Source organism: Pseudomonas paraglycinae, assembly GCF_021601625.1.
Lineage (GTDB): Bacteria > Pseudomonadota > Gammaproteobacteria > Pseudomonadales > Pseudomonadaceae > Aquipseudomonas > Aquipseudomonas paraglycinae.
Map to the genome: position 1 here is coordinate 228,637 of NZ_BQHR01000008.1, position 56,282 is coordinate 284,918.

Consider the following 56,282-nt stretch of genomic DNA (forward strand, 5'->3'; position numbering starts at 1 on the left):
CATGCCACAAGCGATCACCGGCAAGCCGGGTTGCGCGTCGAGCCAGTCGCCGCACGCCTCGTCGAACGCCAGTTCAAAACCCTCGGCGCATTCACGACCGTTGATGACCCGCGGCGTCTTCGGCAACTGCATGATCCCGAACGACAGCGACCGCTGCGCCAGCACCTGCCCGCCCGCCGCGAGTTTGTAAGCACGTAGTGAGGTCGTCCCCCAATCGAGCGCGATCAATTGCGCCAGCATCGCTTCACCTGTTTTGTTATTGGCAGTGAGTGAGCTGGACTATAGACCTCCCAGATGGAAAATCTCAATATGTAATTTTGCATCCCATATTTTGGGATTCGAATTCCTAAAAAATCGGACAGCTAGCTGAGCAGCAATCGCAGCCCGTTTAAAACTTATCGATCTCTCTTAACAGATCTGCCGTTGGAACCTTCATGTCCTCCGACAAATATATTTTATAGGAGTAGGAATTAATTCTGACCTTACAGACAATAGACTCTCGGCCCACTAATAAAGACCTCAACGCCTCACCTTCAATGATTTTTTCACTGGTATCGTTTTTTCTTTCGAAAAATAAAACATCCGCCCTGAAAACCGGCCCGGCACTTGAAATTTCAGGCTCGATAAAACCCTCTCCATATCTACCCGCAGAGTGAGTTGCCGAAAAATCAAAATCGCCCTCAAAAGAACACATCAGCGTCTGGCTTATTTTTGATTTGAAAAGATTGACAACATCAACATCGGACGAGAAACGCACCTGATAAATGGCCCTATCCAAATAACGTTCAACACCAACGTATTGTAAATGAGCAATGGGCTTGCCATGATTTATCGCACAGGAAGTGCAAAGCAAGAAAGCCATGCATAAAATTATATTACGCACATTTCCGTCCTTTAAAATGAGTAACAACAACCTGCATCAAAGCGTCTCTGGCCGAGATGCCACTTTGCAGGACTGATGTGTAGATAACCCAGGCATCGGCGTGATTCACATTCACTCGCCCGTTCATATTGGGCCCACTTTTCATATCCCATTGCTCTCCAAAATCGGCTACGAGATCGGAAAAATTCCAGTCTTTGGCATCGGCTCTGACGTTAACCCAATATTCCGCCTTCGGCTTCGGTTCCTGACGGTAGATGCTAGAACCCCCCCACACGATTTTTCCTTCGCCAACCGGATCGAGTGTAACCAGACACGGAATTCGATACCCCTTATCAGTCAATACAGCTGACATGTGCGCACCATTCCAACCGCCCAAGCTATGCCCAATGATATATACAGGCGTGGTCACATCAGCAATCTTCTCCAGCACATTCTTTTTCAGATCATCATCACTAATAAAATAGTTATAACCAATATGGTGGGCATCATAATTATCAGAACAAATACCCTCAGCCTCCATATCCCTGACAAACACCTTCATGACGTCAGCAACGTTATTATTGGGGCCTGTGCCGTAATAACTTTCTTTATCACCCGCACCACCCACAAAAAACAGAACAATCTTTTTGGGAGTGATCGTGGCCTGCTTGACTGTTCCGTCCGTTTTGCAGGTCAGGTCGTGGGTCACGACCAGTCTTTTACACCCTTTCAGAGCAGGATTTTCAGCTGTCATACGTTTCCTACTCCACGAACAGCTTGATCGACTCAGGCAAATGCGAACTCACCGTATGGGTGAAGCCCGCGTCATTGGTTACGCCGTGCTCCACGCTCCCATCAGCGCGTTGAATCGCGTAAGGGTGATTTGGCATGGGCTCACCAGTAATTTCGTTAATCACCTGCATCCGATCATTGAAATGCACCGGCATCGGCAACAACCCACTAAACGCCGCCCCTCCCCCGCTCTGTCCAATAATCACCGTCCCCGACCCACCGACTACGACATTGCCATGCCCGCCGGTGCTGTCGAGCATCGCGGCATTCAGGCCGTTGATGAAGACCGTGGCGGAAACACCGCCGGTGATCGGGCTGCCGCACGCCGATTTATCGGTCATTCGCGCAGCGGGGAGTCCGTCGAAGAACACGTCCGGCGAACCGGAGACGATCGGGTTGTTGCCGTGGCCCGGCAGTGGGCAGGCGGTTGGGTCGGTGACGCGTGCAGCGGGTTTGCCACTCAATTCAAAGCTCCTTGCTTCAGAGGTTCCGGGTGAGGCTGATAGAGATCGACGTCGGTCGCGGCGAAACGCCAGCGGTTGTCGACGGAATCAAACAGCGCGTGACAATGCTCGCGGCTGTTCGGAGGTGTAAGGGTTTGCAGTTGTTGCCAGGCTTCATCGGCAAACCAGTTCAACTCGGCGGATGTAGCGTCGTCGAGTTGGTGAGCCAGGTGTTGTAGCCGGTCAGTCGATGCTGGTCGTAGGTGGTTTGCAGCAGCTCGGCCATCTGCGGGCCGAGTTCCAGATAACGCTCGGCTGTCCAGCGGCCGGTTTGCGAGTAGACATACCAGCCCATCGGCGACAGCACGCTTTGGTGGAAAATCGATTGTCCCGCAGGCGCGACAAAACCGCAGCACACGTGCAGGGTCAGCCAGCCTTGATGTGCATCGATGAATCCGTTCGGATCGAACGTGCGCAGCGGTATCACGCGGTAGTCGTCGAAGCCCGCACTGCGTGACATCAGCTCGGCATCGAGGCGCGAGACAAACGCACGGATGGCCTTGCCCCCCAGGCGGTTGAGGGTGCAGAGGATGTCCACCGGTTGGCGGTTCGGGTTGTCGCTTGAGCCGAGGTTTTTGACCAGGCCGTACAGACGGATCGACGCCCGTAGTCCGCTCATCGCCGGTCACTCGTTGACGCAGCGAAGGCTCCACGGGCGTGGAGAAAGAGTGCCAGAGGCATTGCAGGTGTCGTCCGTGAGCGCGCAAAAATGGCGCGTAGAATGCCGGACCAGAGCGGTTTGGACAATCGAATCAGCAATCAGATTGCCACTATTTGTTCAGCCCTCGGCAAATTCGCGCAATACCTTGCCATCCATGCGATAACGCACCCACTCTTCCTGCGGCTGGGCGCCGAGGGATTTGTAGAATTCGATGGCCGGGGTGTTCCAGTCCAGCACGCTCCATTCGAAGCGGCCGCAGTCGTTGGCGCAGGCGATTTTCGCGAGGTGGCGCAGCAGGGTTTTGCCGGCGCCGCCGCCCCGTTGTTCCGGAGTGATGTAGAGGTCTTCGAGGTACAGGCAGTTGCTGCCCAGCCAGGTCGAATAGCTGAAGAAGAACACCGCAAAACCGATCGGCAAGCCGTCGCGCAGGCAGATCAGGCCATGTGCCGTGGCGCCTTCGCTGAACAGGCTGCGTTCAATGTCCGCGACGCTGGCGATGACTTCGTGACGGGCCTTTTCGAAGTCTGCCAATTCGGTGATGAACGCGAGGATTTGCGGTGCATCGCTGGGGGTCGCCGGGCGGATCTCGATCGTCATGGACGGGCCTTGTCGGAAAAAGGAAAACGCCATACTAAGGCGGCGCGCGGCGCTCGTCACATGGCAATCCACGGATTAGGCTAGCGCGGCCGATGACTCGCAAGGACTCCCATGAACAATCTCGTTTTTTCACCTCTCACGGAGCTCGCCGCCGAACTGCTGCCCCACGCGCTGGAACCGTCGGAAGACGGCGCTCATGACCTGTCGCATCTGCAACGGGTCTGGCACAGCGCGCGCACCTTGCAGGCCGACGAAGGCGGCGACCTTGAAGTCCTTCTGGCAGCGGTGTTGCTGCACGATTGCGTCGCGGTGGAAAAGAACTCGCCGCTGCGCTCACAGGCATCGCGCCTGGCAGCGGAAAAAGCTTCGAAGGTGCTGGCGAACATGCATTGGCCCGACGCCAAAATTGACGCCGTCACCCACGCCATCGAAGCCCACAGCTTTTCCGCCAACATCACACCGACCACCCTCGAAGCCCGACTGATGCAGGACGCCGACCGTCTCGACTCCCTCGGCATACTCGGCGTCGCCCGCACCTTCTACACCGCCGGGCGCATGGGCAGCGCGCTGTACGACCCGCACGATCCCGAGGCCCGGGAAAGGGACTACGACGACAAGCGATTCTGCCTCGATCATTTCCAGACCAAACTGCTGCACCTCGCCGACGGTTTCCAGACCGTTGCCGGTCAACGTCTGGCACAGCTACGCCATCGACGCTTGAAAGATTTTATGGAGCAATTCAAGGAAGAGATCGGCCTCGAAAGCACTCAGCCCTTCTGAACCGTTCGTCGATCATCAGGCACCAATCTTTCACGACGGCAGACCAAAAGGAGGTAAGGATTTCAATCACTGGAGACACTCTATGATCTCGTCAAGGTTGACTGCGCTCGTATTCACTACCCTCCTCAGCCCGGCGGTATTCGCCGCCTCGACTACCGCTGCCGGGACCGGGCCGACCGATCCGGTTACCCAGCCAAGAGCCCCCGCCATCAACAGCGCCCCCGGTATGAATACCGACGGCTCGGGTGTTCCGCTGATCAATCAGCCACCCGCGACGGGAACCGATCCTCGCACCCAGGGCAGCGATCCCGGTCGTCAGGGCGGGATGAACACCCCCGACGCTCCGGCCGCCCCCGACAACGCAGGTCCCGGCGTCGGCCCGAAAACCACCACGGGTGGTTCGGGCTCTGAAGGCGCAGGTCAGTGATCCGTGCTTCATCCACGCAACGTGTCTTATCCACTTCCCTGAAGAGGTAACCATGAACGTCGATAAAAACCTGGAAAAAGAAGTCCTCACCCGCCTGTTGCATGCTCACCCGAGCGGCCTCGGCAAAGAGGTGCTGGACAATTATCGCGGCGAGAAAGTCGTGGCCAGTGCCCTCGCTGCCCTGCAGGAGCGTGGACTGATTCACCACGGACACATCACTTGCAACGAAGCGGGAGAACATTCGCTGAATCTGCCGATCAAGCTCAGCGCTGCAGGTGTGGAAGCGGCCCGTAAACTCGATACCTGACGCATGCGGTCACTGGCGCATGCAGTGTTCGAATGCATTGCCTGCGCCGGTTCATACCGAGATTCATCCAGCCACCAGGAGACTCGCCATGCCTCGTGGAAGCAAAGCCAAATACACTGAAGAACAGAAGCGCAAAGCCGAACACATTGAAGACAGCTATCAGAACAAAGGGATGTCCAAGGACGAAGCTGAAGCCCGCGCCTGGGCGACTGTGAACAAACAGTCCGGCGGCGGCGAGAAGGCCGGAGGTTCCGGGCGCCGGAAACCTGCCAGCGCCAAAGCTTCAGATCGCAAGGAGTCGGCGCGGCGCGCGACAGTAAGCCGTGAGGGACATTCGCGCGACAGCAAGGCTTCACGCGAAGTGCAGACGGTCGACAGCCTGCGCAAGGAGGCCCGGGAGCGGAAAATCCCCGGGCGTTCGTCGATGCGAAAGGATGAGTTGATTGCGGCGTTGCGCAGAGCCGGCTAGGTCCAGACTGGATGTAACGGCTGAAGGCCTTATCGCTGGCAAGCCAGCGATTGCGATCGTTCAGTCAGTGCATTTTTTGCTGATCAGCACATCAACCTCGGCCGTGCCAGGAGCGGTCGCCGGGCCCCAGCGAGTGACCGCTAACGCAGCCGCAGCGTTGGCGCGCCTTGCGGCTTCGTGAGCTGCAAGCCCTTGCGCCAGCCCGGCAACAAATACCCCGGCGTGCGCATCGCCCGCACCATTGCTGTCCACCGCCTGCACCTTGAAACCTGGCACATGCTGACGTTCACCGCGCTGATGAATCCAGCAACCCTGCGGGCCGTCGCGCACTACCATCAGCACATTTCGTGGCAGGTGCACGGTCAATCGGTCCAGCGCGGTTTCGATGTCCGTCGCGTCAGTAAAGCGCAACGCCTCGACGCTGTTGCTGGTCCACACATCGATGCGCGGCAGCAGCGCCTGCATCATCGGTGAGTCCGGCGATTCCACTAGCGGGCCAGGATCGAACACCACGTTGATCGTCTTCGGCAGCGCCAGCGTCCAGTCCAGCAACGCCTGGGCCTTGCCGCTGTGTAGCAGGCTGTAGCCGCTGACGTAGACGTAGTCCCCCGTCTCGGCGGCGACGCTGTTCAGCTCCGCCGTCGTGACCTCGCCTTCCGCACCGATGTAGGAAATGAAACTGCGCTCGGCCGACGCATCGGTCAGCGCCACGCAGATCCCGGTGTCACGTTCTGCAGGTTGTTCGATGCCGATGCGGATGCCTTCGGCGTTCATCGCCTGCCGTGCCAGATCACCGAAACGCCCATTGCCATGACGACCTAGATAGACCACCGGCAAGCCGTTGCGCGCAGCGGCAGCCATCACATTGAAGCCGCCGCCGGCTTCGAAACTGGCGGACTGCGCCAGCACGTCACCGCCGATTTGCGGCAGCGCCTCCACGGCCATGACCAGGTCGATGATGACCTGGCCGGTGTGCAACATCTTAGGCATGGGCATTCTCGGGTTGCGCAGCGCGGCGATCTCTCGCCCCGCCGAGTACGAAGTAAATGCCGCCGGCGACCACGAACGTCACGATCCAGCCGAGGCCGTTGTGGCCCAGCCACGAGTCGGACAGGAAGCCCTTGAACCAGACATTTTCAGCCGTGGTGCCGATGGTGGTGAAACTGAAGCCCAGCACGATCGCGATCGCCCATGCGCCGAACGCGCGCCACTCGATGCCGCCGCTGTACCAGTAGGCGCTGCTCGGGCTGACGTCGAGCAGGTCTTTGGGGCTGTAGTAGTGACGGTGAATCAGGTCGACCACGAAGATCCCGACCCACGCGGTGATCGGCACCGCCAACAGCGAAATGAAGGTAATGAACGGGCCGTAGAAGCTGTCGGCGATCAGCATGAAGTAGATCGAACCGGCGAAGATCGCAACGATGTCGACCACCACCGCGTACACGCGTTTGACCTTCAGGCCGAGGGTCAGCGTGGTCAGGCCGGCGGAGTACACCGACAGGTTGTTCGACAGCAGCAGGCCTCCGAATGCGGTGATCAGGTACGGCACGGCCATCCACGTTGGCAGCATGTCGCGGATCGCCACGATCGGGTCAGTGGCCGAAGCGAGGTCGTTGTTGCCCACGGACAGCAGACCGCCGAGGGTGATCAGCAGCACAAGCGGAATCCCCGCGCCGAACGCCGCCGAAGCCACCAGGCGCACGGCTTTGACGCTGCGATGCTGATAGCGCGACATGTCGGCGCCGGCATTCGCCCAGCCGATTCCGGTGCCGGCGGCCATGGTGCCAATGCCGATGATCATCGCGCTCATCGGCGCCGGCGTGGCGTTGAACACCGCGCTCCAGTCGATGGTCGCGCAGAGGAAGCCGCCGACCAGAATGTTCAGCGCGCCGAACACGTAGGTCGCCCACTTCTGGATCACCAGCAAGGTGGCGTGGCCGAGGCCGGACACCGACAGGGTCAGCAGCACGAAAATCGCGATAAAGATCAGGGTCAGCACCGGCGCGCTTTTGGCTTCCACCGGCGAGCCGAACAGGATCGAGCACAACGACAGCAGCACGAACGCGGCGGTGGTGGTGTTGACGGTTTCCCAACCCAGACGCGACATCAGCGACACCAGCGTCGGGCCGATATTGCCGCGCACACCGAAGATCGCCCGCGACAGGGTCAGGCTCGGCGCACGACCGCGACGACCGGCAATCGAGATGATCCCCACCACCGCGAACGAACCGGCAGCGCCTAGAATCGCGACGATGATCGCCTGCCAGATCGCCAGGCCGCGAAACGCAACCAGCGTGGCGCCCAGCGGCAGGCCGAGGATGGAAATATTGGCAGCGAACCAGACCCAGAACAGTTGCAGCGGATGGCCGTTGCACTCGCCTTCCGGCACCGGTTCGATGCCCCGGGTTTCCAGTTGCCCGGCGCTTTGCCCGGCGGTCGATGAACTCATGAAAAATGCTCCTGTTTGCCTTTATTGTGGTTGTGGCAATGACGCAGAACGACAAGACATCCCGCCCGTCCTGGGCCTGTCTGCGCGATCCATTGCGGGTGAATATTCAGGATTTGCGGCGCGGCCATCGCTGGCAAGCCAGCGATGGCGTCAGTTCAATCAGCGCAAGGCCAAAAGCCCCTGCACCAACGGTTCCAGCTCCAGACCATTGACGGCCTTCACCGTCTCGATCATCGGCGCCGGCCAGCTCTGCAGGCCCAGGCAGGCCCCGAGCATGGCGCCGAGAATCGCGGCGATGGTGTCGGTGTCGCCACCCAGGCTCGCGGCCATGCACAGCGCATCGAACGGCGTCATTTCACCGACCGCGACTTGCTGAGCGAGGGCGAACGACACCACCACCGATTCCTGCGACGCCACCGAGGTGCCGATCACGTCGTACAGCAGATCCGCGAGCAACACCGGGTCGCTCTCGACACTGATGCTGCGCGCCCAACTGATCCGCGACGCGATACGCCCGCCGGCCAACCAGTGCCCGTGAGACTCCGCTTGCTGGGCGATCTGTTGGCCGAGGTTCAGCGCCTCACCCAGATCCAGACCGTTGATGCCGGCCGAGACCACCGCCGCCACCGCCGCCGCGCTGGATATCCCCAGGGTAGTGTTGTGAGTGACCTGACAGGCCTGCACCACCGCCGCAATGAAGCGCTCGGGGTCGGCGACATCCGCCGCGATTCCCACCGGGGTGATGCGCATCGCTGCGCCGTTGGTGGTGCCGTAGCGCCCCGCCTCTTCCGGCGAGTGGCCGGCGAGGATCATTTCGATTGCGCGTTTGGTCGAGGGGCCGAGCAAGTCCTGCGAGCCCTTGGCCTGCATCTCGGCTTCCCATTCGATCAGCCGTTGCGCGAGCACCGCCGGTTCGATCCGGCCCTTGCCTTCAACCAGCAACTCGCCGACCAGAATCGCCTGTTCGGTGTCATCGGTAATCGAGCCCTTGGGCATGTTCGCGGCAATCGGCTGCAAGGGGCCGGCGTCTTGCAGATCAGTGATCTGGCCGAAGCGCTGCTTGATGGTTTCGCGGTTCAGGGATTGGGTCGGCATGCCCAGCGCGTCGCCCAGGGCCAGGCCGTAAAACGCGCCCAAGGCACGGTCGAGGGCGGTCATTTCGATTCTCCAAATTGCAGGTGCAGACGGAAATGCACCGGGTCGAGCAGGCTTTCGACCTGCTCCATGAAGCGGTTTTGCCGATCGTAGGTGGTGCGCAGCGCCTTGAGGAACACCGTGCCTTCGGGACGACCGAGCAGTTCGGCATCCACGGCGTTGAGCGGTTCGGCACCGATCCACTGATCGCCGCGCTCGCCGATGTAACCGTAGGCGGCCAGGGTGATGGTCAGGGAGTTATCGATCAGGCCCACTCGCGGCAGGCTTTCCAGGCCTCCGCTGGCGGGCATCAGAGAGCGTTCAAGGGACACCGCCGTACCATCGTTGGAACGGCGGCGACGTTCGAGAAGAATGAATTGATCGGAGCCGAAACGCGCAAGCAGATCCGCACGAGTCACGGCCTCCAGACGCAGCACGTCGGTATTGATTATCGCCCCGCTGTCGGCCAGGGCCTGGGCCCAGCCGCTGCGCTGGTCGAGCACCACACCGTCAAACGTGACGATGGAGCCGACCCCGCTCTGCGTGGCGATGTAATTGCGCCGCTTCAGTTCGGCCAGCGCTTCGCGCAACGTGCCACGGCTGACGTTGAATTCCTGAGCCAACTGATGCTCGCCGGGCAACAGAAAGCCGTCCTCCATGAGGCCGCTTTCGATGCGTCGGACGAGCTCGTCGACCACCCGTTGTTTCTTGTCAAATCGTACCTGTCTAATCATGTACAAATTGATAACCGAAACGGGTTGAGACGGGCAAGGGAAATTTTGGGTGGGGTGACGGAAGGCGGGAAGATCAAGAGCGCCCTCATCGGAACGCCGCCCGCCTAGCCCTCTCCCGGAGGGAGAGGGAACTGAATGGGGGATATTCGGGAGGTACGTCGACCTGAAAAGGCTTTGCCGAATCCATAATCGATTGGATTCTTCAGGTCAATGTAGAGCGCAAGACACCCGGTCGGCTCCCTCTCCCTCCGGGAGAGGGCTGGGGTGAGGGAGCTTTTGATTTCAGCGCTGTTTCAGACGGTCAATGACAACAGCCAACAACAAAATCGACCCACGAATCACATACTGATAAAACGTGTCGATATTCTTCAGGTTCATCGCATTCTCGATAATCGCCAGAATCAGCACCCCGGCAATCACATGCCGAATCATCCCGATCCCGCCACTCAGCGACACCCCGCCCAGCACGCAGGCCGAAATCACCGTCAGCTCAAAACCCTGCCCGATCATCGGCTGCCCTGAAGTCATCCGCGAAGCCAGAATCACCCCCGCCAACGCACCAATAACCCCGTGCACCGCAAAGATGATGATCTTCGTACGGTCAACATTCACCCCCGCCAGCAACGCTGCTTCCTGATTGCCGCCGATGGCCATGGTGTTGCGCCCGTAGGTCGTGTAGTTCAGCAGCCAGCCGAAAAACAGGAAGCAGACGATAGTGATCAGGATCGGCACCGGCACGCCGAACAACTGGCCGTTACCGAACACGAAAAACGATTCCTGCGAGACGCCCACCGCTTTGCCGTTGGCAAAAATGTAGGCCAGGCCACGGACGATCTGCATGGTCGCCAGCGTCGTGATCAACGCGTTGACCCGCAACTTGGCGATCACGATGCCGTTGATCAACCCGACGATCAGCCCCATCACCAGCGCAGCGCTGACACCTAGAAGCACGCTGTTGGTGTCGCGCATCACCACCGCCGCAACCACCCCGGCGCAGGCAATCACCGAACCCACCGACAAGTCGAAATGCCCCGACGCCAAGCAATACAACATGGTGCACGCGGCGATCCCGGTAGTGGAAATCGCCAGACCCAGGCCACGCATGTTCAGCGGCGAGAGAAAGTTGTCGATCAGCAAGGTGCAGGCGATAAAAATGCCCACTGCCGCCAGCAGCATCACCCAGTCATCGAGGAAGCGCCGCATGTCCAGAGGTTTGCGCTCGGTCGGCAGGGTTTCGTTTTGGGTTGTCATCATAGTCACCTCTCAGTTCGCCACGCCGTCAGCGCGGTGGCGCGGCAAAGCCAGTTGCAGCAGGTTGGATTCGTTGGCCTGGTCGCGGCTGACTTCGCCACGCAGGGCGCCCTCGCACAGCACCAGAATGCGGTCGGAAATGCCCATCACTTCCATCAGATCGCTGGACACCACGATCACCGAAATGCCGTCGGCGGCCAGGTTATGGATGATCTGGTAGATCTCAGCCTTGGCGCCGATGTCGATGCCCCGGGTCGGCTCGTCGAGCAGCAGGACTTTCATCGGCATCGACAGCCAGCGGCCGAGAATGGCTTTTTGCTGATTGCCCCCGGACAGGAACTTGATCTGTTGCCCGGCGTGGGGCGTTTTCACTTTCAGGGCCTTGATCTGTTTGTCGGCGTTGCCCTTCTCCCAGATCCCGCGCAGCAGGCAACCGAGCCCGGAGTTCGCGCCCCGTGCACTGATGTTGATGTTCTCGGCGACGCTGGCGAGCGGGATGATGCCTTCCTTCTTGCGGTCTTCCGGGCACAACAGAATCCCGGCGGCAATCGCATCGCGGGGCGAACGCAGTTTCAGTTCATGACCGCGCAATTCCAGGCGTCCGGCGGTGTTGCGTTCGAGACCGCTGAGCAGCCGGAACAGCTCGGTGCGCCCGGCCCCGACCAGTCCGAACAAACCCAGAATCTCGCCTTTGTGCGCATCGAAACTGATCGGCTCGCGCAGGCCCGGGCCGAGCAATCCATCGACTCTCAGCGCCACGGCACCGCGCGGGCGACCGCGATAATCGTAGATGTCCTGAATGTCGCGCCCGACCATGCAGGTCACCAGTTGATCATGGGTCAACTGGCTCATGTCGTCGAAGGTGCGCACGTAGCGGCCGTCCTTGAACACCGTCACCGCGTCGCAGATGCGGAACACTTCTTCCATGCGATGGGAGACGTAGAGCACGACTTTGCCTTCGTCGCGCAGTCGGCCGATGATCGCCATCAACCGGTCGATTTCCCGCGCCGAAAGGCTGCTGGTCGGTTCGTCAAAGGCAATCACATGCGCGCCACGGGACAGCGCCTTGGCGATTTCAACCAGTTGCCGCTGACCGAGGGACAGGCGTCCGACCTTGGTCTGCGGGTCGATTTCATCGGCCAGGCCTTTGAGGCAAGCCAAGGCTTGCTGGCGCAGCGCGCCGCGATTGATCAGGCCGAAACTGGCCGGCAGGTGACCGAGAAACAGGTTCTCGGCCACGGTCATTTCCGGCACCAGATGCAACTCCTGGTGAATCACCGCCACGCCGCTGCCGATGCTGTCGGCGGTGGACTTGAACGCCATCGTCCGCTCGCCGATCTGCAGCTCGCCGCTGCTCGGAACGTAGGCACCGCCGAGGATCTTCAGCAGGGTCGATTTGCCGGCGCCGTTCTCGCCCATCAAGGCGTGAACCTGCCCGGGGTGAGCGACGAAACTGATGCCGTCCAGCGCCTTCACGCCCGGGAAGGTCTTGCCGATCCCGTTGAAACGCAGGCTGCCGCTGGCGCTGTGTTCTTGTGTCTGTACTTGCGCGTGCATTTAAGCCACCTCATCACACCGTTCAAGCGGCCCGGCTGCCCGGGCCGCCGCTGCCGTCAGTTCCACAGGCCGATCTTCTCCAGCTCCTGCTTGAAGTTGTCGCGGGTGATCAGGGTGACGTCGTCCATCGCGGTGTACTTCGGTGGTTCTTTGCCGGTGGTGACCCACTCGTGCATCATCTCGGCGGTCTTGTAGCCTTCGATGTGCGGGCTCGGCAGCATTGAACCGTAGAAGCCGCTGTTGGGCTTTTTCAGTTCGCCGATGGCGTCGGTGCCGTTGATGCCGATGCCGATCACATTGGCCGCGGCAAACCCGGCGGCTTCAGTGGCGCGCACGCCGCCGAGCACGGTGTTGTCGTTCATGCCGCCGATGATCAGGTTCTTCGCCGCACTCGGCAGCTTGACCAGCGCCGAGTTGGTGGCATCCATGCTGCCCGGTACGTCGAGGGTTTTCAGGGCGGCGGTCAGAATGTGATCTTTCGGCATGCCCGCGTCTTCGAGGGCCTTCATCGAGCCGTCGGTGCGCTTCTTGCCGGTGTCGAGTTCGTTGTAGGTGTTGACCACCGCGTAGGTGTCTTTCCAGTCCCAGTTACGCTTTTTCGCCTCGGCGGCCATGGCGGCGCCCTGCTTCTGGCCGACTTCGAAGGCGGCCATGCCGAGGTACGGCACGTCCTCCATGAACTTGCCATTGGCGTCGACGAAACGGTCGTCGACGGCGATCACTTTCAGGTCATTGAGTTTGGCCTTGGCCATGATCGCCGGGCCGAGGGACACATCCGGCGGGCAGATGACGAAGCCCTTGGCGCCGTTGGCCGCGAGGCTGTCGATGGCCGAGAGGGTTTTCTCGCCGTCCGGCACGGCGATCTTGATCAGCTCGAAGCCTTTGTCCTTGGCAGCTTTCTCGGCGAAGGCCCATTCAGTCTGGAACCACGGCTCTTCGGCCTGTTTGACCAGGAAGCCGATCTTCACCGGATCGGCGGCCAGCAGCGAACTGCTCAGGCTGAACGCAGTGACCGCCAGCGCGGTACTGCACAGGGTACGAATCCCGAAACGACGTTTCATAAGCAGACTCCTTGTTATTTTTCTTGAGCGTTATTTGAAAAACGTTAAAGCGGTCGAAGCGTTTCCTGCTAATCATGACGACAATAGTCATATCGTATGATGATTGGATTTCAGGCGGACCTTTCCACCTGGAAACCGCTTTCGTCAGTCGTGGTACATCACCGAGCGACCACCATCGATGGTGATGCACGAGGCATTGATGAACGGCGCTTCATCGCTGGCCAGAAACACGGCGGTCATCGCCACTTCAATCGGCTGACCGATGCGTTTGGGTGGATGCAGATCGAAAGCGCGCTGACGTTCGGCGTGCGGGTCGGCGAAGCCGTTCCAGTAATCGACGTTGAGCTGGGTTTCGATGTAACCAGGGGCGATGGCGTTAACGCGAATGCCCTTCGGCGCGTACTCGATGCCCAGCGCGCGGGTCAGCCCGAGCAGGCCATGCTTGGCCACCGGGTACGGGAAGCAGCCGGGAATGATGTTTGTGGAATGGGTCGAGGCAATGTTGATGATGCTGCCGATGCCCTGCTCGATCATCTGCGGCAATACGGCTTTGCAGCCATACCAGGCGCCGTCGAGGTCGATGGCGAAGCAGCGTTTCCAGTCTTCTTCGGTCATTTCCAGCGGATCACGGAACACGTTGACCCCGGCGCAATTCACCAGCACGTCGATGCGACCGTGCAGCTCGATGGCCAGTTTGGCCATGGCGTGCAGATCCTGCTGACGCGAGACGTCGGCCTTGATCGCCTGCACATCGGCGCCCTGCTCGCGCCAATGCGCAGCGACTTTCTCGACCTTTTCAGCCTGGATATCGCTGATCACCAGTTTGGCCTGCTGCGAGGCGAAGGTCGCGACGATTGCTTCGCCGATGCCTTGAGCGGCACCGGTCAGCAGCACGACCTTGTTTTTCAGGCGCTCACCTTTCGGTGGCTTGGGCACCGGTGGCAGGGACAGAGGTTCAGCCATGAATCAGGACTCCTGTTCGAAAGCATAAAAAAACCGGGCATCTGACGATGTCCGGTCTGGAAGGCTTCTGGAACAAAACAGGCGAGCGCACGCCACGGTGCCGAAACGGCCCGAAGCGCTGACTCCGCTGTGGAGTGCGATGGAAATTCGCTGCATCACTTCACCTGTTTTGTTCTTTTTAAGTGTGAGTGCGTGTTACTGCTGGAGCCGACTATAAACCCGACCGCCAAATAATCTCAATATATAATTTTGCATCCCATATTTTGGGATTTATCCTGCGAAACGCGTACAGAGCTTTCCGGCGACATCAACCCGCAGCGACAGCACGGCGCCATCCAGCGGATGGTTCAGCGGACTTTTGGCGCTGGTGATGTACAGGGTTTTCAGGTCGGCACCGCCGAACACGCAACTGGTCGGGCGGCTGATCGGCAGTTCGATCCTTCGGTCGATCTGGCCATCCGGTGTAAGGCGCAGCAGGCAGCTGCCGTCCCAGCGGGCGTTCCACACGTAGCCTTCGGCGTCCATCGCCGAACCGTCCGGGCCACCGTGCTGATCGGCGCTGTACCAAGGCTGGGCAGTGTCGAGGTTGCCGTCGGTGTGAATGAAATAGCGGTACAAGGTGCTGTCGAGGCTGTCGCCGAACAGCAGCGTGGTGCCGTCGTCGCTCCAGAGCAGCGTGTTGGGAATGCCCAGCCCCCGTAACAAGGGTGTGACCCTTTTATCCGGATCAATCCGGAACAGCCCGCCGGAACGACGGATGATCGGCAGATCCTGACCCTGCTCGCCAATGTTGTTTTGCATGGTGCCGAGCCACAAACGGCCCTGGCCATCACAACGTGCTTCGTTGGCGCGATTGCCCGGCTGCGGATCGGCGACGCAGAACAGCGTCAGTCGCGGCTCAAGTCCGGGGGAATCGAGATCGAGCCGGTAGACGCCGCTGCTCAGGGTCACCAACGCGTCGCCGCTGGCGCAGGGAATGAACGCCGAGACGTGCTCCGGCATCTGCCAGATCTGCACGTTCTGCCCGATCAGGCGCAGCGCCTGCTTTCCGGCGATGTCCACCCAGTACAGCGCCTGGGTCGGCGCATCCCAGAACGGGCCTTCGCCCAGTTGCGCCCGATGTTCTGTCACCGCAGTCCACGTCATGCAACCTCCTGTCTTGTTGTTTTTGTCAGCTGGCTTTTTTGTCGGCCATCACCTGCGGGTAGAACCGCTTGATGGCCAGGTCGGCATTGTCGATCAGGGTCATGCAGGCCCACACCCCGCGCGCGGCATCCCGGGCGGCGATGGCGTCGGCCATGTCTTTGTGGATGGGCAGAGTGCGGCGCAATTCATCGGGATCGGCCGCAGAAACTTCGAAGGACACGGCGAGCAGCGCGCCGAGGGCCGGCACCATTTGCTCGATGAATTGATTGTGGCTGGCGGCGAGAATGCATTCGTGGAAGAACTGATCGGCGCGGTTGTAATCGATGCCGCTGTCGACCGCACGCTCGAGCGCGTTGTAGGCCTGCTGCACGGCTTGCACCTGTTCGACGGTCGCCCGCTCGCAGGCCCAGCGCACCGCCATCGGTTCGATGGTGCGGCGCAGGTCGAGCAGGTCATCGACGAAGTTTTCCGGCAGACCGCTGCGCGACAGCCAGCCCACGACTTGCGGATCGAACAGGTTCCAGCGCTTGATCGGCAGCACCCGTGTGCCGACTTTCGGCCCGACTTCGAGCATGCCTTTGGCGACCAGGGTCTTGATGGCTTCGCGGATCACGGTGCGGCTGACACCGAGTTGCTCGCCCAGATCGGCCTCGACCTTGATCGCCTGCCCCGGCTTGACCTGGCCGGCGGCAATCCAGGTACCCAGCCAGTCAACCGTTGATGCGTGGAAACTGCTCGACATGGACACTCCGAAGCCGTTCGCTGTGGATGCCCAAGCTAATCATCATATGATTAAACGTCAATCGGGATTTTTAGGCTGGCGGACACAAGGCCTCAGGGGTACAACTCATCCCCCCCGAAGCGACCGACCTCAGGGGGCCGGAGGTGAGATCAATGGCACTGCCTGGTCAGCAAAACTTTCGGTATAAACGACGTCCTTGGTTGCCCCCGCCACTTCCGCGAAGCGACAGGCAAAGAACTGGCTTCCATGATTGGAAACACCCCCAGCGCTGGTCAAGAAGTTGAACCGCAGATCCCTGACGTGCGAATCCCTTTTTTGCGGCGGGACAATCATATTGATGACCAACCGCACGTAAGCGAGCGCTTCGCCATGTTCGAAAACGCGGTCGATTTCCAATCCATGAGTATTTTCATCGCGGGGGGGATTCTGGGTACCGAGCCAACCAGTGACAGGGGAGGAGTTGAATGCCACGACTTTTGAAACTTTGATCAGGTGCTCGCTGGATCTGGGCATTGCATAGGCCAACTGCTGCGCCAGACCGCCTCCAAGGGAATGCCCCAAAGCAACGACCTTCACATCAGGCGGCAGTCGATGCTGGCGAATGCGGGTCTGTATTTCATCCTCGAAGACCCGAGCCACAATATCTCGCGTTATATCGTATTGGTCTTCGCCACGCAGTTTTGTCGGGATGAACCAGCGAGCATTGGATTCCCAGTCCTGATGCTGATCACCCTCGGTACCACGAAAAACGATAGCGACCTCGGAAACGTCACTGCTTCCCTTGCCCGTTCGATGCTCCCATACACTGAAAAACAACTTCGCTTTCTCAGCCTTTTTGGCCAGATTGGGTCCAGGGAACTGAGTCCATGCGTACCAGCCGGGCGTGGGGATCGTCACATCACTGTGAGGTTTACACGATCGCTCGAACTGCTTGGATAAGGGCTCGGTCACTTGTTTGATATTGGCCTGCACCAGTTGTTGCTTGTAATCAGGCCATTTCAAGTGATAGGCATTCGCCGCGAGGGCTGTATAAACCCAATAATTCTTCGCGACTGTTTCAACGTCATGATGAATCGTGTAACTGCTCTGATCATGCTCTCGAATCAGTACGGTGTCCGGTTTCTGTACCCATGAGCTGCATCCCGTCTGCAAAACGATCAACGTCAGCGCACCGACTTGATGTCTGTTCATTTCCATGCCCCTTCTGGCGAGTGGCATCTTGCCACACTACAGCTATAGCAGCTGCCGGAAAGGATTCAAGCGGGCTCGATCTGCGCAGTGGCGCCAGGCGGACAACATCTCAAGGTTCAAGACCTATCGGGAAAAACTCACCGCCACTCCAAATACCCAACCATCGCTGATCGTCGATCTCACGGCTGACAGCCAGCTCCACTAACTGATAGAACACGTTGCGGTGGATCAGCGCTTCGAGGTTGGTGCGCACATGCACGTAAGGGGCAGGTTCTTGCGTCGTCGGATCGATTTCGACCCGGATCGGATGTTCGGGACCGGCCTCGGTGGTTTCATCGACGTTGGTGGTAAAGCGCAGCAGTTGCGCCTCCCCCTCGCCTTCCACCTCGACGGCAATCGCCACGAATGGCGCGTCGTCGACCTTGATTCCGACTTTCTCCACTGGAGTAATCAGAAAGTAATCATCGCCGTCGCGGCGGATGATGGTGGAGAACAGCTTGACCATCGGCTTGCGCCCGATCGGCGTGCCCAGGTAATACCAGGTGCCGTCACGGGCGATGCGCATGTCGATGTCGCCGCAGAAATCCGGATTCCACAAGTGCACCGGCGGCAAGCCTTTGGTTTTGGGGATTTGCCCCAGCAGATCATTGGCTTTTTGCGGGCCACTCATGGCGTACTCCTTGATTACTGGTCCCCGACGCCAAGCAGACTGCGCGCGTACTGCGCAAGCGGTGGGCCGATCAGGTCTTCGGGCTTGTTGTCGTGGAACGTCAGTAAACCGCCACGACTCTTGATCCGTGCAGTATCAATCAAATACTGGGTGCTGGTCTCGATCAACATGATCTGAATCACGCCGCCGTCGATACCGAGGCGATCCACGGCTTCCTGATCGAGCCACTCATCGGAGTTGCCGATGCGGTCGTCGGCCTTGGCGAAACGGGTGTACAGCAGGTAGTGGGCACCGGCGTCGCGGGCTTCGCCCATCGCCTGATCGAGGCCTTCCGGCGCACGGGCGCGGCGGACCATCGGGAAGTACTCGACGAAGCCTTTGAAGGCCTCTTCAGCCACTACGTTGGGCCGCGGGTAAGAACCACCCGGCGGCGCGAACGAGCCTTGCGCAATGTAGATGAACGAATCCGGCTGAATGCGGAAGTTGTTTACGCGACGGCTGTCGCTGTGGTCCAGCAGCCCCGCGTCGCTCATCTGGTAGCGAGTTCCTTCGGCCATATCACTGACAGTCATACAGCCGCCCAGCGCCAAAACGGCCAGCAGCAAAACCAGGCTACGCATCCTAATCCTCCAGAAGCCGGTGACGGAAAACCGGCGAATGGCCGTAGGATGCAGCTTTTGCGCCAGTCCTTGGAAATGTGCAGGTGTCCGCTTTGAAATAAGACTTCGCGGCTAAACCGGGTTCAGCCGCCGATGATCTTCATGACGGTGGCGCCCCCGGAGAACGCGACTTCCTGCTTGTCGCCCAACGCCTTGACCAGCAGTCGCTGCAACGCCGGCAGCGCCTCGTGACGTGGTTTGTCGAGCAGGTCACCGACGTAGTGGCGGTTGCTCGACGACAGGCAGCCATGCAGCCATCCGGTGGACGACAGACGCAGGCGCGAGCAGGTTCGGCAGAACGGCACACTTTCGTTGGCGATAACGCCGAAGTTGCCCCTACCGGGAATCGCATAGCGAACCGCCGTGGCGTCCACCGGCGCGTCGGTTTGCGCGTACTCGTAATGTTCGCCGATCAGGCTAAGCAGCTGTTGCAGGCTGACGAACTGTTGCAGGAAGGCGTTGGAATCAGTGGCCAGGTGGCCCATGCGCATCAGCTCGATGAAACGCAGCTCGAAGCCGCGCTCGAGGCAGTAATCGAGCAGCGGCATCACCTGGTCGAGGTTTTGCCCGCGCAACGGCACCATGTTGACCTTGATCTTCATCCCCGCCGCGGCCGCCTGATCCATGCCATCCAGCACGGTGGCCAGATCGCCGCCACGGGCAATGCTGCGGAACGCGCCGGCGTCCAGGGTATCGAGGGAAACGTTGAGGCGTCGCAGGCCGGCATCGACCAGCAGCGGGAGCTTTTTCGCAAGGAGCTGACCGTTGGTGGTCAGGCTGATGTCTTCCAGACCCATCTTGCCGACGGCGCTCATGAAAGATTCGAGTTTGGGGCTGACCAGCGGCTCGCCGCCGGTAATGCGCAGGCGCTCGATGCCGGCGGCTTCGATCAGATAAGCCACGCCACGTGCCATGGCCTCGGCCGACAGTTCATCCTGCGCAGCCACCAGCCGCTTGCCGTTGGGCACGCAGTAGGTACAGGCGTAATTGCAGGCTGAAGTCAGACTGATCCGCAAATTGCGAAAACGCCTGCCTTGACGGTCAACGATCATGAAGCACTCCGGCGATGGAAAATCGAGCGGCTAAAACTTGACTCACAATTCAAGTTTTAGCAAGCCCTATGCCTGAGTATATTCCTGCGGTACTGCGCCATGTAGCGAAAAACACGGCGCATAAGGCAACTGAATGATTCAGCTGCTTGGCGTTTCAGGGTCGCGCTTGCGCTTGTTGCCCATGCGCACACCGATGTCCATCAGGAACTGGAAGAAACCTTCCTGATCTTCCAGCACATTGCTCCAGAACGGCGAGTGATACAGCGCCACCGCGCCGTGCACCAGCGCCCAGGATGCGCAGTAGTGGAAGTACGGCGGGACGTCTTCGAGCTTGCCTTCGCTGATGCGGCCCTTGATGAGCAGCGTCAGGCGTTCGAAGTTCGAGGCACGGATCTTGTGCAGCTCCTCGACCATCTCGGGCACCTGATTGCCCTTGACCACCTTCTCTTCCAGGCGATCGAACAGGCGATAGCGCTGCGGGTCGCGCATGCGGAATTCAAAGTAGGCACGGGACAGCGCTTCCTTGTCCTTGTCGACATCGGCCGAGTGCAACAGCTCGTTCAAGTCGCGCTCGTAACCGAGCATCAGGCGCAGATAGATTTCGGCCTTGGACTTGAAGTGCTTGTAGATCGTGCCTTTGCCGATACCCACGGCATCAGCAATCATCTCGACGGTGACACTGTCTTCACCTTGTTCGAGGAACAGCTTGAGCGCGGTATCGAGAATTTCTTGCTCGCGGCGACGAAACTCACGGACCTTACGAGGTTCTTTGTGCATAAGAAAAGGTCTGTAGGGGTCAAAATTCGAAGCCGCGTATTATGCCTAACTTGCGCAAAAATGCACGGATCATCCGACCATATCTGTGTTTCTTGTTCATTTCACGAACGTTTCGGGGGGAATGAGAACATAACCGAAGCGAACGTATTCCAAATTTGTTTAAAAACCCCGGCCGGCCAACTGGACTCGGCGCCAGACTGATCAATACTTGAACTGTCGGGCGACATCTCCCCCAAGTGTCGCGCCGGTAAAGGTACCAAGGGACCGCGTGCCTTTGTTTTACTCCTAATGGTCTTAACCCGGATTCACCCCCCAGAACCCGGGTTTTTTTTGCCTGCGATTCAGGCTTTTACATGCGCCAGCGGAAACAGTCGCTTGAAGTTCTCGGTGGTCTGCTCGGCAAAGCGCTCGTAGTTCTCGCCGCGCAGCATCGCCAGAAACTCTGCCACTTCCCGCACGTATTGCGGCAGGTTCGGTTTGCCGCGATACGGGATCGGCGCCAGATACGGCGAATCGGTTTCCACCAGCAGGCGATCGGCCGGAACCTTGCTCGCCACATCGCGCAGCGCATCGGCATTGCGGAAGGTGACGATGCCCGACAGGGAAATGTAATAACCCATGTCCAGCGCCGCCTTGGCCATGTCCCAGTCTTCGGTGAAGCAATGCAACACACCGGCCTGGGGCAGCGCGGCTTCGCGCAGCAGCTCGAGCGTATCGGCACGGGCGCCACGGGTGTGGATGATCACCGGTTTGCCAGTCTGCTGTGCTGCTTGCAGGTGCAGTCGGAACGACTCCTGCTGCAGTTCCGCCGCTTCCGGCTCGTAGTGATAGTCCAGACCGGTTTCGCCGATCGCCACCACTTTCGGGTGATTGAGCTCGTGCAGCAGCCAGTCCAGCGCCGGCGCCGCGCCCGGCTGCACATCCAGCGGATGTACGCCGACTGAGCAATCGACATCATCGTAGCGCTCGGCGAGGGCTTTGACGTCGGCCGCGTTGTCGGCGCTGACGCCGATGCACAGGAAGTGTCCGACCCCGCGCTGACGGGCCGCGTCCAGCGCGGCATCCAGGGAACCGTCGTGAACGGCGAGGTCGAGGCGATCAAGGTGACAATGGGAATCTACGAGCATAAAAAGGACTGCAACTTACATCGTATGAGTGGGACGGTCGGACTTCAGGGCTCCGGCCAGATGAGTTTCGATGCGACTGCGCGCGGTGTTGTCGCCATCGTTGAATTGCACGCCGACGCCCGCTGCGCGGTTGCCTTGGGCGCCTTTGGGGGTGATCCAGGCCACTTTGCCGGCCACGGGAATCTTCTCCGCCTCGTCCATCAGGTTCAGCAGCATGAACACCTCGTCGCCCAACTTGTAGCTCTTGTTGGTCGGGATGAACAGGCCACCGTTCTTGATGAACGGCATGTAGGCGGCGTAAAGGACCGACTTGTCCTTGATGGTCAGGGACAAGATGCCGTTGCGCGGCCCCGGGCTGATAGGTTCATTCATGTTGACCTCCACTGCTGATGTTCAGAGTCTAGGTACACATTCTTATCTTTGGCCAGGCAAGCTCGCCCATTGCACCAGCAACGCTTCCAGCAGCAACGCCGCATTGAGGTTGGCCTTGCTCAGGACTTTCTGACGCTGGGCGAGGATCCAGTCCTGAATATCCAGCACTTTAGGCTGAGCACTTTTCTGCGCCAGGTACTGCACGACCTTGCGCATGTCGGTCAGGCCGAGGCCTGCTTCATCCTGGGTCAATTGATAGCGCAGGATCAGGCTCGACCAGTCGCAGAACCAGTCGAACAGCCGCAGCATCGGAATGTTTTTCCACTCCTCGGCCAGTTGCGTCGGCGATTGCTGCTGCTTGAGCAGCTTCTTCACGCCTTCGACAACCTGCGAACGCTGTTCACGCACGCCCTGCCCCTGCAACGTGACGGCGGCCAACGGCGAGCCGGCGGCCAGGGTCAACAGTTCGACCCGTTCGTCTTCGGAACATTCCGGCAATGCCTGAGCCAGCCATTGCAGGCTCATGGATTCGCTTGGCAGCGGACAGGCCTGCTGCACGCAGCGGCTCTTGATGGTCGGCAACAGACGGCTCGGCTGGTGACTGACCAGCAACAGCACGGTATCGCCGGACGGCTCTTCAAGGCTCTTGAGCAAAGCGTTGGCAGCGTTGATGTTCATCGACTCCACCGGTTCGATCAGCACCACCTTGCGTCCGCCCAGTTGCGCGGTCTGCACCACGAAACTGACCAGATCGCGTACCTGGTCGACCTTGATCGCCTTGTCCGCTTCTTCCGGTTCGAGGATGTAATTGTCCGGGTGGCTGCCGGCCTTGAGCAGCAGACAGGATTTGCACTCGCCGCAGGCTTCAGGCGTCGGACGCTGGCACAGCAGGCTGGCCATCAGTCGCTCGGCCAGCGCGCGCTTGCCGATCCCGGCCGGCCCGTGCAGCAGATACGCGTGGGCATGCTGAGTGCGACCGGCCAGTTGCTGCCAGAGGCTGTCCTGCCACGGATAGGCCTCAGCCACGGCTCAGCTCCAGCAAATTCGGAATCAGGGTATCCAGCGATTGTTGAACCTTGGCCAACGGCTGACCGGCGTCGATCCGCACGTAACGCGCCGGATCGGCTTCCGCGCGCTTGAGGAAAGCACTGCGTACGGCCTCGAAAAACTCACGGCCTTCCAGCTCGAAACGATCCAGACGTCCACGAGCACTGGCGCGGGCCAAACCGACTTCCACCGGCAGATCGAAAATCAGCGTCAGGTCGGGACGCAGATCGCCCTGCACGAAAGTCTCCAGCGCCGCGATGCGCTCCAGCGACAAGCCGCGACCGCCACCCTGGTAGGCGTAAGTCGAATCGGTGAAACGGTCACAGAGCACCACCGCACCACGGGCCAGTGCCGGTCGAATGACTTCAGCCAGATGCTGGGCACGGGCGGCGAACACCAGCAACAGCTCGGTGTCCGGGTTCATCACTTCGTCGACCGGGGCCAGCAACACCTCACGAATGCGCTCGGCCAGCGGCGTACCGCCGGGCTCGCGGGTCAGCACCACTTCGATACCGGCGGCGCGCAGGCGCTCGGCGAGGTATTCGCGGTTGGTGCTTTTGCCGGCGCCTTCCGGGCCTTCCAGGGTAATAAACAAGCCAGTCACAGGCAGTCCTTAATCAAAGTCATTGCGTGTTTTGGGGAGCGGAGGCTTCCGGTTCCGGCGTCGGTGCAGGCGCTTGAGCGGGCGGCTGCGGCAACGATTCCGGTGCAGTATCGGGTGAGGCGGCAGGTATCGCCTCCTCGGCTGCCGGCGCGGCCTCGGGCGCTGTTGCAGGCGCCGGGCTCGAGCGGTAATCCGCGCGCCGCTTGAGCTGGTATTCGCGCACCGCGTTGTTATGCGCGTCCAGATCATCGGAGAACACGTGGCTGCCATCGCCACGGGCAACAAAGTAGAGGCTGGTGCCATCCACCGGGTTGAGTGCGGCGTGAATGGCTTCACGTCCGACCATGGCGATCGGCGTCGGCGGCAGGCCGGGAATCATGTACGTGTTGTACGGCGTGGCTTCCTTGAGATGCGCACGAGTCAGCTTGCCGTTGTAGCGGTCACCCAGGCCGTAGATCACCGTCGGATCGGTCTGCAGCTGCATGCCCAGCGCCATGCGACGTACAAAGACGCCGGCAATCTGGCCACGTTCCTGAGGCACGCCGGTTTCCTTCTCCACCAGCGACGCCATGATCAGCGCCTGATAGGGCTCGGTGTAAGGCACGTCGGCGGAGCGTTTTTCCCACTCCTTGGCCAGCACTTCGTCGAGGCGGTCGAAGGCCTTTTTCAACAGTTCGGTATCGGTCACACCGCGCACGAAGCGGTAGGTGTCGGGGAAGAAGCGGCCTTCAGGGAACAGGCCCTTGTGACCGATTTTGGCCATCACATCACTGTCGCTCAGACCGTTGAGGGTCTGCTCGATCTTTTCATCTTTGGCCAGCGCGGCGCGCACTTGATGGAAATTCCAGCCTTCGACCAGGGTCAGGCTGTACTGAACCACATCGCCGCGCTTCCACAGGTCGATCAGGCCGTTGACGGTCATGCCCGGCTGCATGCGGTATTCACCGCTGTGAATCGGCGTGCCGGCAAGGTTGAAACGCCAATAGACCCGCAGCCAGAACGCGTCCTTGATGACGCCATCGGCTTCGAGTCCAAGAAAAGTACGGGTCGGGGTGGATCCCTTTGGCACATCCAGCAGTTCTTCCTGCGTGATGTTCAGGGGCTGTTCCAGTGCCGAATGAATCTTCCAGGCGCTGGCGCCCAACAGCAGCCCTGCCAGAACCAGTCCGGTTTCCAGCAGCAGCAAAAGTTTACGTCTCACGAATCAGGCATCCAGTAGCGCGCGGGCAATGGTTTGCAGTTTACGGGTGAGCGGGCCAACCGGCCAGCTCAGAGCAGCACAGGCGCGTACCGGCCAGACGCCATACACGCTGTTGCAGACAAAGACTTCATCGGCCCATTGCAGCTGTTCGAGGGGGATGTCGGTGATTTGCACGGGGATGCCCAGGGACTCTGCCTGAAACAATATTTCTGCGCGCATCACCCCGGCCACGCCGCAGCGTTTCAGGTCCGCCGTGATCAGCACACCGTCACGCACCAGGAACAGATTGCTGAACACGCCTTCGATCACCCGACCGGCCTGATCGAGCATCAAACCTTCGGCGTGTTCACTGTCCTGCCATTCGGCACGGGCAATAACCTGTTCCAGTCGATTGAGGTGTTTGAGCCCGGCAAGCAACGGCTGTCTGGACAAACGCGTGCTACACGGAAAAAGGCGAACGCCCTGCTCGGCGTGGGCCGCTGGATAAGCGGCGGGAGGATTGCCTTGCAGAATGCGTCGGCCCTGCGCCGAAGGATCCGGCGCATAACCGCGCAATCCGTCGCCTCGGGTGAGGATGAGTTTGAGCACGCCCTCGCCCATCGCGGCGGCATAGGATTGCAGCTCATGGCGAACCCGCTCGATGTCGGCTGCGATGGCCAGACGCGCACAGCCGTCGGCCAGACGCGTCAGATGCCGATCCAGCAGCAACGGCTGCCCGCCTCGCACGGCGATGGTCTCGAACAGACCGTCGCCGTAAGCCAGGCCTCGATCTTTCAGCGACAGAGCGTCAGCCGGCAGACCGTCGACCCAGCAGTCCATCAGCCGGCGAACCGACGGAACGCCAACGTGCCGTTGGTGCCGCCAAACCCGAACGAGTTGGACAGTACGACATCGATATCCATGTTGCGCGCGGTGTGCGGCACGAAATCGAGGTCGCAGCCTTCGTCCGGCTCATCGAGGTTGATGGTTGGTGGCGCCACCTGGCTGTTGATCGCCAGCACGCTGAAGATCGCCTCGACCGCGCCCGCCGCACCCAGCAGGTGACCGGTCATGGACTTGGTGGAGCTGACTGCCAGCTTGTAGGCGTGATCACCGAACACCGACTTGATCGCGTTGGCTTCAGCGAGGTCACCGGCCGGGGTCGAAGTGCCGTGGGCGTTGATGTATTGCACTTGATCGACGTTGATCTTCGCATCGCGAAGCGCGTTGGTGATGCAGCGCGCGGCACCAGCGCCGTCGGCGGGTGGCGAAGTCATGTGGAAGGCGTCGCCACTGGTGCCGAAACCGATCAGCTCGGCGTAGATGGTCGCGCCACGGGCCTTGGCGTGCTCGAGCTCTTCGAGCACCAGGGCACCGGCGCCGTCGGACAGTACGAAGCCGTCACGGCCCTTGTCCCACGGACGGCTGGCGCGGGTCGGCTCGTCGTTGCGGGTCGACAGCGCACGGGAAGCACCAAAGCCGCCCATGCCCAGACCGCACGCGGCCATTTCGGCACCGCCGGCAATCATCACGTCGGCTTCGTCGTACATGATGTTGCGCGCCGCCATGCCGATGCAGTGCGTACCGGTGGTACACGCTGTGGCGATGGCGTAGTTAGGCCCCTGTGCACCCAGGTGGATGGACAGGAAACCGGAAATCATATTGATGATCGAGCCAGGCACAAAGAACGGAGAAATCCGGCGCGGGCCAGTCTCGTGCAGCGTGCGGCTGGTTTCTTCGATGTTGGTCAGACCGCCGATACCCGAACCCATGGCCACGCCAATGCGTTCACGGTTGGCATCGGTGACTTCCAGACCGGCATTGCGTACGGCTTGAAAGCCGGCCGCCAGACCGTACTGAATGAACAGGTCGAGCTTGCGCGCTTCCTTGACCGACAGGTATTCCTCGACATTGAAGCCCTTTACCGAGCCGCCAAAGCGGGTGGAATAGGCAGAAAGGTCGGTGTGTTCGATCAGACCAATGCCACTGCGGCCAGCCAGAATGCCCTGCCAACTGCTCGGCACATCCGTGCCCAGTGGCGACAACATACCCATACCGGTGACTACGACGCGTCTACGCGACACAGCACTCTCCTTTTTCAAATGACGACTTTGCATCAGGCCTAAAGAAAAAACCGCACGCCATGATGGCAGTGCGGTTTTTCCATGACAGCAAGCAACGATTACAAACTATTACGCCTGGTGGCTAGTAACGTAGTCGATTGCAGCTTGTACAGTAGTGATCTTCTCAGCTTCTTCGTCAGGGATTTCGGTCTCGAATTCCTCTTCCAGAGCCATCACCAGCTCAACGGTGTCAAGGGAGTCGGCACCCAGGTCTTCTACGAAGGAAGCGGTGTTGACCACTTCTTCTTCTTTAACACCCAGTTGCTCGGCAACGATTTTCTTGACGCGCTCTTCGATGGTGCTCATACCTTGTTTTCACTCCTAATGGACAAATTCAGGCAGCTGGCCAGTGGGTAAGTGTATAGAAAGACTTTTCAGCTTTTCAACTGAAAGCTTCACTCCTCAAACCCTGCGGCCCTCTGCCTATAAATAGATTGCAGCTTTATAACGGATTTTAGACAGCTCGTATGACATTTTTTTGAAGCAATCCGTCACATTTGAATTACATGTACATCCCGCCGTTAACCGGGATTGTAGCCCCGGTCACGTATGCCGCACCGTCGGATGCAAGAAAAGCGACCACGGACGCGATCTCTTGAGCTTGTCCCAGACGGCCCAGCGGAATCTGCGTCTGCAAGGCTTCACGCTGTGCTTCAGGCAGCTCGCGAGTCATATCGGTGTCGATGAACCCTGGGGTTACCGAGTTGACCGTAATCGAACGCGAACCGACTTCACGCGCCATGGCACGGCTGAAACCTTCCAGACCGGCCTTGGCGGCTGCATAGTTTACTTGGCCAGCGTTGCCCATGGCACCCACCACCGAGCCAATACTGATAATTCGGCCCCAACGCGCCTTGGTCATGCCGCGCAGAACGCCCTTGGACAGGCGATACAGACTGTTCAGGTTGGTATCGATCACGTCGTACCACTCGTCGTCTTTCATGCGCATCATCAGGTTATCGCGGGTGATGCCGGCATTGTTGACCAGAATCGCTACCGGAGCACCGAACTGCTCCTGGATGCTCGCCAGCACCTTGGTGACCGATTCGTCGCTGGTGACGTTCAGTTCGAAACCTGCGCCCTGGATGCCGTTTTCCTTCAGGGTCGCAGCAATACGCTCGGCGCCCGAAGCGGAAGTCGCGGTGCCAACAACGATGGCGCCCTGACGACCCAGTTCCAGTGCGATAGCCTGGCCGATGCCACGGCTTGCGCCGGTGACCAGTGCAACTTTACCTTGCAGACTCATGCAAGCTTCTCCTGATTCAGACAGCCGCTGCGCGAGCAGCAGCAAAAGCGTCTGGGGTATTGAGGTTGGAAGTCGAAACGCCTTCGGCGCAACGTTTGTTCAGACCGGCCAGCACCTTGCCAGGGCCGCACTCGACCAGATTGGTCGCACCTTTGGCGGCCAGGGTTTGTACGGACTCGACCCAGCGGACCGGCTTGTAGAGTTGCTCCAGCAGATCACGCTTGAGGGTTTCCAGATCCGCCGGCACCTGAGCGCTGACGTTCTGTACCACAGGGATCTGCGGTGCCTGCCAGTCGATGGCAGCGATGGACTCGGCGAAGCGCTCGGCAGCCGGACGCATCAGCTCGCAGTGCGAAGGCACGCTGACCGGCAGCGGCATGGCGCGCTTGGCACCACGGGCCTTGCAGCCTTCAATGGCGCGCTCAACGGCCGCCTTGGCACCGGCGATCACTACCTGACCCGGGGAGTTGAAGTTCACCGCGCTGACCACTTCGCCTTGCGCCGCTTCGGCACAGGCAGCGAGAACGTCGGCATCTTCCAGGCCTAGGATGGCAGCCATGCCGCCCTGCCCGGCCGGAACAGCTTCCTGCATCAGCTGGCCACGGCGCTCAACGAGTTTTACCGCATCGGCAAGGCTCAGGCTGCCGGCAGCGACCAGCGCGCTGTATTCACCCAGGCTGTGACCGGCAACGAAGGCCGGACGCGCACCACCTTCCGCCAGCCACAGACGCCACAGGGCGATCGAAGCGGTCAGAATGGCCGGTTGGGTTTTATCGGTTTGATTGAGCAGCTCTTCCGGGCCCTGCTGGGTCAGCGCCCACAGGTCGTAGCCCAGAGCATCGGATGCTTCTTTGAAAGTTTCGAGGATCAACGGATGTTGCGCGCCCAGCTCGGCCAGCATGCCGAGGGACTGCGAACCCTGTCCTGGAAAGACGAATGCGAGGGAAGCAGACATGTAACAAGCCCCTAATGATCTTGTCGTCGGAAAAATGGCATCCCGCTAGAGGGACGCAAGAAACTGACAGTTGGATGGCCCTTTGAACCGGGCGGTCACATTTAAGCATTGTCCGACGAAAACGCCTAAGACAACAAATCCTCCAGACGGCCGTGCAGGCGTTCGGGAAGATTCTCCTGAATCTCGATCAGCGCTCGCTGAATGGCACTCTGAAATCCCTGAACCCCGGCCGAACCGTGACTTTTCACGACAATGCCCTGCAAACCGAGGAAGCTTGCGCCGTTATGTCGCGCCGGTGCCAGATCAGCCTGCAGACGCTTCATCAATGGCAACGCCAGAGCGCCGACAGCGCGGGAGGCGAGGTTTTTCTTGAACAAAGCCTCGATGCGCGCAGCGATCATGGTCGCCAGGCCTTCGCTGGACTTGAGCAGAATATTGCCGACAAAACCATCGCAAACCACCACGTCCGCCTCGCCGCGATACAAACCGTCACCTTCGATGAAGCCGATGTAATTGATGCCCCGGGCAGCCTGCAGCAACGTCGCAGCAAGCTTGACCTGCTGATTGCCCTTGATGTCTTCGGTGCCGATATTCAGCAGCGCGACACGCGGGCGAGCGATACCCAGCGTTTGCGCCGCCACGGAACCCATCACGGCGAACTGCAACAGATGCTCGGCACTGCAATCGACGTTGGCGCCCAGATCAAGCAACTGGCAATAGCCCTTCTGAGTAGGGATCGCGGCGACCATGGCCGGACGATCAATCCCCGGCAGGGTCTTGAGCACAAATCGCGACAGCGCCATCAAGGCACCGGTATTGCCGGCACTGACACAGGCCTGAACCTTGCCGTCACGCAGCAATTCGAGAGCGACACGCATCGACGAATCCGGCTTGCCACGCAGGGCCTGAGCAGGTTTTTCGTCCATGGTGATGACTTCGGACGCCGGAACAATCGTCAGGCGCGCGCGATCGGCAGCCGATTGGCCGGTGATCAGTTCTTCAAGAAGGGAGGGTTGACCGACGAGGGTCAGGTGCAGCGAGGGCGTAGCAGAAAGGCAAGCAAGGCTGGCCTGAACAATGCTGCGGGGACCGAAGTCCCCGCCCATTGCGTCAATCGCGATGACTTGAGCGGACAAGTGATTACTCGTCAGCGCCCTTGTCGATCACTTTACGGCCACGGTATACGCCTTCTGGCGATACGTGGTGACGCAGGTGAACTTCACCAGTGGTTTTTTCTACAGACAGGGTGCTAGCCTCGAGAGCGTCGTGCGAACGGCGCATGTCACGGGCAGAGCGGGATTTTTTGTTCTGCTGAACAGCCATAATTGATTAACTCCTAAACGTTTGGGTCACGCTTTAACTGCGCCAATACACTGAACGGGTTGGACCGCGTTACCTCGTCCTCGCTCGGTTCGGGCTCATCTGCTCCCGCCGGCTGCTGGCATTCTTCCGGATGATGAGCAGGCACAATGGGCAAGGCGAGCAGAAGCTCCTCCTCGATCAGTGACTGCAGATCCAATGGATCTTCGCCCAGTTCCAGCACGTCATAACCTTTCGGTAACGACTGGGTATTCGCACCCTCCTTCACAACAGCGTAACTGCATTCGCTGTGGATCGGCAGGGTGACCAGCTCAAGACAACGCTGGCAAACCATTTTGACTTCGGTGTCGATAAAGCTGTGGATTACCACAGATTTACGTTCATCTCGTTCAAAAACGAATTTTGCCTGCACCGTACCGACATCGTCGGAAAGCGGGTCGCAGAGTCTCTTCAAATCGGCCAGCAGCAGTTCACCTTGAAGGGTGGTGCCACGGTCAGCCAATTTGCGCGGGTCAACGTGAGGTGGAATCGGGTCATTCAACATAGGCGCAGCATTATAGGGATGCACCCACCCATGTCAAAGGAAATTGTGCCCTGTCCGTCACTTGCGCGCCTCCGCTAGAATCTGTCGCCTGCCTCTGGAGATGCGAATGCTGCCTTTATTACTCGCTTCAAGCTCGACCTATCGTCGGGAATTGCTCAGCCGTCTGCGCCTGCCGTTCGTCTGCAGCTCGCCGGATATCGATGAAAGCCATCGCCCGGACGAGTCGGCAATCGAGCTGGTCAAGCGCCTCGCCGAACAGAAAGCCCGAGCCTTGGCCGACAGCCACCCTGCTCACCTGATCATCGGCTCCGACCAGGTTGCGGTACTCGGCGAGCGCATCATCGGCAAGCCGCACACCTTCGAAAATGCCCGCGAACAACTGATGGCCGCCAGCGGCGCCAGCGTGACCTTCCTCACCGGCCTGGCCCTGCTCAACAGCCAGACCGGCCACTGCCAGGTCGACTGCGTGCCCTTCACCGTAAACATGCGCGTACTGGACCAGGCCCGCGTCGAGCGCTATCTGCACGCCGAGCAACCCTACGACTGCGCCGGCAGCTTCAAGGCCGAAGGATTGGGCGTGAGCCTGTTCCAATCCACCGAAGGCCCGGACGCTACCAGCCTGATCGGCCTGCCGCTGATTCGCCTGATCGATATGCTGCTGGCCGAAGGCGTACAGATTCCCTGACCCACAAAAAACCGGCCCTCAGGCCGGTTTTTCTTGCAGCATTCGATCAGCGCAACGACGGGCCGTTGAAACCCATCCACATTGCCAGTTTCTCGGCAACGCTGGCGCCGAGCTTCTTCGAGAAGCGATCGAACGGCGATTCCTGAACGGTGAAGTCCACCAGTTCTTTTTCGCCAATCACGTCACGCGCCACCGAGCTGGCATTGCCCAGACCATCGATCAACCCCAGCGGCAGGGCCTGCTCGCCAGACCAGACCAGCCCGGAGAACAGCTCCGGATGCTCCTTGTCCTTCAGGCGATCACCACGCCCCTGCTTGACGCTGTTGATGAACTGCTTGTGCGTGGTATCCAGCACACTTTGCCAAAACGCGGTCTCTTCCGGCTTTTGCGGCTGGAACGGATCGAGGAACGCCTTGTGCTCGCCAGAAGTGTAAGTGCGACGCTCGACGCCAAGTTTCTCCATGGTGCCGACAAACCCGTAACCGGCCGCCGTCACACCAATGGAACCCACCAGACTGGCCTTGTCGGCGTAGATCTGATCCGCCGCACTGGCGATGTAATAGGCACCGGAAGCGCCCAGGTCCGAAATCACCGCGTACAGCTTGGTGTCGGGGTGCAGGCCACGCAGGCGCTTGATTTCGTCATACACATAACCCGACTGCACCGGACTGCCGCCCGGGCTGTTGATGCGCAGGATTACGCCTTTGACCTTCTTATCTTCGAACGCTGCACGCAGGCTGCCGACGATGTTGTCGGCGCTGGCAGGCTCTTTGTCGGCGATCATGCCGGTGACGTCGATCAACGCGGTGTAGTTGGAGCTGCGCGTAGCGCTTTTCTCCATATCCATCAACGGCGTGAACAGAATCAGCGCAACAAACAGATAAACAAAGGTCAGCAACTTGAAGAAGATGCCCCAGCGCCGCGAACGACGCTGCTCCTGCACGCCGGCCAGCAGAGTCTTTTCCAGCAGCTTCCAGCTTTTCGCATCACCGTCGTCGGCAGTTGCCTTGGCCGGTGCTTTCCATTCGTCGGTCATGCCATCCACCCCAGCAAAAACGTATTAAGCCTGCTGCCCCAGCCAGGCGTGCAATTCGGAAAAATGGTCGATCGACAGTCGCGGCTCGAACTGCTGCAGTGATTCGATCGATTGCGCGCCATAACTGACCGCCACCGAATCCATCCCCGCATTGCGCGCCATCAGCAGGTCGAAGGACGAATCGCCGACCATCAACGCCTGTTCGGCACGCACACCGCAGTGAGCGAGTATCTGCTCCAGCATCAGAGGGTGCGGCTTGCTCGCAGTTTCATCGGCAGCGCGGGTGATATCGAAATAATCTTCCCAGCCATTGGCCTTGAGCACCCGATCCAGACCGCGACGATTCTTGCCGGTCGCGACAGCCAGGTGATAGCCCTGCTCGCGAAAGGACGCCATCGACTCGACTACGCCTTCGAACAACGGCGAAGGCACGGCTTCTGCAGCGATGTAGTGATCGGCGTAATACTCGCGAAACAAGGTCATTTCGGCATCGCTGATTTCGGGATACAGCGTACGGATCGCCTCGGGCAAGCCCAGACCGATAATGCCTTTGACGGCAAAGTCATCACGCAGCTCGAAACCGGAGCGCCCGGACGCCGAGTGCATCGCCTCGACAATCCGATGTATGGAGTCGGCCAGCGTGCCGTCCCAATCGAAAATCAGCAGCTTGTAATCAGATGGGCGCACTCAATCGCTCCACAGTCTTGGCCCACATTTCATCGACCGGTGCCTGCAACTTGAGCTCACCGCCATCGGGCAGCGGCACGGTCAGCATGTACGCGTGCAGGAACAGGCGCTTGCCGCCCAGATCACGGATTTCCTTACTGAAACCATCATCGCCGTACTTGGTGTCACCGGCAATGCAGTGCCCTGCGTGCAACGTATGGACGCGGATCTGGTGCGTGCGACCGGTGATCGGCTTGGCTTCGATCAAAGTGGCAAAATCGCCAAAGCGACGCAGGACCTTGAACACGGTCACAGACTCCTTGCCCTCCTCCTCGTCGACCTCGACCATGCGCTCCCCGGAGCGCAGATTGCTCTTGCCGAGCGCCGCACGGACTTGCTTGATCGAGGTCGCCCAATTGCCGCGAACCAGTGCCATGTAACGCTTGTCGACACCGTCACCGCGCAACGCGGCATGCAAGTGGCGCAACATGCTGCGCTTCTTGGCGATCATCAGCAGGCCGGAGGTGTCGCGATCGAGACGGTGAACCAGTTCCAGCTCCTTGGCATCGGGGCGCAACTGACGAAAGGCTTCGATAACGCCGTAATTCAGGCCGCTGCCACCGTGAACCGCAATGCCGGCGGGCTTGTTGATCACGATCAGGGCCTTGTCTTCGTAGACAATCGAGGCTTCCAGGCGCTGCAACAGGCCTTGGGCCAAAGGCACCGGCTCGTCACGCTCAGGCACACGAACAGGCGGCACGCGCACGATGTCGCCGGCCTGCAGCTTGTATTCGGGCTTGATCCGACCTTTGTTCACACGCACTTCGCCTTTGCGCAAAATGCGGTAAATCAAGGTCTTGGGCACGCCTTTGAGCCGGGCGAGGAGGAAATTGTCGATTCGTTGGCCGGCATATTCCGGCGAGACCTCAAGCAATTGAACGCCTGGAGTCGAAGGGGCAGTAGTCGTCATGGCGCCGATGATAACAATTTTTATGGAATTGAAGCACTTAATCATTGCTGCTATAGTCGCGAACGCCGCCAAAAGCGGCCTGGACAGCGGAACCACGGTCAAAAACCGGCCCTGACCAACGCAATTCACCAGGACGCGAGGCCGTCCTACGGGGCTTTTGCTACGTAACGGTGGAGTTTGCAGCTGTAACAAGCGCAGGTGACATGAGGCCTGAATCACGCCGCAAAGCAGAGTTTTGACTCGCCACGCGAGCCATATTCACGGCCAGTTCACAAAGTGCAGTCAGCCGCGGATGACCCCGAGCGAAGACTCCGGAAACACCGCCTGAATTAGCCATGATGCGTGACCTCCCCTTTCGGAGCTCACGGTAAATGCCAACCCGCTGCGGATTCTGCGCGCGGCAGCACCCGAATTATCAGGGATACGTGTAGGGTGGAGATGCACAACCGCTGGACTGTGTAGCAACAGGTTTTATCAAGACGCTTCATCTCGTCCACAGCCACCGGTTGATTCCTCCTCCTGACTGAGTGCTTAAGTAGCCACAGCAAGCAGGACGCGTACGTCGCGATAACGGCCCAATTGGCCGGACATCGCTGGACACGGGAATGGCCAACCACTCCCGACGCACCTGACACCGACCGTGAGAAGTCGTGTGTGCCGAACGCCGTTTCCGGCAGCCCGGAAACCGACGGTACTACATGAAAAGAATGCTGATTAACGCAACTCAACCCGAAGAGTTGCGTGTTGCACTGGTAGATGGCCAGCGCCTCTACGACCTGGACATCGAATCCGGTGCACGCGAGCAGAAAAAGGCCAACATCTATAAAGGCCGCATCACTCGCATCGAACCAAGCCTTGAGGCTGCCTTTGTCGATTTCGGCTCCGAGCGCCACGGCTTCCTGCCCCTCAAAGAAATCTCCCGCGAATACTTCAAGAAAGCCCCTGAAGGCCGCGTCAACATCAAGGACGTCCTGAGCGAAGGCCAGGAAGTCATCGTTCAGGTCGAAAAAGAAGAACGTGGCAACAAGGGCGCAGCCCTGACCACCTTCATCAGCCTGGCCGGTCGTTACCTCGTTCTGATGCCGAACAACCCGCGTGCCGGCGGCATCTCCCGTCGCATCGAAGGCGAAGAGCGCAACGAACTGCGTGAAGCGCTGAACGGTCTGGTCGCTCCGGCCGACATGGGTCTGATCGTGCGCACTGCAGGCCTGGGCCGCAGCAGCGAAGAAATGCAGTGGGACCTCGATTACCTGCTGCAACTCTGGACCGCCATCAAAGAAGCCTCGCTGGATCGTTCCGCGCCGTTCCTGATCTACCAGGAAAGCAACGTCATCATCCGCGCCATCCGCGATTACCTGCGCCAGGACATCGGCGAAGTGCTGATCGACAGCGTTGAAGCCCAGGACGAAGCCCTGACCTTCATTCGCCAGGTGATGCCGCAGTACGCCAGCAAGATCAAGCTTTACGAAGACAGCGTTCCGCTGTTCAACCGTTTCCAGATCGAAAGCCAGATCGAGACCGCTTTCCAGCGCGTCGTTGAACTGCCGTCCGGCGGCTCCATCGTCATCGATCCGACCGAAGCCCTGGTGTCCATCGACATCAACTCGGCGCGCGCCACCAAAGGCAGCGACATCGAAGAAACCGCCCTGCAGACCAACCTTGAAGCGGCTGAAGAAATCGCCCGTCAGTTGCGCCTGCGCGACATCGGCGGCCTGATCGTCATCGACTTCATCGACATGACCCCTGCCAAGAACCAGCGCGCCGTGGAAGAGAAAGTCCGCGAATGCCTGGAAGCCGACCGCGCCCGCGTGCAGATCGGTCGCATCTCGCGCTTCGGCCTGCTGGAAATGTCCCGTCAGCGCCTGCGTCCTTCGCTCGGCGAAAGCAGCGGCATCGTCTGCCCGCGCTGCAGCGGCACCGGCATCATCCGTGACGTCGAATCGCTGTCCCTGGCGATCCTGCGCCTGATCGAAGAAGAAGCCCTGAAAGACCGCACCGCCGAAGTTCGCGCTCAAGTGCCGATCCCGGTGGCCGCGTTCCTGCTCAACGAAAAACGCAACTCGATCACCAAGATCGAACTGCGCACCCGCGCCCGCATCGTCATCCTGCCGAACGATCACCTCGAAACCCCGCATTTCGAAGTTCAGCGTCTGCGTGACGACAGCCCGGAAGCCGCGACCAACCAGTCCAGCTACGAAATCGCTGCCGCTGCCGCCGACGTCGAAGACGTCCAGCCAGCCGCCGCGACCCGCACCCTGGTGCGCCAGGAAGCCGCCGTCAAGACCGCTCCGGCCCGCGCCAACGCTCCGGTTCCGACCGAAGTCGCCGCTCCGGCCCCGGCACCTGCTCCGGTTGCCGCGCCAGAGCCAAGCCTGTTCAAAGGCCTGGTGAAGTCGCTGGTCAGCCTGTTCGCCACCAAGGAAGAACCTGTAGCTCCGGTTGTGGTTGAAAAACCAGCCACCGAGCGTCCGGCCCGCAACGAAGAGCGTCGCAACGGTCGTCAGCAGAGCCGCAACCGTAACGGTCGCCGCGATGAAGAACGCAAGCCGCGCGAAGAACGTGCACCGCGTGAAGAGCGCGCCCCACGTGAGCCGCGTGAAGAGCGTCAGCCGCGCGAACCACGTGAAGTCCGCGAGCCGCGCGAATCCCGTGACGAAGCACCGGTAGCCCGCGAAGAACGCGCACCACGCGCCCCTCGTGAAGAACGTGCACCACGTGCTCCACGTGAAGATCGCAAGCCGCGTGGCGAGCGTGAAGAACGCGTACGTGAACTGCGCGAACCTCTGGATGCCGCTCCGGCCGTTGCTGCCGCCGCCACCGCTGAAGAGCGTCCGGCCCGTCAGCCGCGTGAAGAACGTGCGCCACGTCCTCCGCGTGAAGAGCGTCAACCGCGTGCCGAACAGGCCGCTGCTGCCGTCGCTGAAGAAGAAATCACCACCAACGAAGAGCAACTGCCGGAAGACGGTTCGGAGAACGCCGAAGGCGATCGTCCACGCCGCCGCTCCCGTGGTCAGCGTCGTCGCAGCAACCGTCGCGAGCGTCAGCGTGATGCCAATGGCAACGTGATCGAAGGTTCGGAAGAATCCGAGTCCGGCGAAAACACCCAGGCGCCAAGCACTGCCGATCTGGCTGCTGGTCTGGCTGTGACCGCTGCGGTTGCCAGCACCGCGATCAGCGCTCCGGCTGAAGCTCAGGCCCACGAGCAAGCTGAACGCGCTACCGCTGCAACACTGGAAACTGCTCCAGTAGAAGCGCCGGTTGTTGAAGCAACCACTCCGGTAGAAGTAGCTGCCGCTCCGGAAGTCGAAGTGGCTCCGGCTCGCGAAGCTCAGCCTCAAGCTGAAGTGGCTGCCGAACCAGCGGTGACCTTCCAAGCACCAGCCGTAGTTGAAGAGTCGGTTGTCGAAACCGTCGCAGAAACCGTGACCGAAACCGTGCGTGAAGTTCGCGAAGAACAGACCGCATTCAACTGGGTCGCCGAGCCAGCTGTCGCAGAAACACCAGCGCCAGTGGTTGAAGCACCTGTTGTTGAAGAAGCCAAGACTGCCGAGCCAGTAGTGGTTGCCGAACCGGCACCGGTCGTTGAAGCCCCTGTGGTTGAAGCGCCAGTTGTCGCCGAAGCACCTGCCCCGGTAGTTGAAGCGTCTCCAGTTGTCGCGCCGGTCAGCGCCCTGACCCCAAGCGGCCGCGCACCAAACGACCCGCGTGAAGTACGTCGTCGCAAGCGTGAAGAAGAGCGTCTGCAGAAGGAAGCCGAACTGGCTGCCGCTGCTGCTCCAGTCGCTGCCGAGCCAGTGGTTGCCGAAGTGGTCGAGGCAGCTCCTGCCCCGGTCGCTGAAGAAGTTGCCGTTGAGGCCGTGATTGCCGAAGCACCACGCTCCGTTCAGGAAGCGGTCGAGCAACACGAAGAGGCCCAGGAAAAAGAACACGAGCCTAAACCTCTCGTCTGATTCCAAAGCCAATAAAAAGCCCCGCCTGGTGATCCAGGCGGGGCTTTTTATTGGCTCAAGGTTTTATCAGGATGGCGGGAAAACCAGCGCATCCGGCACGTCGATATCCCACAACACACCCGGATCATCCACCGCGACTTCAATCACTCGTCCTTGGGCAAACAGCGGTCTGGCGCCGCGGTCACCGGACAAAGACATCAGTCCCGCTGCGAACGATCGACCAAACCCGACCGGATGCCCATAGTCACCGTTCAACGTCGGTACGCTGACCGCATCCTCGGCAATCGCCGCCACGACCCGTTCCATGCTCGACGGCAGGATGAACGGCATGTCGCCCAGCACAATCAGCCAGCCATCGGCATCCGGGCAAGCCGCCACACCCGCCGCGATGCTGTCGCCCATTCCCGTGGATTCGATCGAGACAATGTCACACCCATAAGCCTGCGCCATGCGCATTGCCTGCGGGCGCGCCTCGGTCGTCACCAGCACTCGCTGGTCGAGGCTCGCCGGCAGGTTCACCAGCACCTGCTCGATCACCGAACGCACCGCGCCATCACGCCCGGTGCAATCGGCCAGCAGCTTGTCCTTGTCGGCACCCGCCACTTCGCGAAAGCGGCTGCCCTCGCCCGCCGCCAGCACAATCACTCCGATGGATCGGCTCATACACTCTCCACTGTTTTCTTCTGCTTGAGCTCGACACCATTCTTGATCGCGACGATTTCCGCCAACAGCGACAAGGCGATTTCCGCCGGGGAATGGCTGCCAATATGCAAACCGATCGGCCCGTGCAAACGGGCGATGGCCGCTTCCGACAAGCCTAGCTCAGCCAGATTTTCCCGACGTTTGCGGCTATTGACCCGCGAGCCGAGCGCACCGACATAGAACGCTTTGGAATCGAGCGCCGTGAGCAGCGCCATGTCGTCCAGCCGTGGATCATGAGTCAGCGCGACAATCGCCGTGCGTTCATCGGTCTGGATGTTCAGCACCGCTTCATCCGGCATACCGGGCACAAACCTCCCATGCTGCTCTTCCCAGCCATAGACGAACTCGGTGCGCGGATCACAGATCAGCACTTCGAAATCCAGCAGCCGCGCCATCTCGGCCACATACCGCGACAACTGCCCGGCGCCGATCAACAGCAGGCGCCAGCGTGGGCCGTAAATGGCACGCAGGGTTTGTCCGTCGAAACTCAATGCGTCGGTCTTGCCGGCCGGTCGCAGCACCACCTCGCCAGTGCCGATGTTCAGCTCGCGAGCGACGATTTCGTGGGCTTCGCAGCGATCCAGCAACTCGGCGACCCACGCCGGATCGCCGACTCGCTCCTCGGTCAGGCGCAGAGTGCCGCCGCACGGCAGGCCGAAACGCGCCGCCTCTTCCTGCGTCACGCCGTAGGTGATCAAATGCACCGGCGGCCCGTCGGCGGGAATCCGTCCGTCGTGCAGCCGGGCGATCAGATCGTCCTCGACGCAACCTCCGGACACCGAACCGATCACCACGCCATCTTCGCGCAACGCGAGCATTGCGCCGGGCGCCCGGGGCGCGGTGCCCCAGGTCTGCACCACGCTGAACAACATCACTCGCTGCCCGGCGCGACGCCATTCGAGCACACTGCGCAGGACATTCAGATCGGCGCTGTCCATCACCCTTGCGCCTTCTGCCAGCCCTGCAACTGGTAACGCACCGGCAGGTTACGGATGCGCTGGCCGGTGGCGGCGAAGATCGCGTTGCACAGCGCCGGCGCAATCGGCGGTACGCCCGGTTCACCAACACCGCCCAATGGCACCTCACCCGGCGGCGTCACCAGATGCACCGCGACTTCCTTCGGCGCCAGCGACATGCGCGCCACCTCATACATATGGAAGTTGTCCTGCTGCACCTTGCCGTCCTTGAAGCTGATTTCGCCCCACACGGCATTGCCCAGGCCCATCACACAGGCGCCTTCGAACTGCGAACGGATCCGCTCCGGGTTGATCTGCGGGCCGCAATCCACAGCGATATCGGCCTTGTGCACGATCAGCGTGCCGTCGTCCTTGACCTCGACTTCGATCACCGCCGCCACGTAGGTGACGAAGCTGTAATGCACCGCCAATCCGAGACCACGACCCTTGGGCAGTTGACGACCCCAACCCGCCGCCTTGGCCGCAGTCTCGAGCACGGTGCGCATCCGCCCGGTGTCGATCGGATAACGCTCTGGGGATTCGCCGTAGTTCCATTCTTCACTGAGCGTACGCGGGTCGATCTGCCGATCCGGGCCGAGCAACTTGATCTGATACTTGAGCGGATCTTCCTTGGCCTTGTGCGCCAGTTCGTCGACGAAGCTCTGAATTGCGAAGCCATGGGGAATGTTCGACACCGAGCGATACCACCCGACCCGCGTATGCACCGTGGCTTCAGGGTTTTCCAGGCGCACGTTGGGAATCGCGTAGGCCATGTTGGTAAAGCCCATGCCCAGCTCGAACGCAGCTTCGTGATTCATGCCCGGCGCAAACAGCGCGGTAATGCTCGGCGCTACCGTGCGGTGCAGCCAGGCGGACGGCAAGCCGTCCTTGCCGACGCCGGCCTTGAGGTATTCGGCGGACACCGTGTGGAAATACGAGTTGTGGATGTCGTCTTCCCGGGTCCATTGCACGCGCACTGCTTTGCCAGGAAATTCCTTGGCGAGCACGGCAGCCTCAACGACGAAGTCCGGTTTGGACTTGCGGCCGAAACCACCGCCGAGCAGTGTCACGTTAAAGGTGACGTTATCGAATGGCAGCCCCAGGCGTTCGGCGATGCGCTCGCGGGTGACCTGCGGCGCCTGGCTCGGTGCCCACGCCTCGCAGGTGCCATCCTTGTAACGGGCGATGGCAACCATCGGCTCCATCGGTGCCTGGGCCAGATGCGGCAAGTAATAAGAGGCTTCCAGAGTGCTGGCGGCACTGCCGATGGCCTTGTCGATGTCGCCGGTATTGCGTACCACTTTGCCCGGTTTCAGCGAAGCGGCTTCGATCTCCTTGCGATAGGCGACCGAGTCATAAGTGGCGTTCGGGCCATCGTCCCACTCGATCTTCAGCGCTTCACGACCTTTCAATGCCGCCCAGGTGTTGCTGGCCACCACGGCCACGCCGCCCAGTGGCTGGAATTCCGAAGGCAATGGCCGGGGTTCGATCTGGATGACTTTGAGCACGCCCGGCACTTTCAGCGCGGCGCTGTCGTCGACCGACTTGACCTTGCCGCCGTACACCGCCGGACGCGCAATGACCGCGAACAGCATGCCGTCGAAATGCACGTCGGCCCCGTAAACCGCCCTACCATTGACGATGTCGGCACCGTCGATGGCTTTGGTGCCTTCCTTGCCGATGTAACGAAATTCTGACGGCTGCTTGAGCCGCAGGCTGTCACGGGCCGGCACCGTCAGCGCACTGGCCGCAACGGCCAGCTCACCGTAACCCAACTCGCGCCCGGACGGCGTGTGAATGACTTTATGCAGTTGTGCGCGGCATTCGCCGACCGGCACCTTCCACTGCGCGGCGGCGGCCTGCTCCAGCATGGTCCGCGCGGCAGCGCCGCAACGGCGCATCGGTTCGTACCAGTGACGCATGCTGCGCGAGCCGTCGGTGTCCTGGTTGCCGAAGCGCACCTCATCACCCGGCGCCTGCTGAACCTTGACGTGCGCCCAGTCGGCTTCCAGCTCATCGGCGACCACCATGGTCAGGCTGGTGCGCACACCCTGGCCCATTTCCGAACGGTTGCAGACCACGGTCACCGTGCCGTCAGCGGCAATGCTGACGTAGACCTTCGGATCATCGATCCAGCCGTTCGGCATGCCGTCGGCGCCAAACTGCTTTGGCTTGTCTTCGGCCAGCGCATCCTGCCAGCCCCAGCTCGCCGCCAGCACCAGCGCACCCGTGGCGCCGACGCCCTTGAGGAAGCCCCGGCGACTCAGGTTGCTCAGGGCGAAATCGTTCGGTAGACGGCTCATGCCTTGGCCTCCTTCAGGTGAGTGGAGGCCTGACGGATCGCGGTCTTGATCCGGTTGTAGGTGCCGCAGCGGCAGATGTTGCCGACCATCGCCTCTTCAATCTGCTCATCGCTCGGATTCGGGTTGGTCTTGAGCAACGCGGTGGCGGACATGATCTGGCCGCCCTGGCAGTAACCGCATTGGGCCACAGCGGTGTCGAGCCAGGCTTGTTGGACGATCTGACCGACCGGGTCGGCATGCAGGTTGTCGATGGTGGTCACGTTCTGCCCGACCACCGAACCGATCGGGGTGATGCAACTGCGCGCCGGCGCGCCGTCGATATGAATGGTGCACGCACCGCACAGGCCCATGCCGCAGCCGAACTTGGTGCCGTTGTAACCGGCGACGTCGCGGATCGCCCACAACAGCGGCATGTCCTCGGTGACATCGAGTGGATGATCTTGACCATTGAGTTTCAGGGTAATCATGGGCACGCCCGCATATTCTTGGAGGTTATGGGGTCGAGCCATCTGCCACCGCAGGGACGGTAGTGGTTCGCGCAGATCGGCTCAGGCTAATCAGGCTCTCTTGTACGGACGGGAACGTCTGCACCGGGCCTTTGGTGGAGCAAATGGTTGGTATCGTTAGCTGGCTACGTTAACCCGCGATTAACAAAAAAGCCCTGCACTTTTTAAATAAGTGCAGGGCTTTGGGTTCAGCCTTGAAAGCGTAGCCTCAATACCTGTTGGGCTCCATTTCCAGCTCGACATTGAAACGTTCTGCAATGTCTTTCTGGATGCGCTGGGCCAGATCGAGTAATTGCAGCCCGGTCGCCGTGCCGTAGTTGACCAGCACCAGCGCCTGCAATTTATGCACGCCGGCATCGGCCTCACGGAAACCTTTCCAGCCGGCACGCTCGATCAACCAGCCGGCCGCCAGTTTCATCTGCCCGTCCGGTTGCGCGTAGGCCACCAGATCTGGATGCTGCGCCTTGATCTGTGCGACCACGGCCGCCGACACCAGCGGGTTCTTGAAGAAGCTGCCGGCATTGCCGAGCACCGCCGGGTCCGGCAGTTTTTCGCTGCGAATGCTGCAAATCGCTCGACTGACATCCGTCGGCGTCGGCTGCTCGATGCCCTGCTCGGTCAGACGCTGACGCACCGGGCCGTATTCCAGGTGCAGATGGGCGACTCGATCCAGTGCAAAGCGCACCCGCAGGATCAGCCAACGACCCGGCTGCTGCTTGAACACGCTGTCGCGGTAGGCGAAGTTGCACTCTTCCAGACTGAAGTCGCGCAGCTCGCCGGTCTGGCGATCCAGCGCCGTCAGGCCGGCGAACACATCCTTGATCTCGACACCGTAGGCACCGATGTTCTGCATCGGTGCGGCGCCAACGGTGCCGGGGATCAGACTGAGATTCTCCAGCCCGGAAAACCCCTGCGCCAGCGTGTGCTGCACGAACGGGTGCCATGGCTCCCCAGCTTCGGCTTCGATCACCACGCGGTTGCCGTCGTCGCTGATGACGCGGATGCCACGAGTGGCCATGCGCAGCACCAGCGCCGGGATGTCCGCCGTGAGCAACAGGTTGCTGCCGCCACCGATCACCAGCAACGGCACATCGTGGGAAGTCGCGTAAGCCAGGGCTTCGCGCACATCGGCGTCACTGTGGGCTTCGGCAAACAGCTGCGCGCGAACGTCGACGCCGAAGGTATTGAAGGGTTTCAGGGAAACCTGCGGTTGCACCTGCAAACTCATAACCGCCCCTTCACTTCGATCAACAGCTGATCGCAGGCACGTTCGATCAGATCCAGCACCTGCTCGAAACCCTGATCGCCGTCGTAATACGGATCCGGTACTTCATCGACTTCGCCTTCATAGCGGCGCAGGAACAGATCCAGCTCGGCCTTGCCGGTGGACGGTTGCAAGGCCTTGAGGTTGCGCAGGTTGCTGTTGTCCATGGCGAGGATCAGGTCGTAGCTGGCGAAATCGGCGCGGCTGACCTGCTGGGCGCGTTGCGCCGACAGGTCATAACCACGCAGTTTGGCCGCAGCCTGGCTGCGCTTGTCCGGCGGATTGCCGACGTGCCAGTCGCCGGTGCCGGCGGAGGCCACTTCGACCTGATCCGCCAGTCCCGCTTCACGCAACTTGTGGCGCAAAACGCCTTCGGCGGTGGGCGAACGGCAGATGTTGCCCAGGCATACGAACAGAACGCGCATCAGGCCTCCAGCAGGCGACGGACGCGCTCGAGATCTTCGGCGGTGTCGACCCCGGTCGGCGGCGCGATCAACGCGTCAGCCACATGAATCCGCACGCCGTGCCACAGGGCACGCAGTTGTTCGAGGGATTCGGTGTTTTCCAGCCAGCACGGGCCCCAGCTCACGAAATCCTGAAGGAAGCCGGCGCGGTAGGCATAAATGCCGATGTGACGACGATACGGCACGCCTTCCGGCAACACATCGCGGCTCTTGGCGAACGCATCGCGGGCCCATGGCAGGGTCGCGCGACTGAAGGTCAGCGCCAGACCGTTGAGGTCACTGACAACCTTGACCACGTTCGGGTTGAACAGGGTTTCCACGTCTTCGATCGGCTCGGCCAGGGTGGCCATGCGCGCTTCGGTGTGGGCTGCGAGGTTGGCGGCGACCTGATCGATCACGCTCGGCGGGATCAGCGGTTCGTCACCCTGCACGTTGACCACGATGGCATCCGGCTCCAGACCCAACTTCGCGGCCACTTCGGCCAGACGATCAGTGCCGGAGTTGTGATCTTCACGGGTCAGCACCACTTCGGCGCCGAAGGCCTTGCAGGCCTCGACAATGCGCGCATCGTCGGTGGCCACGACCACACGGCTGGCGCTGCTTTTGCTGGCCTGTTCCCAGACGTGCTGAATCATCGGCTTGCCGGCGATATCCAGCAGCGGCTTGCCCGGTAGACGGGTCGAGGCGTAGCGCGACGGGATGACAACGGTGAAGGCTGTGGTCATTTATCCAGACGCTCGTCGGTGGTCAGGGTGCGGGCTTCGCTTTCCAGCATGACCGGGATGCCGTCGCGGATCGGGTACGCCAGGCCGGCGCCCTTGCTGATCAGTTCGGTCTTGTCGGCGCTGAGCTTGAGCGGGCCTTTGCAGATCGGGCAGGCGAGGATGTCGAGCAGTTTGGTGTCCATGAACATTCCCTGGATAAAAACGGATTAAGGCAAAAGACGATCCGGCAACAGGCGCATCAGTTGCGTGTCGAACCAGGCCACGAAGGCCGGCGACGGCACGGCATCGACCGCCAGGTACCACCAGTCATCGGCGGCGAAGGCACGGCACTTCACCGCGTCCTTTTCAGTCATCACCACTGGCAATGACGGCGTGAAACTCAAGGCCTGCACGCTGTATTCGGCGTGATCGGCAAACGCGTGGGGCACAGGCCGCCAGTCTAGCGCTTCGAGGGTATTGAAGAAACGTTGCGGGTTGCCGATCCCGGCGACCGCGTGCACGGCCTGACCGGGCGGGAAATGATCGAGCGACCGGCGTTCGCGGCTGCGCAAATTGACCAGCGCCGACGGTTTGAGACGGAAAGCGAATCCGCCGTCGCGATCCTCAAGGGCGCCATTGAACAGCACACCATCAACGCTTTGCAGGCGCTCGGCCGGCTCGCGCAGGGGGCCGGCGGGCAGGCAGCGCTGGTTGCCAAGGCCACGAGCGGCGTCGATCAGCACCAGTTCCAGATCCCGCGCGAGGCGGTAATGCTGCATGCCGTCATCGGACAGGATCAGGTCCAGCGGCTCGCTGTCCAGCAGGGCTCTGACGGCGGCGCTGCGATCGGGGTCGATCATCAGCGGCACGCCGGTGCGCTGCACGATCAGCAAAGGTTCGTCGCCGGCGATGTCGGCAGTCTGGTCAGCTTCGACCCGCCATGGCAGTTGCGCCGGTTTGGCGCCGTAACCGCGACTGACCACGCCGACCCGCAGCCCGTGGCGTCGGCAATGCTCGATCAGCCACAGGATCATCGGCGTCTTGCCGGTGCCGCCGACGGTGATGTTGCCGACCACGATCACCGGCACCGGGGATTGATAGATCTCACCCTCGCCGTCGAGAAAACGCTGACGCTTGCCGGCCACGACGCGGCGGTACAGCCACTCCAGCGGCCGCAACAGCGTCAGGGCCGGGTGCCCCTCGTACCATGCGGCGAGCAGACGATCGGACATGGCCATCAGGATTTGGGCGCCGCCTCGACCGTGGTCATGCGCAGATGGCTGAAACCGAGCTTGCCGGCCGCGTCCATGGCGGTGATCACGGATTGGTGCTGAGTCTTGCCGTCAGCACTGATCGACAACGGCATGTTGGTGTCGCCGTTGGCTTCTTTCTGCATGGCTTCCATCAGGGTCGCCAGATCGTTTTTCGGCAGAATCTTGTTGTTCACCGAGAACACGCCTTCGGCGCTGATGGCCACGTCCAGTTGCTTGACCTGCTGGTCCTCGGCCGGCGAGCCGCTGACCGCTTCCGGCAGATCGACACGCAGCTGGGTTTCGCGGGTGAAGGTGGTGGTCACGACGAAAAACAGCAACAGGATGAACACCACGTCGATCAGCGACGCGAGGTTGATGTCGATGGTTTCCCGGGGTTTGCGACGGAATTTCACGCTTTTTCCCCGGCCAGATCGACGTCACGGTCGCCCTGCACCACTTCCACCAGTTTGATCGCTTCCTGTTCCATGCCCACCACCAGTTCATCGATGCGGCGTTGCAGGAAACGGTGGAAGAACACTGCCGGAATACCGACCATCAGGCCCGCAGCGGTGGTGATCAGCGCCTTGGAAATACCGCCGGCCAGCACCGCAGCATTGGTGGTCATTCCCGAGCCGGTGAAGGCGCTGAAAATATCGATCATGCCCAGCACCGTGCCCAGCAGACCGAGCAGCGGCGACATGGCGGCGATGGTGCCCAGCGCGTTGACGTAGCGTTCCAGCTCGTGGATGACCCGGGCGGCCGCTTCTTCAATGCACTCCTTCATGATCTCGCGACCATGCTTGGAGTTGGCCAGGCCCGCGGCGAGGATTTCCCCCAGCGGCGAGTTGGCACGCAATTCCTTGAGTTTTTCCTTGTTGAGCTGCTTGTCCTTGATCCAGACCCAGACCTGACCCAGCAGATGCTCAGGGGTGACGCGACTGGCGCGCAGGGTCCACAGGCGCTCGGCGACGATCGCCATGGCGGCGATGGAACTCAGAATGATCGGCAACATCATCCAGCCGCCGGATTTGACCAATTCCCACACAGTGACAGCCCCCTCGAAAAAGTGCGCCACTTTACCATACCGGTTCGCGATAAAGACCCGTCGCCCCGACGACCGTGCTCAACGGTACTCCGCCCCCGGCAACGGCGGGTCGCGCCAGAAGCGACGTTGTTGACGCAACGACCGGGCCGGCTGAAACCGCCCCAGTTGCAGATGAATGGCGCCCTGCTCGGCGCTGTCATGGATGTGTATGCCCTGTTTGCGGTAGCGGGCAATGACCGTCGGGTGCGGGTGGCCGAACGAATTGCCCTGCCCTCGGGAAATCAGCACGGCCTGTGGCTGCAAAGCCTTGAGCAAGGCCATCGATGAGGAACTGCGGCTGCCATGGTGCGGGGCTTGCAGCCACCGGGTTTGAACTGCCAGCGCGCTGTTGAGCAGGTCCCGTTCGGCGGCGCTGTCGATGTCGCCGGTCAGCAGCAACCGCTCACCGTTGGCTTCGATCTGCAACACGCAGGAACGCTGATTACTGTCGTGGGCGTCGGCCCATTGCCATAGATGAAAGGCAACGCCGTCCCACTGCCATTGCCGACCACTTTCACAGACCTCGGCATTCAGCGCTTCGGCCAGCCCCGGCGGATCGCCGCTGATGACCCGGCTGACCGGCAATCCTTTCGCTACGGCGAGTGCGCCACCCGCGTGATCGGCATCGGCATGGCTGAGCAGCATCAGGTCGAGGTGTTCCACCCCCAGTTTGCGCAAGGCCGGCAGCACCACTCGCTCGCCGAGGTCGAAGTCGCCGAAACGCGGGCCGCTGTCGTACAGCAAGGTGTGATGCCGGGTGCGGATCAGAATCGCCAGGCCCTGGCCGACATCCAGTTGCCAGACATCGGCCACGCCTTCGGCCAGACGCTCCCGGGGCGGAAATGCCAGTACCAGCAGCAATGGCCAGCCCAAAGGACGCAAGGGAACGCCTCGGGGGAGCAATAACAACAAAGCACCAAGACCTCCCAGCGCCCAGACCCACCACTCCATCGTCGTCGGCACCCACGCTGGCCAACGCCCGGCAATCAGGGCCAGTGCCCGGAACAACCCGTCGATCAGTCCGCCGGCCAGCCACAGCAGACCTTCCCCGACATAAGGAATCGGCAGCAGCAATGTGCCCAGCAACGCCGGCGGCAGCACCGCGAAACTGACCCACGGCACCGCGAGCAGATTGGCCAGTGGTCCGCTTAGGCTGATCGGCAGGCTCAGCGCCACCAGCACCGGGCACAAGCCGATCGCGATCAGCCACTGCGCGCGCGTCCAGGTCTGCCACCAGCGCCACGGCCCCAGACGGCCGCCGAAGGTGAAGATCAGCACGGCGACCGCGATAAAGGACAGCCACAACCCCGGACGCAGACTGGCCAGCGGATCCATCAACAACACGCCGTTGAAGGCCAGTAGCAACGGCCACCACGCACCGAGGTGGCGAAATCGCAATCGCCACAGCAGCACCAGCGCAACCATTACGCAGGCGCGCCGCACCGGTACATCGAACCCGGCCAGCAGGCCGTAACCCAGCGCCGCCGCGAACGCCAGACCGCACGCCCAAGGCAGCCAGGGCCAACGCAACGGCCAGATCCCGACCCGCGCCAACCCGGCGACCAGCGCATACATCAACGCCGCCAACAGCCCGATATGCTGGCCGGAAATCACCAGCAGGTGCACGGTGCCGGTGTCCTGCAAAGTCTGCCAATCCTCGCGACTGAGTCCCGAACCATCACCGAGCACCAGCGCAGCCAAGGCTCCGTTACGTCCCTGGGCATCCACTGCAAGCAGGCGCTGGCGAATGCTGTCACGCCAGGCCCACTGCGCCGGCGCCAGGCGCTCGCCATCCTTCACCGTCCCGGTGGCGCCGATGCGCTGCGCCAGCAGCCAGGCTTCGTAATCAAACGCATCCGGATTGAGCAGGCCACCGGGGCGCTTGAGCTTGACTGCCAGTCGCCAGCGTTCGCCACTTTTGACCTCAGGCCCGACGTACCACGCCAGACGCATCAGCGACGGCAGTTTCTCGTGACGCGAGCGCGCATCGGCCAGTTCGAAGCGCACGACGCCCTCGGCATTCTGCGGCAAGCCGACGACCCGCCCTTCCACCCAGCGCGTTTCGCCATCCAGCCTGGAAGGCAGTCGATCATTCAGCGCCATCTGCGCGCTGAAACCCGCCCATGTGAATCCAAGCAGCAAAAACGCCAGTGCATAGCTGCGAAACGGCAGCAGCATCAGCGCCACCCACGGCAACACCAGCAATAACCCGACCGGCGGCAAGGCCGGCAAAAAAACCGGAGCCAGCAGACCGACCGCCAGCGCCATCATCCCTGTGCGCATAAGCCCGTCCTTGAGAGTCCCACCTTCAGGCATAGCGGCTGCGGGGCACGCGCGTCGTTATCAATTGTCACAAAGTCTGAATGGGCGGTTCATAGAATCCAGACATACTTGCCGCCTTAACCGACCGAGAAGCCTTATGCCCCGGCGCTTATTCAAACGTTACATGCCCGACCCGACGAGCATCAGGGAACACAAATCCTTACGCTTTCTCGGAACGTTGCTGCATGACCCGAACCTCTGGCACCTCAACCGACACTCGGTGGCCCGGGCCATGGCCGTTGGCCTGTTCGCCGCGTTCCTGCCGATTCCCGCACAGATGCTGGTGGCCGCCGTCCTCGCGATCATGGTGCGCGGCAACATGCCGATTGCCGTCAGTCTGGTCTGGCTGACCAATCCGATCACCATGCCGGCGGTATTCTTCTGCACGTATCAGGCCGGGGCCTGGCTGATGGATGTGCCCGCCCGCACGCTCCCCGACGAATTGACCTGGGAATGGATCAGCGGTGAGCTCTCGACCTTGTGGCAACCGTTCCTGCTGGGTTCGGTGGTGGTCGGGTTGGCACTGGGCGCCCTCGCCTATTGTCTGGTGATGATGTACTGGCGCTGGTGGGTGGCCCGGCAATGGGCGCGGCGCAAGAAAAGACGTCAGGCGTGAATGCAAAACGGCCTCCACTGTGGGAGGCCGTTTTTCATTGCAGCATTGAAGGGATCAGGTGCGCATGCCGCGCCCGCTCACCAGCAACCGCGAACAACCGATATACAGCACCACGGTCGCCACCAGCATGAAGGTGATCGCGATGCCGATGCGAATGTCCGACACACCGAGGATGCCGTAACGGAAAGCGTTGACCATGTGCAGCACCGGGTTGGCCAGCGACACGGTCTGCCAGAACGGCGGCAGCAAGGTGATCGAATAGAACACGCCGCCCAGGTAGGTCAGCGGGGTCAGCACAAAGGTCGGGATGATCGAGATGTCATCGAAGTTGCGCGCAAACACCGCGTTGATGAAGCCCAGCAGCGAGAAGATCGTCGCCGTCAGCACCACCACCAGCACCGTCACGCCAAGATGGTGTACCTGCAAATGGGTGAAGAACAGCGACAGGATCGTCACAATCACACCCACCATCAGGCCGCGCAGGACGCCACCAATGGTGTAACCGATCAGGATCGTGTGCGGCGACACCGGCGACACCATCAGCTCTTCGATGGAGCGCTGGAACTTGCTGCCGAAGAAGCTCGACACCACGTTGCCGTAGGAGTTGGTGATCACCGACATCATGATCAGCCCCGGCACGATGTACTCCATGTAGGTGAAGCCACCCATATCGCCGATCTGCCGGCCGATCAGGTTACCGAAGATCACGAAGTACAGAACCATGGTGATCGCCGGCGGCAGCAGAGTCTGCGGCCAGATCCGGGTGAAGCGTCTGACTTCGCGGTAAACGATGGTGTTGAGGGCAACGAGGTTGGGGCGCAGCTCGGAACTCATACCGCCACCTTCGACAGATTTTTCTCCACCAGGGACACGAACAGCTCCTCGAGGCGATTGGTTTTATTGCGCAGGCTCAGCACTTCGATGTTCTGCAGGGCCAGTTGGCCGAACAGCGCAGTGATGCCCATGGACTTGTCGACCTGGACTTCCAGCGTATGAGCGTCTACCAGCCGGGCCGGATAGCCGACCAGTTGCGGCGCAACCGCCAGATCACTCTTCAGGTCGAGCAGGAAAGTCTCCACATGCAGTTGGCCGAGCAGCTGACGCATGCTGGTGTTCTCGACGATGGTGCCGTGGTCGATGATCCCGATGTTGCGGCACAGCTGCTCAGCCTCTTCCAGGTAGTGGGTGGTGAGGATGATAGTGATGCCTTTCTGGTTCAGTTCGGTGAGGAACGTCCACATCGAACGGCGCAGCTCGATATCCACCCCGGCGGTCGGTTCATCGAGGATCAGCAGACGCGGTTCATGCACCAGCGCCCGGGCGATCATCAAGCGACGCTTCATGCCGCCGGACAGCGAACGCGACGGCACATCGCGTTTGTCCCACAGGCCGAGCTGGGTCAGGTACTGCTCGGCGCGTTCCTTGGCGATCTTCGCCGGAATGCCGTAGTAACCGGCCTGGGTCACGACGATGTCGAAGGTCTTTTCGAACTGGTTGAAGTTGAATTCCTGGGGCACCACGCCGATGGAGCGCTTGAGCGCCGCCGGGTTCTTGTCCAGGTCGTGGCCAAAGATATTCACCGTGCCGCTGGTCTTGTTGACCAGGGTCGAGAGAATGCCGATGGTCGTGGATTTGCCGGCGCCGTTGGGGCCGAGCAAGGCGAAGAAGTCACCTTCGGCGACGTCCAGATCGATACCACTCAAGGCCTGGAACCCGTTGCCGTAGGTTTTGGTTAGCTGCCGGATGGACAGAGCGGAACTCATATCGGATTTACGCACCCAGTAAAGAAAAAAGGACTGATAAAAGGCCGGCGGCGAGGAAGACAACCGCAGCGCTAGAGCGCAATGGTGCTTGCCGTCGCCGCACAAGTACAGTCAAGTGTGTCGATAGTAGGTATTAAGTCAACGCGGTCATGACAGCTTTCTGATACGCCGGACGCTGCTTCAGCCGCGCATACCAGGCTTCAAGATTCGGCTGTGACGCGCGCTCGATCGGCATCTCGAACCAGGCATAAATGAAACTGCCGAGCGGGATATCGCCCATGCCGATTTCGTTGCCGGACAGATACGGCTGATCCTTCAGCGCCTCATCGGCCATCGCCAGCAAGCCGTCACATTCCTTGATCGCCGCATGGATTGCCGGCCAGTCCTGCTTGTCTGCCGGGGTACGCAGAACGCCCCAGAACACCGTGCGAAACGGTCCTACAAAACTGGAAGTCGTCCAGTCCATCCATTTGTCAGCGGTAGCGCGGGTCTGCGGATCCGCCGGGTACCACGAAGTATCGGCTGCATGCTTTGCCAGCAGGTAACGCACAATGGCATTGGATTCCCACAGCACAAAACCGTCGTCCTGAATCACCGGCACCCGCCCGTTCGGGTTCATTGCCCGGTACTCCGGCGTGTCGACCACCCCAAACGCGCCACCGGCATCAATGGCCTCGTAGGCCAGCCCGAGCTCTTCGGCAGCCCACAACGGCTTTCTGACATTCGACGAATTCTTGCGACCCCAGATCTTCAGCATGACCGCCTCTTTTCCAGTAAATGGGCAGGCAGCATACGCCGGATCAGAGGCTGCCGACATCACCGCGCATGTCACCGGACAGTGGCGTCTGCTGATCGTTGAACAGGTGCGGATAACATTTCTGCAGATGTTCGAAGAAAAAAGATTCCGGTACATCGGCGAACTGGCCGTGATCGACCAAGTACTCCATCAGCAGCGCACCATCGCTGTTGTACGGGTGGAAAACGCTGTCGTTTACGCCATCGAATTCCAGCGGCGCAACGTTGAACATTTCGCAGAGTTTCTGGTTGAACGCGGGTGTGGCTTTCACCCAGCGATCATTGAGAAACAGCTCGGTATAACCATGCATGGCGAACACTTCGCTTCTCAGCAGTTCAAGCAGACGCGGCGTCGACAGATGATTTTTCACATCCGCCAGACCAATGCGTGCGGGGATCCCGCAATGGCGCGCGCAACCGGCGAGCAACGTGGCCTTGGGCACGCAATAACTTTCACCTGCCGCCAGCGCGTAGCTGCCGCGCAAGGTCAGCGGGTCGCGGCTGAAGGTGTACATGTTGTAGCGCACCGCCTCGCGCACGGCGTAATAAAGACTGATCGCCTGCGCGAGCGGATCGCGGCTGGCACCACGGTGCTGCTCGGCGAACTCCACCACCGAGGGGTGGTCACTATCGATGAAGCGGCCGGGGCTCAGATACTCGTGCATGACGACATTCTCCTGATTGAGCCCCGAGTCTAGCGAGAGGTTCAGCACAGAGATAACGACGTTTCGGCCAAACATGCACGCAAAGACGCGGAAGCGGCGAACGATTTCCCACGCGTGTTGCCCACCGAACCTACAAAAGACATCCGGGGTTTCCCACGATTTCAATCACCTTGCTCTGACCGCCCCGTTTTGCAGATGCCGTCTAAGCTCTGGAGGGTCGGTTCGCCCTGGTTCACGGAGGATTAAATATGCTGTTGTTGTGGATACTGGTTCTGATCGTCGGCGTGGCGTATCTGGCACACCGGCGCATCGCCCCGCTGCCGGCACTGGGCATCGTTGCCGCTTACCTGTTGGCGATGGGAATTTTCAGCCACGCACCGGGCTGGTTGCTGCTGATTTTCTGGGTCGTGCTGGCCCTGGTGGCCGCCCCGCTGCTGTTGCCTGACCTGCGCCGCAAACACTTCACCGCGCCGCTGTTCAGCTGGTTCCAGAAAACCCTGCCTCCGATGTCGCAGACCGAACGCGACGCGATCGACGCCGGCACGGTGTGGTGGGACGGCGAACTGTTCAGCGGCCGTCCGGACTGGGACAAACTGCTGTCCTATCCCAAGGTGCAACTGAGCGAAGAAGAACAGGCATTCATCGACGGCCCGACCGAAGAACTCTGCGCGATGGTCACCGACTGGCAGATCGGTCAGTCGATGGATCTGCCGCCCGAAGCCTGGACTCACATCAAGGAACACGGTTTCTTCGCCCTGATCATTCCCAAGGAGTTCGGCGGCAAGGGTTTCTCCGCCTACGCCCACTCCCAGGTGGCGATGAAACTGGCGACCCGCAGCGGCGACCTCGCCTCTACCGTGATGGTGCCCAACTCCCTCGGCCCGGCCGAACTGCTGCTGCATTACGGCACCGACGAACAACGCAATCATTACCTGCCACGGCTGGCCCGGGGCGACGACATTCCTTGCTTTGCGCTGACTGGCCCGCTCGCGGGTTCAGACGCGGGTGCGATGCCCGACACCGGGATCATCTGCAAAGGCGAATGGGAAGGTCAGGAAACTCTCGGCCTGCGCCTGAACTGGGAAAAACGCTACATCACCCTCGGCCCGGTCGCGACCTTGCTCGGCCTGGCCTTCAAGGCCTATGACCCGGATCACCTGCTCGGCGACAAGGAAGACCTGGGCATCAGCCTCGCGCTGATCCCGACCGACACCCCCGGCGTGGAAATCGGTCGCCGCCACTTGCCGCTGGGCGCTGCGTTCATGAACGGCCCGAACTCCGGCAAGGACGTATTCATCCCGCTGGACTTCCTCATCGGCGGCCAGGACATGCTCGGCAAAGGCTGGATGATGCTGATGAACTGCCTGTCGGTCGGGCGCTCGATCTCGCTGCCGGCAGTGGGCACCGGCGCGGCCAAGTTCACCAGCCTGGTGACCGGGCAATACGCGCAGATCCGCGAGCAGTTCAACGTGCCGCTGTCTGCCTTCGAAGGCATTCAGGAAGCCATGGCGCGGATCGGCGGCAACGCCTGGATGATGGACGCTGCGCGGATGCTGACCGCCAATGCGGTGGACCTGGGCGAGAAGCCCTCGGTGCTGTCGGCGATCCTCAAATACCACCTCACCGAACGCGGTCGCGAGTGCATCAGCCACGCCATGGACGTGCATGGCGGCAAGGCGATCATCATGGGCCCGAACAACTATCTGGGTCGCAGCTGGAACGGCGCGCCGATCTTCATCACCGTGGAAGGCGCCAACATTCTTTCGCGCAACCTGATGATCTTTGGTCAGGGCGCAATCCGCTGTCATCCGTTCGTGCTCAAGGAAATGGCCCTCGCCGGTCGCGAGGACAAGGATCAGGCGCTCAAGGAATTCGACGGCCTGCTGCTCAAGCACATCGGATTTGCCGTGAGCAACGCCGCCAGCACGCTGGTGCTGAACCTCGGCTTCGGCCATTTCGAACATGCACCGGGAGACAAACTCAGCCAGGGTTATTTCCGCGCCCTCAACCGTCAGGCTGCCGCGTTTGCCATGCTCGCCGACCTGAGCATGATGCTGCTGGGCGGCGAACTGAAACGCCGCGAGCGTCTGTCGGCGCGTCTGGGTGATGTGCTGAGCAACCTGTATCTGGCCTCGGCGGCGCTCAAGCGTTATCACGACCTCGATTCCCCGGCGTACATGGAACCGCTGTTCCGATGGGCCATGGAAGAAAGCCTCGGCCAGTCGGAAAAAGCGCTGGATGAACTGCTGACCAACTTCCCGAACCGGGTCTTCGGC

61 protein-coding genes and 1 pseudogene (2 of these 62 only partly in view) are annotated in these 56,282 nt (G+C 60.8%); 8 read left to right on the plus strand and 54 right to left on the minus strand.

Features of this window, described 5'->3' with window-relative positions; translation table 11 throughout:
- The 6 genes from L6D82_RS14290 to L6D82_RS14315 all read right to left on the minus strand — a co-directional run.
- A protein-coding gene (locus L6D82_RS14290; protein ID WP_236189751.1) for a 2-dehydro-3-deoxygalactonokinase crosses the window boundary here: on the minus strand, positions 1–240 show its 5' portion. Its footprint begins 750 nt before the window's first position; the window shows 240 of its 990 coding nt (coding positions 1–240); its start codon is at positions 238–240; its stop codon lies beyond the left edge, outside the window.
- 148 nt (positions 241–388) lie between these two features.
- On the minus strand, positions 389–883 hold the full coding sequence (locus tag L6D82_RS14295; RefSeq protein ID WP_129972527.1) for a hypothetical protein: 495 nt from the start codon (positions 881–883) through the stop codon (positions 389–391).
- Positions 876–1,616 (minus strand): alpha/beta hydrolase family protein, encoded by a 741-nt coding sequence (locus tag L6D82_RS14300; protein WP_236189752.1) that lies wholly within the window; start codon positions 1,614–1,616, stop codon positions 876–878. The genes L6D82_RS14295 and L6D82_RS14300 overlap by 8 nt, the downstream gene beginning before the upstream one ends.
- 7 nt (positions 1,617–1,623) lie before the next feature.
- Positions 1,624–2,118 (minus strand): PAAR domain-containing protein, encoded by a 495-nt coding sequence (locus L6D82_RS14305; RefSeq protein WP_074688083.1) that lies wholly within the window; start codon positions 2,116–2,118, stop codon positions 1,624–1,626.
- Positions 2,119–2,287: 169 nt separating this feature from the next.
- Positions 2,288–2,776 carry a hypothetical protein gene (locus L6D82_RS14310; protein WP_236189754.1) on the minus strand — a complete coding sequence of 163 codons (489 nt, stop codon included), beginning with the start codon at positions 2,774–2,776 and terminating at the stop codon, positions 2,288–2,290.
- Between the two features lie 159 nt (positions 2,777–2,935).
- The gene (locus L6D82_RS14315) at positions 2,936–3,415 is read right to left on the minus strand and encodes a GNAT family N-acetyltransferase (protein WP_041475599.1); all 480 of its coding nucleotides are present in this window, start codon (positions 3,413–3,415) and stop codon (positions 2,936–2,938) included.
- 111 nt (positions 3,416–3,526) lie between these two features.
- Between L6D82_RS14315 and L6D82_RS14320 the strand changes: the two genes are divergently transcribed.
- The 4 genes from L6D82_RS14320 (at position 3,527) to L6D82_RS14335 (ending at position 5,398) form a co-directional block, all read left to right on the plus strand.
- On the plus strand, positions 3,527–4,195 hold the full coding sequence (locus L6D82_RS14320; protein ID WP_236189756.1) for an HD domain-containing protein: 669 nt from the start codon (positions 3,527–3,529) through the stop codon (positions 4,193–4,195).
- Between the two features lie 82 nt (positions 4,196–4,277).
- Positions 4,278–4,622 (plus strand): hypothetical protein, encoded by a 345-nt coding sequence (locus L6D82_RS14325; protein WP_236189758.1) that lies wholly within the window; start codon positions 4,278–4,280, stop codon positions 4,620–4,622.
- 52 nt (positions 4,623–4,674) lie between these two features.
- Positions 4,675–4,929 (plus strand): hypothetical protein, encoded by a 255-nt coding sequence (locus tag L6D82_RS14330; protein WP_011335416.1) that lies wholly within the window; start codon positions 4,675–4,677, stop codon positions 4,927–4,929.
- Positions 4,930–5,017: 88 nt separating this feature from the next.
- The gene (locus L6D82_RS14335) at positions 5,018–5,398 is read left to right on the plus strand and encodes a Rho termination factor N-terminal domain-containing protein (RefSeq protein ID WP_064383457.1); all 381 of its coding nucleotides are present in this window, start codon (positions 5,018–5,020) and stop codon (positions 5,396–5,398) included.
- 60 nt (positions 5,399–5,458) lie between these two features.
- Here L6D82_RS14335 and L6D82_RS14340 read toward each other — a convergent pair whose 3' ends face one another.
- The 28 genes from L6D82_RS14340 to L6D82_RS14475 form a co-directional block, all read right to left on the minus strand.
- On the minus strand, positions 5,459–6,388 hold the full coding sequence (locus L6D82_RS14340) for a PfkB family carbohydrate kinase (RefSeq protein ID WP_102686500.1): 930 nt from the start codon (positions 6,386–6,388) through the stop codon (positions 5,459–5,461).
- Positions 6,381–7,847, minus strand: coding sequence for a purine-cytosine permease family protein (locus L6D82_RS14345; protein ID WP_236189761.1), 1,467 nt, complete (start codon positions 7,845–7,847; stop codon positions 6,381–6,383). Before L6D82_RS14345 ends, L6D82_RS14340 begins: the two co-directional genes overlap by 8 nt.
- Positions 7,848–8,006: 159 nt before the next feature.
- A complete protein-coding gene (locus L6D82_RS14350; RefSeq protein WP_236189776.1) occupies positions 8,007–9,005 on the minus strand; it encodes an ADP-ribosylglycohydrolase family protein in 999 nt (332 codons plus the stop codon).
- Positions 9,002–9,715 (minus strand): GntR family transcriptional regulator, encoded by a 714-nt coding sequence (locus tag L6D82_RS14355; protein ID WP_129973710.1) that lies wholly within the window; start codon positions 9,713–9,715, stop codon positions 9,002–9,004. The genes L6D82_RS14350 and L6D82_RS14355 overlap by 4 nt, the downstream gene beginning before the upstream one ends.
- 282 nt (positions 9,716–9,997) lie before the next feature.
- A complete protein-coding gene (gene araH / locus L6D82_RS14360; RefSeq protein ID WP_102686523.1) occupies positions 9,998–10,966 on the minus strand; it encodes an L-arabinose ABC transporter permease AraH in 969 nt (322 codons plus the stop codon).
- Positions 10,967–10,978: 12 nt separating this feature from the next.
- Positions 10,979–12,523, minus strand: coding sequence for an L-arabinose ABC transporter ATP-binding protein AraG (araG, locus tag L6D82_RS14365; protein WP_102686503.1), 1,545 nt, complete (start codon positions 12,521–12,523; stop codon positions 10,979–10,981).
- A gap of 56 nt (positions 12,524–12,579) precedes the next feature.
- Entirely contained in the window at positions 12,580–13,584 is a 1,005-nt protein-coding gene (locus L6D82_RS14370; protein WP_085745050.1) for a substrate-binding domain-containing protein, read from the minus strand.
- Positions 13,585–13,728: 144 nt separating this feature from the next.
- Positions 13,729–14,547, minus strand: coding sequence for an SDR family oxidoreductase (locus L6D82_RS14375; RefSeq protein WP_236189778.1), 819 nt, complete (start codon positions 14,545–14,547; stop codon positions 13,729–13,731).
- Between the two features lie 270 nt (positions 14,548–14,817).
- Complete coding sequence (locus tag L6D82_RS14380; RefSeq protein WP_236189781.1) at positions 14,818–15,693, minus strand: SMP-30/gluconolactonase/LRE family protein; 876 nt, start codon at positions 15,691–15,693, stop codon at positions 14,818–14,820.
- A 25-nt stretch (positions 15,694–15,718) separates the two neighbouring features.
- Positions 15,719–16,435: a FadR/GntR family transcriptional regulator gene (locus L6D82_RS14385; protein ID WP_236189783.1), complete on the minus strand. Its 717-nt coding sequence runs from the start codon at positions 16,433–16,435 to the stop codon at positions 15,719–15,721.
- Between the two features lie 129 nt (positions 16,436–16,564).
- Positions 16,565–17,626, minus strand: coding sequence for a DUF6792 domain-containing protein (locus tag L6D82_RS14390; RefSeq protein ID WP_236189785.1), 1,062 nt, complete (start codon positions 17,624–17,626; stop codon positions 16,565–16,567).
- A gap of 109 nt (positions 17,627–17,735) precedes the next feature.
- Positions 17,736–18,296: a DUF1285 domain-containing protein gene (locus L6D82_RS14395; protein ID WP_085745054.1), complete on the minus strand. Its 561-nt coding sequence runs from the start codon at positions 18,294–18,296 to the stop codon at positions 17,736–17,738.
- A gap of 14 nt (positions 18,297–18,310) precedes the next feature.
- Positions 18,311–18,916, minus strand: a complete 606-nt coding sequence (locus L6D82_RS14400) for a DUF4823 domain-containing protein (protein ID WP_007950810.1) — start codon at positions 18,914–18,916, stop codon at positions 18,311–18,313.
- A 122-nt stretch (positions 18,917–19,038) separates the two neighbouring features.
- A complete protein-coding gene (locus tag L6D82_RS14405) occupies positions 19,039–20,007 on the minus strand; it encodes a GTP 3',8-cyclase MoaA (RefSeq protein WP_102686506.1) in 969 nt (322 codons plus the stop codon).
- A gap of 138 nt (positions 20,008–20,145) precedes the next feature.
- Entirely contained in the window at positions 20,146–20,784 is a 639-nt protein-coding gene (locus L6D82_RS14410; protein WP_236189787.1) for a TetR/AcrR family transcriptional regulator, read from the minus strand.
- Positions 20,785–21,125: 341 nt separating this feature from the next.
- Positions 21,126–21,911: a TatD family hydrolase gene (locus L6D82_RS14415; RefSeq protein ID WP_085730469.1), complete on the minus strand. Its 786-nt coding sequence runs from the start codon at positions 21,909–21,911 to the stop codon at positions 21,126–21,128.
- 15 nt (positions 21,912–21,926) lie between these two features.
- Positions 21,927–22,283 carry a PilZ domain-containing protein gene (locus L6D82_RS14420; protein WP_236189805.1) on the minus strand — a complete coding sequence of 119 codons (357 nt, stop codon included), beginning with the start codon at positions 22,281–22,283 and terminating at the stop codon, positions 21,927–21,929.
- Positions 22,284–22,325: 42 nt separating this feature from the next.
- On the minus strand, positions 22,326–23,309 hold the full coding sequence (locus L6D82_RS14425) for a DNA polymerase III subunit delta' (RefSeq protein WP_085745056.1): 984 nt from the start codon (positions 23,307–23,309) through the stop codon (positions 22,326–22,328).
- Positions 23,302–23,934, minus strand: a complete 633-nt coding sequence (tmk, locus tag L6D82_RS14430) for a dTMP kinase (protein ID WP_236189807.1) — start codon at positions 23,932–23,934, stop codon at positions 23,302–23,304. Before tmk ends, L6D82_RS14425 begins: the two co-directional genes overlap by 8 nt.
- A gap of 19 nt (positions 23,935–23,953) precedes the next feature.
- Positions 23,954–25,135 (minus strand): endolytic transglycosylase MltG, encoded by a 1,182-nt coding sequence (gene mltG / locus L6D82_RS14435; protein WP_129973706.1) that lies wholly within the window; start codon positions 25,133–25,135, stop codon positions 23,954–23,956.
- 3 nt (positions 25,136–25,138) lie between these two features.
- Entirely contained in the window at positions 25,139–25,954 is an 816-nt protein-coding gene (gene pabC, locus L6D82_RS14440) for an aminodeoxychorismate lyase (protein ID WP_064383485.1), read from the minus strand.
- The gene (gene fabF / locus L6D82_RS14445) at positions 25,954–27,198 is read right to left on the minus strand and encodes a beta-ketoacyl-ACP synthase II (protein ID WP_007908259.1); all 1,245 of its coding nucleotides are present in this window, start codon (positions 27,196–27,198) and stop codon (positions 25,954–25,956) included. The genes pabC and fabF overlap by 1 nt, the downstream gene beginning before the upstream one ends.
- 108 nt (positions 27,199–27,306) lie before the next feature.
- Complete coding sequence (gene acpP / locus L6D82_RS14450; RefSeq protein ID WP_003175607.1) at positions 27,307–27,543, minus strand: acyl carrier protein; 237 nt, start codon at positions 27,541–27,543, stop codon at positions 27,307–27,309.
- A gap of 196 nt (positions 27,544–27,739) precedes the next feature.
- Complete coding sequence (gene fabG / locus L6D82_RS14455) at positions 27,740–28,483, minus strand: 3-oxoacyl-ACP reductase FabG (RefSeq protein ID WP_007950790.1); 744 nt, start codon at positions 28,481–28,483, stop codon at positions 27,740–27,742.
- Positions 28,484–28,499: 16 nt separating this feature from the next.
- On the minus strand, positions 28,500–29,438 hold the full coding sequence (fabD, locus tag L6D82_RS14460; RefSeq protein WP_007950787.1) for an ACP S-malonyltransferase: 939 nt from the start codon (positions 29,436–29,438) through the stop codon (positions 28,500–28,502).
- A 125-nt stretch (positions 29,439–29,563) separates the two neighbouring features.
- Positions 29,564–30,574 carry a phosphate acyltransferase PlsX gene (gene plsX, locus L6D82_RS14465; protein ID WP_074688106.1) on the minus strand — a complete coding sequence of 337 codons (1,011 nt, stop codon included), beginning with the start codon at positions 30,572–30,574 and terminating at the stop codon, positions 29,564–29,566.
- A gap of 4 nt (positions 30,575–30,578) precedes the next feature.
- Positions 30,579–30,761, minus strand: a complete 183-nt coding sequence (gene rpmF, locus L6D82_RS14470) for a 50S ribosomal protein L32 (protein ID WP_003179396.1) — start codon at positions 30,759–30,761, stop codon at positions 30,579–30,581.
- Positions 30,762–30,774: 13 nt separating this feature from the next.
- Positions 30,775–31,302 (minus strand): YceD family protein, encoded by a 528-nt coding sequence (locus L6D82_RS14475; RefSeq protein WP_003204262.1) that lies wholly within the window; start codon positions 31,300–31,302, stop codon positions 30,775–30,777.
- 106 nt (positions 31,303–31,408) lie between these two features.
- On the opposite strand from L6D82_RS14475, the gene L6D82_RS14480 reads away from it, so the two are divergent.
- Positions 31,409–31,987, plus strand: a complete 579-nt coding sequence (locus tag L6D82_RS14480) for a Maf family protein (RefSeq protein WP_236189809.1) — start codon at positions 31,409–31,411, stop codon at positions 31,985–31,987.
- Between the two features lie 46 nt (positions 31,988–32,033).
- On the opposite strand, the gene sppA is transcribed toward L6D82_RS14480, so the two are convergent.
- Genes sppA through rluC form a run of 3 tightly spaced genes read right to left on the minus strand, consistent with a single transcriptional unit; the run spans position 32,034 to position 34,659 of the window.
- Positions 32,034–33,023 carry a signal peptide peptidase SppA gene (sppA, locus tag L6D82_RS14485; protein WP_102686510.1) on the minus strand — a complete coding sequence of 330 codons (990 nt, stop codon included), beginning with the start codon at positions 33,021–33,023 and terminating at the stop codon, positions 32,034–32,036.
- A gap of 24 nt (positions 33,024–33,047) precedes the next feature.
- Positions 33,048–33,710: an HAD-IA family hydrolase gene (locus tag L6D82_RS14490; protein ID WP_085607333.1), complete on the minus strand. Its 663-nt coding sequence runs from the start codon at positions 33,708–33,710 to the stop codon at positions 33,048–33,050.
- Positions 33,697–34,659 carry a 23S rRNA pseudouridine(955/2504/2580) synthase RluC gene (gene rluC / locus L6D82_RS14495; RefSeq protein WP_007950779.1) on the minus strand — a complete coding sequence of 321 codons (963 nt, stop codon included), beginning with the start codon at positions 34,657–34,659 and terminating at the stop codon, positions 33,697–33,699. The genes L6D82_RS14490 and rluC overlap by 14 nt, the downstream gene beginning before the upstream one ends.
- A gap of 698 nt (positions 34,660–35,357) precedes the next feature.
- Between rluC and rne the strand changes: the two genes are divergently transcribed.
- A complete protein-coding gene (gene rne, locus L6D82_RS14500) occupies positions 35,358–38,609 on the plus strand; it encodes a ribonuclease E (RefSeq protein ID WP_236189811.1) in 3,252 nt (1,083 codons plus the stop codon).
- Positions 38,610–38,675: 66 nt separating this feature from the next.
- Here the strand turns inward: rne and L6D82_RS14505 are convergent, their stop codons facing one another.
- From L6D82_RS14505 to L6D82_RS28850, 13 genes and pseudogenes are all read right to left on the minus strand, one after another.
- Positions 38,676–39,272: a nucleotidyltransferase family protein gene (locus tag L6D82_RS14505; RefSeq protein WP_129973702.1), complete on the minus strand. Its 597-nt coding sequence runs from the start codon at positions 39,270–39,272 to the stop codon at positions 38,676–38,678.
- Entirely contained in the window at positions 39,269–40,249 is a 981-nt protein-coding gene (locus tag L6D82_RS14510) for an XdhC family protein (RefSeq protein WP_236189813.1), read from the minus strand. The genes L6D82_RS14505 and L6D82_RS14510 overlap by 4 nt, the downstream gene beginning before the upstream one ends.
- Entirely contained in the window at positions 40,249–42,570 is a 2,322-nt protein-coding gene (locus tag L6D82_RS14515) for a xanthine dehydrogenase family protein molybdopterin-binding subunit (RefSeq protein ID WP_236189815.1), read from the minus strand. The genes L6D82_RS14510 and L6D82_RS14515 overlap by 1 nt, the downstream gene beginning before the upstream one ends.
- On the minus strand, positions 42,567–43,037 hold the full coding sequence (locus tag L6D82_RS14520; protein ID WP_039770687.1) for a (2Fe-2S)-binding protein: 471 nt from the start codon (positions 43,035–43,037) through the stop codon (positions 42,567–42,569). Before L6D82_RS14520 ends, L6D82_RS14515 begins: the two co-directional genes overlap by 4 nt.
- A 247-nt stretch (positions 43,038–43,284) precedes the next feature.
- Entirely contained in the window at positions 43,285–44,304 is a 1,020-nt protein-coding gene (murB, locus tag L6D82_RS14525; protein WP_236189823.1) for a UDP-N-acetylmuramate dehydrogenase, read from the minus strand.
- Positions 44,301–44,765 carry a low molecular weight protein-tyrosine-phosphatase gene (locus tag L6D82_RS14530; RefSeq protein WP_064598568.1) on the minus strand — a complete coding sequence of 155 codons (465 nt, stop codon included), beginning with the start codon at positions 44,763–44,765 and terminating at the stop codon, positions 44,301–44,303. Before L6D82_RS14530 ends, murB begins: the two co-directional genes overlap by 4 nt.
- Positions 44,765–45,529 carry a 3-deoxy-manno-octulosonate cytidylyltransferase gene (gene kdsB / locus L6D82_RS14535; RefSeq protein WP_064383500.1) on the minus strand — a complete coding sequence of 255 codons (765 nt, stop codon included), beginning with the start codon at positions 45,527–45,529 and terminating at the stop codon, positions 44,765–44,767. Before kdsB ends, L6D82_RS14530 begins: the two co-directional genes overlap by 1 nt.
- Positions 45,526–45,711, minus strand: coding sequence for a Trm112 family protein (locus tag L6D82_RS14540; RefSeq protein WP_003174668.1), 186 nt, complete (start codon positions 45,709–45,711; stop codon positions 45,526–45,528). Before L6D82_RS14540 ends, kdsB begins: the two co-directional genes overlap by 4 nt.
- Positions 45,712–45,735: 24 nt before the next feature.
- The gene (gene lpxK, locus L6D82_RS14545) at positions 45,736–46,746 is read right to left on the minus strand and encodes a tetraacyldisaccharide 4'-kinase (protein WP_236189826.1); all 1,011 of its coding nucleotides are present in this window, start codon (positions 46,744–46,746) and stop codon (positions 45,736–45,738) included.
- A complete protein-coding gene (locus L6D82_RS14550; RefSeq protein ID WP_007950767.1) occupies positions 46,746–47,174 on the minus strand; it encodes an ExbD/TolR family protein in 429 nt (142 codons plus the stop codon). The genes lpxK and L6D82_RS14550 overlap by 1 nt, the downstream gene beginning before the upstream one ends.
- On the minus strand, positions 47,171–47,806 hold the full coding sequence (locus tag L6D82_RS14555; protein ID WP_165369563.1) for a MotA/TolQ/ExbB proton channel family protein: 636 nt from the start codon (positions 47,804–47,806) through the stop codon (positions 47,171–47,173). The genes L6D82_RS14550 and L6D82_RS14555 overlap by 4 nt, the downstream gene beginning before the upstream one ends.
- A gap of 78 nt (positions 47,807–47,884) precedes the next feature.
- Positions 47,885–50,077 (minus strand): DNA internalization-related competence protein ComEC/Rec2, encoded by a 2,193-nt coding sequence (locus tag L6D82_RS14560; RefSeq protein WP_445009171.1) that lies wholly within the window; start codon positions 50,075–50,077, stop codon positions 47,885–47,887.
- Positions 50,049–50,147: pseudogene (locus tag L6D82_RS28850) on the minus strand (hypothetical protein); the annotation flags it as partial. The gene L6D82_RS14560 and the pseudogene L6D82_RS28850, both read right to left, overlap by 29 nt.
- Before the next feature lie 117 nt (positions 50,148–50,264).
- Here L6D82_RS28850 and L6D82_RS14565 point away from each other — a divergent pair.
- Positions 50,265–50,783, plus strand: a complete 519-nt coding sequence (locus L6D82_RS14565; RefSeq protein WP_007950764.1) for a DUF2062 domain-containing protein — start codon at positions 50,265–50,267, stop codon at positions 50,781–50,783.
- Positions 50,784–50,837: 54 nt separating this feature from the next.
- Here L6D82_RS14565 and L6D82_RS14570 read toward each other — a convergent pair whose 3' ends face one another.
- The 4 genes from L6D82_RS14570 to L6D82_RS14585 form a co-directional block, all read right to left on the minus strand.
- Positions 50,838–51,617: an ABC transporter permease gene (locus L6D82_RS14570; protein WP_007950763.1), complete on the minus strand. Its 780-nt coding sequence runs from the start codon at positions 51,615–51,617 to the stop codon at positions 50,838–50,840.
- On the minus strand, positions 51,614–52,546 hold the full coding sequence (locus tag L6D82_RS14575; protein WP_085612257.1) for an ABC transporter ATP-binding protein: 933 nt from the start codon (positions 52,544–52,546) through the stop codon (positions 51,614–51,616). The genes L6D82_RS14570 and L6D82_RS14575 overlap by 4 nt, the downstream gene beginning before the upstream one ends.
- A gap of 133 nt (positions 52,547–52,679) precedes the next feature.
- Positions 52,680–53,303, minus strand: a complete 624-nt coding sequence (locus tag L6D82_RS14580; protein WP_236189829.1) for a glutathione S-transferase family protein — start codon at positions 53,301–53,303, stop codon at positions 52,680–52,682.
- Between the two features lie 43 nt (positions 53,304–53,346).
- The gene (locus L6D82_RS14585) at positions 53,347–54,006 is read right to left on the minus strand and encodes a transglutaminase-like domain-containing protein (protein ID WP_236189831.1); all 660 of its coding nucleotides are present in this window, start codon (positions 54,004–54,006) and stop codon (positions 53,347–53,349) included.
- A 248-nt stretch (positions 54,007–54,254) separates the two neighbouring features.
- Here L6D82_RS14585 and L6D82_RS14590 point away from each other — a divergent pair, with 248 nt between their 5' ends.
- Positions 54,255–56,282 carry the 5' portion of an acyl-CoA dehydrogenase gene (locus L6D82_RS14590; RefSeq protein ID WP_236189833.1) on the plus strand. 420 nt of this gene lie beyond the right edge of the window, so only the first 2,028 of its 2,448 coding nucleotides appear in the window; it begins with the start codon at positions 54,255–54,257; its stop codon lies off the right edge, out of view.

Coding starts and splice junctions, on each gene's coding strand:
- L6D82_RS14300 (WP_236189752.1), bottom strand. CDS start 1,616: ATGACAGCTGAAAATCCTGCTCTGAAAGGGTGTAAAAGACTGGTCGTG.
- L6D82_RS14310 (WP_236189754.1), bottom strand. CDS start 2,776: ATGAGCGGACTACGGGCGTCGATCCGTCTGTACGGCCTGGTCAAAAAC.
- L6D82_RS14315 (WP_041475599.1), bottom strand. CDS start 3,415: ATGACGATCGAGATCCGCCCGGCGACCCCCAGCGATGCACCGCAAATC.
- L6D82_RS14320 (WP_236189756.1), top strand. CDS start 3,527: ATGAACAATCTCGTTTTTTCACCTCTCACGGAGCTCGCCGCCGAACTG.
- L6D82_RS14325 (WP_236189758.1), top strand. CDS start 4,278: ATGATCTCGTCAAGGTTGACTGCGCTCGTATTCACTACCCTCCTCAGC.
- L6D82_RS14330 (WP_011335416.1), top strand. CDS start 4,675: ATGAACGTCGATAAAAACCTGGAAAAAGAAGTCCTCACCCGCCTGTTG.
- L6D82_RS14335 (WP_064383457.1), top strand. CDS start 5,018: ATGCCTCGTGGAAGCAAAGCCAAATACACTGAAGAACAGAAGCGCAAA.
- L6D82_RS14340 (WP_102686500.1), bottom strand. CDS start 6,388: ATGCCTAAGATGTTGCACACCGGCCAGGTCATCATCGACCTGGTCATG.
- L6D82_RS14345 (WP_236189761.1), bottom strand. CDS start 7,847: ATGAGTTCATCGACCGCCGGGCAAAGCGCCGGGCAACTGGAAACCCGG.
- L6D82_RS14350 (WP_236189776.1), bottom strand. CDS start 9,005: ATGACCGCCCTCGACCGTGCCTTGGGCGCGTTTTACGGCCTGGCCCTG.
- L6D82_RS14355 (WP_129973710.1), bottom strand. CDS start 9,715: ATGATTAGACAGGTACGATTTGACAAGAAACAACGGGTGGTCGACGAG.
- araH (WP_102686523.1), bottom strand. CDS start 10,966: ATGACAACCCAAAACGAAACCCTGCCGACCGAGCGCAAACCTCTGGAC.
- araG (WP_102686503.1), bottom strand. CDS start 12,523: ATGCACGCGCAAGTACAGACACAAGAACACAGCGCCAGCGGCAGCCTG.
- L6D82_RS14370 (WP_085745050.1), bottom strand. CDS start 13,584: ATGAAACGTCGTTTCGGGATTCGTACCCTGTGCAGTACCGCGCTGGCG.
- L6D82_RS14375 (WP_236189778.1), bottom strand. CDS start 14,547: ATGGCTGAACCTCTGTCCCTGCCACCGGTGCCCAAGCCACCGAAAGGT.
- L6D82_RS14380 (WP_236189781.1), bottom strand. CDS start 15,693: ATGACGTGGACTGCGGTGACAGAACATCGGGCGCAACTGGGCGAAGGC.
- L6D82_RS14385 (WP_236189783.1), bottom strand. CDS start 16,435: ATGTCGAGCAGTTTCCACGCATCAACGGTTGACTGGCTGGGTACCTGG.
- L6D82_RS14390 (WP_236189785.1), bottom strand. CDS start 17,626: ATGAACAGACATCAAGTCGGTGCGCTGACGTTGATCGTTTTGCAGACG.
- L6D82_RS14395 (WP_085745054.1), bottom strand. CDS start 18,296: ATGAGTGGCCCGCAAAAAGCCAATGATCTGCTGGGGCAAATCCCCAAA.
- L6D82_RS14400 (WP_007950810.1), bottom strand. CDS start 18,916: ATGCGTAGCCTGGTTTTGCTGCTGGCCGTTTTGGCGCTGGGCGGCTGT.
- L6D82_RS14405 (WP_102686506.1), bottom strand. CDS start 20,007: ATGATCGTTGACCGTCAAGGCAGGCGTTTTCGCAATTTGCGGATCAGT.
- L6D82_RS14410 (WP_236189787.1), bottom strand. CDS start 20,784: ATGCACAAAGAACCTCGTAAGGTCCGTGAGTTTCGTCGCCGCGAGCAA.
- L6D82_RS14415 (WP_085730469.1), bottom strand. CDS start 21,911: ATGCTCGTAGATTCCCATTGTCACCTTGATCGCCTCGACCTCGCCGTT.
- L6D82_RS14420 (WP_236189805.1), bottom strand. CDS start 22,283: ATGAATGAACCTATCAGCCCGGGGCCGCGCAACGGCATCTTGTCCCTG.
- pabC (WP_064383485.1), bottom strand. CDS start 25,954: ATGGACTGCTGGGTCGACGGTCTGCCGGCTGACGCTCTGTCGCTGAAA.
- acpP (WP_003175607.1), bottom strand. CDS start 27,543: ATGAGCACCATCGAAGAGCGCGTCAAGAAAATCGTTGCCGAGCAACTG.
- fabG (WP_007950790.1), bottom strand. CDS start 28,483: ATGAGTCTGCAAGGTAAAGTTGCACTGGTCACCGGCGCAAGCCGTGGC.
- fabD (WP_007950787.1), bottom strand. CDS start 29,438: ATGTCTGCTTCCCTCGCATTCGTCTTTCCAGGACAGGGTTCGCAGTCC.
- rpmF (WP_003179396.1), bottom strand. CDS start 30,761: ATGGCTGTTCAGCAGAACAAAAAATCCCGCTCTGCCCGTGACATGCGC.
- L6D82_RS14475 (WP_003204262.1), bottom strand. CDS start 31,302: ATGTTGAATGACCCGATTCCACCTCACGTTGACCCGCGCAAATTGGCT.
- L6D82_RS14480 (WP_236189809.1), top strand. CDS start 31,409: ATGCTGCCTTTATTACTCGCTTCAAGCTCGACCTATCGTCGGGAATTG.
- sppA (WP_102686510.1), bottom strand. CDS start 33,023: ATGACCGACGAATGGAAAGCACCGGCCAAGGCAACTGCCGACGACGGT.
- rluC (WP_007950779.1), bottom strand. CDS start 34,659: ATGACGACTACTGCCCCTTCGACTCCAGGCGTTCAATTGCTTGAGGTC.
- rne (WP_236189811.1), top strand. CDS start 35,358: ATGAAAAGAATGCTGATTAACGCAACTCAACCCGAAGAGTTGCGTGTT.
- L6D82_RS14505 (WP_129973702.1), bottom strand. CDS start 39,272: ATGAGCCGATCCATCGGAGTGATTGTGCTGGCGGCGGGCGAGGGCAGC.
- L6D82_RS14510 (WP_236189813.1), bottom strand. CDS start 40,249: ATGGACAGCGCCGATCTGAATGTCCTGCGCAGTGTGCTCGAATGGCGT.
- L6D82_RS14515 (WP_236189815.1), bottom strand. CDS start 42,570: ATGAGCCGTCTACCGAACGATTTCGCCCTGAGCAACCTGAGTCGCCGG.
- L6D82_RS14520 (WP_039770687.1), bottom strand. CDS start 43,037: ATGATTACCCTGAAACTCAATGGTCAAGATCATCCACTCGATGTCACC.
- murB (WP_236189823.1), bottom strand. CDS start 44,304: ATGAGTTTGCAGGTGCAACCGCAGGTTTCCCTGAAACCCTTCAATACC.
- L6D82_RS14530 (WP_064598568.1), bottom strand. CDS start 44,765: ATGCGCGTTCTGTTCGTATGCCTGGGCAACATCTGCCGTTCGCCCACC.
- kdsB (WP_064383500.1), bottom strand. CDS start 45,529: ATGACCACAGCCTTCACCGTTGTCATCCCGTCGCGCTACGCCTCGACC.
- L6D82_RS14540 (WP_003174668.1), bottom strand. CDS start 45,711: ATGGACACCAAACTGCTCGACATCCTCGCCTGCCCGATCTGCAAAGGC.
- lpxK (WP_236189826.1), bottom strand. CDS start 46,746: ATGGCCATGTCCGATCGTCTGCTCGCCGCATGGTACGAGGGGCACCCG.
- L6D82_RS14565 (WP_007950764.1), top strand. CDS start 50,265: ATGCCCCGGCGCTTATTCAAACGTTACATGCCCGACCCGACGAGCATC.
- L6D82_RS14570 (WP_007950763.1), bottom strand. CDS start 51,617: ATGAGTTCCGAGCTGCGCCCCAACCTCGTTGCCCTCAACACCATCGTT.
- L6D82_RS14575 (WP_085612257.1), bottom strand. CDS start 52,546: ATGAGTTCCGCTCTGTCCATCCGGCAGCTAACCAAAACCTACGGCAAC.
- L6D82_RS14580 (WP_236189829.1), bottom strand. CDS start 53,303: ATGCTGAAGATCTGGGGTCGCAAGAATTCGTCGAATGTCAGAAAGCCG.
- L6D82_RS14585 (WP_236189831.1), bottom strand. CDS start 54,006: ATGCACGAGTATCTGAGCCCCGGCCGCTTCATCGATAGTGACCACCCC.